Origin of the sequence: Mesorhizobium sp. M0074, from assembly GCF_040322975.1 — a bacterium.
Lineage (GTDB): Bacteria > Pseudomonadota > Alphaproteobacteria > Rhizobiales > Rhizobiaceae > Mesorhizobium.
Map to the genome: position 1 here is coordinate 1 of NZ_JAMYUM010000031.1, position 57,671 is coordinate 57,671.

47 protein-coding genes, 8 pseudogenes and 1 riboswitch (1 of these 56 running past the window's edge) are annotated in these 57,671 nt (G+C 59.4%); of the genes and pseudogenes, 27 read left to right on the top strand and 28 right to left on the bottom strand.

From position 1 onward, the window contains the following. Positions 1-325 precede the first annotated feature (325 nt). The 6 genes from NKJ73_RS30365 (at position 326) to NKJ73_RS30390 (ending at position 5,245) form a co-directional block, all read left to right on the top strand. Positions 326-823, top strand: coding sequence for an Lrp/AsnC family transcriptional regulator (locus NKJ73_RS30365; RefSeq protein ID WP_352572105.1), 498 nt, complete (start codon positions 326-328; stop codon positions 821-823). Positions 824-987: 164 nt separating this feature from the next. Beyond that, on the top strand, positions 988-2,394 hold the full coding sequence (locus tag NKJ73_RS30370; protein WP_352572106.1) for an aminotransferase: 1,407 nt from the start codon (positions 988-990) through the stop codon (positions 2,392-2,394). A 559-nt stretch (positions 2,395-2,953) separates the two neighbouring features. Further along, positions 2,954-3,682 (top strand): LuxR family transcriptional regulator, encoded by a 729-nt coding sequence (locus NKJ73_RS30375; protein WP_352572107.1) that lies wholly within the window; start codon positions 2,954-2,956, stop codon positions 3,680-3,682. 91 nt (positions 3,683-3,773) lie between these two features. Further along, entirely contained in the window at positions 3,774-4,400 is a 627-nt protein-coding gene (locus NKJ73_RS30380; RefSeq protein WP_352572108.1) for an acyl-homoserine-lactone synthase, read from the top strand. 34 nt (positions 4,401-4,434) lie between these two features. Next, entirely contained in the window at positions 4,435-4,692 is a 258-nt protein-coding gene (locus NKJ73_RS30385; RefSeq protein ID WP_352572109.1) for a transcriptional regulator domain-containing protein, read from the top strand. Positions 4,693-4,777: 85 nt separating this feature from the next. Further along, positions 4,778-5,245: a DUF2285 domain-containing protein gene (locus tag NKJ73_RS30390; RefSeq protein ID WP_352572110.1), complete on the top strand. Its 468-nt coding sequence runs from the start codon at positions 4,778-4,780 to the stop codon at positions 5,243-5,245. A gap of 12 nt (positions 5,246-5,257) precedes the next feature. Here the strand turns inward: NKJ73_RS30390 and NKJ73_RS30395 are convergent, their stop codons facing one another. Further along, positions 5,258-5,533, bottom strand: coding sequence for a DNA -binding domain-containing protein (locus NKJ73_RS30395; RefSeq protein WP_352572111.1), 276 nt, complete (start codon positions 5,531-5,533; stop codon positions 5,258-5,260). A 167-nt stretch (positions 5,534-5,700) separates the two neighbouring features. Here NKJ73_RS30395 and NKJ73_RS30400 point away from each other — a divergent pair, with 167 nt between their 5' ends. The 4 genes and pseudogenes from NKJ73_RS30400 (at position 5,701) to NKJ73_RS30415 (ending at position 7,806) form a co-directional block, all read left to right on the top strand. After that, entirely contained in the window at positions 5,701-5,895 is a 195-nt protein-coding gene (locus tag NKJ73_RS30400; protein WP_352572145.1) for a helix-turn-helix domain-containing protein, read from the top strand. Between the two features lie 202 nt (positions 5,896-6,097). Then, the gene (locus NKJ73_RS30405) at positions 6,098-6,316 is read left to right on the top strand and encodes a helix-turn-helix domain-containing protein (protein ID WP_352572112.1); all 219 of its coding nucleotides are present in this window, start codon (positions 6,098-6,100) and stop codon (positions 6,314-6,316) included. A 74-nt stretch (positions 6,317-6,390) separates the two neighbouring features. Then, positions 6,391-6,733 (top strand): annotated as a pseudogene (locus NKJ73_RS30410) (IS110 family transposase); the annotation flags it as partial. A gap of 896 nt (positions 6,734-7,629) precedes the next feature. Further along, positions 7,630-7,806, top strand: coding sequence for a hypothetical protein (locus NKJ73_RS30415; protein ID WP_352572113.1), 177 nt, complete (start codon positions 7,630-7,632; stop codon positions 7,804-7,806). Between the two features lie 315 nt (positions 7,807-8,121). Here NKJ73_RS30415 and NKJ73_RS30420 read toward each other — a convergent pair whose 3' ends face one another. From NKJ73_RS30420 to NKJ73_RS30430, 3 genes are all read right to left on the bottom strand, one after another. After that, positions 8,122-8,895 (bottom strand): 4'-phosphopantetheinyl transferase family protein, encoded by a 774-nt coding sequence (locus NKJ73_RS30420; protein WP_352572114.1) that lies wholly within the window; start codon positions 8,893-8,895, stop codon positions 8,122-8,124. A 359-nt stretch (positions 8,896-9,254) separates the two neighbouring features. Then, positions 9,255-9,890 carry an amino acid kinase family protein gene (locus NKJ73_RS30425; protein ID WP_352572115.1) on the bottom strand — a complete coding sequence of 212 codons (636 nt, stop codon included), beginning with the start codon at positions 9,888-9,890 and terminating at the stop codon, positions 9,255-9,257. 109 nt (positions 9,891-9,999) lie between these two features. After that, positions 10,000-10,680 carry an OmpW/AlkL family protein gene (locus NKJ73_RS30430; RefSeq protein WP_352572116.1) on the bottom strand — a complete coding sequence of 227 codons (681 nt, stop codon included), beginning with the start codon at positions 10,678-10,680 and terminating at the stop codon, positions 10,000-10,002. Between the two features lie 1,326 nt (positions 10,681-12,006). Here NKJ73_RS30430 and NKJ73_RS30435 point away from each other — a divergent pair. The 5 genes from NKJ73_RS30435 (at position 12,007) to NKJ73_RS30460 (ending at position 18,176) form a co-directional block, all read left to right on the top strand. Further along, positions 12,007-12,276 (top strand): hypothetical protein, encoded by a 270-nt coding sequence (locus tag NKJ73_RS30435; protein WP_352572117.1) that lies wholly within the window; start codon positions 12,007-12,009, stop codon positions 12,274-12,276. 564 nt (positions 12,277-12,840) lie between these two features. Further along, positions 12,841-14,103, top strand: coding sequence for a lysine N(6)-hydroxylase/L-ornithine N(5)-oxygenase family protein (locus NKJ73_RS30445; RefSeq protein ID WP_352572118.1), 1,263 nt, complete (start codon positions 12,841-12,843; stop codon positions 14,101-14,103). A 506-nt stretch (positions 14,104-14,609) separates the two neighbouring features. Then, entirely contained in the window at positions 14,610-15,389 is a 780-nt protein-coding gene (locus tag NKJ73_RS30450) for a phytanoyl-CoA dioxygenase family protein (protein ID WP_352572119.1), read from the top strand. A 134-nt stretch (positions 15,390-15,523) separates the two neighbouring features. Continuing rightward, a complete protein-coding gene (locus NKJ73_RS30455) occupies positions 15,524-17,728 on the top strand; it encodes a class I tRNA ligase family protein (RefSeq protein ID WP_352572120.1) in 2,205 nt (734 codons plus the stop codon). A 232-nt stretch (positions 17,729-17,960) separates the two neighbouring features. Further along, positions 17,961-18,176 (top strand): hypothetical protein, encoded by a 216-nt coding sequence (locus NKJ73_RS30460; RefSeq protein WP_352572121.1) that lies wholly within the window; start codon positions 17,961-17,963, stop codon positions 18,174-18,176. Positions 18,177-18,541: 365 nt separating this feature from the next. On the opposite strand, the gene NKJ73_RS30465 is transcribed toward NKJ73_RS30460, so the two are convergent. The 3 genes from NKJ73_RS30465 to NKJ73_RS30475 form a co-directional block, all read right to left on the bottom strand. Next, a complete protein-coding gene (locus NKJ73_RS30465; protein WP_352572146.1) occupies positions 18,542-19,999 on the bottom strand; it encodes an NAD-dependent succinate-semialdehyde dehydrogenase in 1,458 nt (485 codons plus the stop codon). A gap of 509 nt (positions 20,000-20,508) precedes the next feature. Further along, positions 20,509-21,852: a M16 family metallopeptidase gene (locus NKJ73_RS30470; protein WP_502905407.1), complete on the bottom strand. Its 1,344-nt coding sequence runs from the start codon at positions 21,850-21,852 to the stop codon at positions 20,509-20,511. 1,037 nt (positions 21,853-22,889) lie between these two features. After that, the gene (locus tag NKJ73_RS30475) at positions 22,890-23,117 is read right to left on the bottom strand and encodes a hypothetical protein (protein WP_352572122.1); all 228 of its coding nucleotides are present in this window, start codon (positions 23,115-23,117) and stop codon (positions 22,890-22,892) included. A gap of 371 nt (positions 23,118-23,488) precedes the next feature. Between NKJ73_RS30475 and NKJ73_RS30480 the strand changes: the two genes are divergently transcribed. Next, the gene (locus tag NKJ73_RS30480; RefSeq protein ID WP_023679670.1) at positions 23,489-23,701 is read left to right on the top strand and encodes a cold-shock protein; all 213 of its coding nucleotides are present in this window, start codon (positions 23,489-23,491) and stop codon (positions 23,699-23,701) included. Positions 23,702-23,918: 217 nt separating this feature from the next. On the opposite strand, the gene NKJ73_RS30485 is transcribed toward NKJ73_RS30480, so the two are convergent. Further along, positions 23,919-24,389, bottom strand: a complete 471-nt coding sequence (locus NKJ73_RS30485; RefSeq protein WP_352572123.1) for a Ros/MucR family transcriptional regulator — start codon at positions 24,387-24,389, stop codon at positions 23,919-23,921. 609 nt (positions 24,390-24,998) lie between these two features. Between NKJ73_RS30485 and NKJ73_RS30490 the strand changes: the two genes are divergently transcribed. Together NKJ73_RS30490 and NKJ73_RS30495 are read left to right on the top strand one after the other, a co-directional pair. Then, positions 24,999-25,247, top strand: a complete 249-nt coding sequence (locus tag NKJ73_RS30490; RefSeq protein ID WP_502897003.1) for a DUF982 domain-containing protein — start codon at positions 24,999-25,001, stop codon at positions 25,245-25,247. A 798-nt stretch (positions 25,248-26,045) separates the two neighbouring features. Then, positions 26,046-27,101, top strand: a complete 1,056-nt coding sequence (locus tag NKJ73_RS30495; protein ID WP_352572148.1) for a cytochrome-c peroxidase — start codon at positions 26,046-26,048, stop codon at positions 27,099-27,101. 277 nt (positions 27,102-27,378) lie between these two features. Here the strand turns inward: NKJ73_RS30495 and NKJ73_RS30500 are convergent, their stop codons facing one another. The 4 genes and pseudogenes from NKJ73_RS30500 to pdxR all read right to left on the bottom strand — a co-directional run bounded on the left by NKJ73_RS30500 (position 27,379) and on the right by pdxR (position 30,808). Beyond that, entirely contained in the window at positions 27,379-27,900 is a 522-nt protein-coding gene (locus NKJ73_RS30500) for a helix-turn-helix domain-containing protein (protein ID WP_352468280.1), read from the bottom strand. Positions 27,901-28,146: 246 nt separating this feature from the next. Further along, positions 28,147-28,854: a B3/B4 domain-containing protein gene (locus tag NKJ73_RS30505; RefSeq protein WP_352572125.1), complete on the bottom strand. Its 708-nt coding sequence runs from the start codon at positions 28,852-28,854 to the stop codon at positions 28,147-28,149. 218 nt (positions 28,855-29,072) lie between these two features. Then, positions 29,073-29,150 (bottom strand): annotated as a pseudogene (locus tag NKJ73_RS30510) (MOSC domain-containing protein); the annotation flags it as partial. Between the two features lie 161 nt (positions 29,151-29,311). Beyond that, positions 29,312-30,808, bottom strand: a complete 1,497-nt coding sequence (gene pdxR / locus NKJ73_RS30515) for a MocR-like pyridoxine biosynthesis transcription factor PdxR (RefSeq protein ID WP_502899063.1) — start codon at positions 30,806-30,808, stop codon at positions 29,312-29,314. Between the two features lie 82 nt (positions 30,809-30,890). Here pdxR and NKJ73_RS30520 point away from each other — a divergent pair, with 82 nt between their 5' ends. From NKJ73_RS30520 to NKJ73_RS30530, 3 genes and pseudogenes are all read left to right on the top strand, one after another. Continuing rightward, complete coding sequence (locus tag NKJ73_RS30520) at positions 30,891-32,123, top strand: trans-sulfuration enzyme family protein (protein WP_352572126.1); 1,233 nt, start codon at positions 30,891-30,893, stop codon at positions 32,121-32,123. A gap of 52 nt (positions 32,124-32,175) precedes the next feature. After that, the gene (locus NKJ73_RS30525; RefSeq protein WP_352572127.1) at positions 32,176-33,078 is read left to right on the top strand and encodes a dihydrodipicolinate synthase family protein; all 903 of its coding nucleotides are present in this window, start codon (positions 32,176-32,178) and stop codon (positions 33,076-33,078) included. Positions 33,079-33,112: 34 nt separating this feature from the next. Beyond that, a pseudogene (locus NKJ73_RS30530) lies at positions 33,113-33,289 on the top strand (FMN-binding negative transcriptional regulator); the annotation flags it as partial. A 44-nt stretch (positions 33,290-33,333) separates the two neighbouring features. Here NKJ73_RS30530 and metE read toward each other — a convergent pair. Continuing rightward, complete coding sequence (gene metE / locus NKJ73_RS30535) at positions 33,334-35,679, bottom strand: 5-methyltetrahydropteroyltriglutamate--homocysteine S-methyltransferase (RefSeq protein ID WP_352572128.1); 2,346 nt, start codon at positions 35,677-35,679, stop codon at positions 33,334-33,336. 95 nt (positions 35,680-35,774) lie between these two features. Continuing rightward, a riboswitch (cobalamin riboswitch) is annotated at positions 35,775-35,974 on the bottom strand. A gap of 492 nt (positions 35,975-36,466) precedes the next feature. Next, complete coding sequence (locus NKJ73_RS30540) at positions 36,467-38,095, bottom strand: MFS transporter (protein ID WP_352572129.1); 1,629 nt, start codon at positions 38,093-38,095, stop codon at positions 36,467-36,469. Between the two features lie 290 nt (positions 38,096-38,385). Between NKJ73_RS30540 and NKJ73_RS30545 the strand changes: the two genes are divergently transcribed. Continuing rightward, positions 38,386-39,063, top strand: a complete 678-nt coding sequence (locus tag NKJ73_RS30545; RefSeq protein WP_352572130.1) for a transposase — start codon at positions 38,386-38,388, stop codon at positions 39,061-39,063. 32 nt (positions 39,064-39,095) lie between these two features. Here NKJ73_RS30545 and NKJ73_RS30550 read toward each other — a convergent pair whose 3' ends face one another. From NKJ73_RS30550 to NKJ73_RS30595, 9 genes and pseudogenes are all read right to left on the bottom strand, one after another. Continuing rightward, positions 39,096-40,088 (bottom strand): adenosine kinase, encoded by a 993-nt coding sequence (locus NKJ73_RS30550; protein WP_352572131.1) that lies wholly within the window; start codon positions 40,086-40,088, stop codon positions 39,096-39,098. A 100-nt stretch (positions 40,089-40,188) separates the two neighbouring features. Then, positions 40,189-41,364, bottom strand: a complete 1,176-nt coding sequence (metK, locus tag NKJ73_RS30555) for a methionine adenosyltransferase (RefSeq protein WP_352572132.1) — start codon at positions 41,362-41,364, stop codon at positions 40,189-40,191. A gap of 54 nt (positions 41,365-41,418) precedes the next feature. Then, a pseudogene (gene glyA, locus NKJ73_RS30560) lies at positions 41,419-42,715 on the bottom strand (serine hydroxymethyltransferase). Positions 42,716-43,631: 916 nt separating this feature from the next. After that, positions 43,632-44,456 (bottom strand): hypothetical protein, encoded by an 825-nt coding sequence (locus NKJ73_RS30570; protein WP_352572134.1) that lies wholly within the window; start codon positions 44,454-44,456, stop codon positions 43,632-43,634. A gap of 231 nt (positions 44,457-44,687) precedes the next feature. Next, a complete protein-coding gene (locus tag NKJ73_RS30575) occupies positions 44,688-45,428 on the bottom strand; it encodes a hypothetical protein (RefSeq protein WP_352572135.1) in 741 nt (246 codons plus the stop codon). Between the two features lie 34 nt (positions 45,429-45,462). Continuing rightward, complete coding sequence (locus NKJ73_RS30580) at positions 45,463-45,585, bottom strand: hypothetical protein (RefSeq protein WP_023679689.1); 123 nt, start codon at positions 45,583-45,585, stop codon at positions 45,463-45,465. 15 nt (positions 45,586-45,600) lie between these two features. After that, positions 45,601-47,133: a Fic family protein gene (locus NKJ73_RS30585; protein ID WP_352572136.1), complete on the bottom strand. Its 1,533-nt coding sequence runs from the start codon at positions 47,131-47,133 to the stop codon at positions 45,601-45,603. Positions 47,134-47,535: 402 nt separating this feature from the next. Then, positions 47,536-47,745 (bottom strand): annotated as a pseudogene (locus NKJ73_RS30590) (bifunctional hydroxymethylpyrimidine kinase/phosphomethylpyrimidine kinase); the annotation flags it as partial. Between the two features lie 14 nt (positions 47,746-47,759). Next, positions 47,760-48,905 (bottom strand): porin, encoded by a 1,146-nt coding sequence (locus tag NKJ73_RS30595; protein WP_352572137.1) that lies wholly within the window; start codon positions 48,903-48,905, stop codon positions 47,760-47,762. Between the two features lie 1,016 nt (positions 48,906-49,921). Here NKJ73_RS30595 and hemN point away from each other — a divergent pair. Together hemN and NKJ73_RS30605 are read left to right on the top strand one after the other, a co-directional pair. Beyond that, on the top strand, positions 49,922-51,367 hold the full coding sequence (gene hemN, locus NKJ73_RS30600) for an oxygen-independent coproporphyrinogen III oxidase (RefSeq protein WP_352572138.1): 1,446 nt from the start codon (positions 49,922-49,924) through the stop codon (positions 51,365-51,367). A 181-nt stretch (positions 51,368-51,548) separates the two neighbouring features. After that, the gene (locus tag NKJ73_RS30605) at positions 51,549-51,809 is read left to right on the top strand and encodes an isopentenyl transferase family protein (protein WP_352572139.1); all 261 of its coding nucleotides are present in this window, start codon (positions 51,549-51,551) and stop codon (positions 51,807-51,809) included. Positions 51,810-51,904: 95 nt separating this feature from the next. Here NKJ73_RS30605 and NKJ73_RS30610 read toward each other — a convergent pair. From NKJ73_RS30610 to NKJ73_RS30620, 3 genes and pseudogenes are all read right to left on the bottom strand, one after another. Next, positions 51,905-52,439, bottom strand: a pseudogene (locus NKJ73_RS30610) (transposase); the annotation flags it as partial. Positions 52,440-52,630: 191 nt separating this feature from the next. Beyond that, positions 52,631-53,064, bottom strand: a pseudogene (locus NKJ73_RS30615) (carbohydrate kinase family protein); the annotation flags it as partial. 189 nt (positions 53,065-53,253) lie between these two features. Beyond that, positions 53,254-53,445 (bottom strand): hypothetical protein, encoded by a 192-nt coding sequence (locus NKJ73_RS30620; protein ID WP_352572140.1) that lies wholly within the window; start codon positions 53,443-53,445, stop codon positions 53,254-53,256. A 336-nt stretch (positions 53,446-53,781) separates the two neighbouring features. Here NKJ73_RS30620 and NKJ73_RS30625 point away from each other — a divergent pair, with 336 nt between their 5' ends. After that, on the top strand, positions 53,782-53,964 hold the full coding sequence (locus NKJ73_RS30625) for an aminotransferase class III-fold pyridoxal phosphate-dependent enzyme (RefSeq protein WP_352572141.1): 183 nt from the start codon (positions 53,782-53,784) through the stop codon (positions 53,962-53,964). Here NKJ73_RS30625 and NKJ73_RS30630 read toward each other — a convergent pair. Further along, positions 53,961-54,992, bottom strand: a complete 1,032-nt coding sequence (locus NKJ73_RS30630; RefSeq protein ID WP_352572142.1) for a Fic family protein — start codon at positions 54,990-54,992, stop codon at positions 53,961-53,963. The genes NKJ73_RS30625 and NKJ73_RS30630 overlap by 4 nt on opposite strands. A 27-nt stretch (positions 54,993-55,019) precedes the next feature. Next, a protein-coding gene (locus NKJ73_RS30635; protein WP_352572143.1) for an IS630 family transposase occupies positions 55,020-55,968 on the bottom strand; the annotation gives its coding sequence in 2 pieces (ribosomal slippage) (positions 55,020-55,631 and positions 55,633-55,968; 948 coding nt in all). 378 nt (positions 55,969-56,346) lie between these two features. Between NKJ73_RS30635 and NKJ73_RS30640 the strand changes: the two genes are divergently transcribed. Continuing rightward, positions 56,347-56,505, top strand: coding sequence for a hypothetical protein (locus NKJ73_RS30640; protein ID WP_023679701.1), 159 nt, complete (start codon positions 56,347-56,349; stop codon positions 56,503-56,505). 879 nt (positions 56,506-57,384) lie between these two features. Continuing rightward, positions 57,385-57,671 (top strand): annotated as a pseudogene (locus tag NKJ73_RS30645) (oxygen-independent coproporphyrinogen III oxidase); its annotated part runs 388 nt beyond the window's last position; the annotation flags it as partial.

A 57,671-nucleotide genomic window follows, 5' to 3' on the forward strand; every position in this document is an offset into this window, starting at 1 on the left:
CGCTAAACACGGGGGCTGCGCGGCGGACACGCCGACGTCACCGCAATGCCACGCCATTTTGCAGAACTTGACGCACACAACTCCCGCCGCCCGACAGGCGATCACTCCTTTCCAATGCGTCATCGCCCGGTTGGGGGCAGGGGCAATACCCAACTGTTCTACAGCGTCCTGCTTGGATCGTTCTCAGTCCCCCTGACTTCTACAACCTCGCAGTGAAGCTTGCAGGCCGAGGACGAATGACGGCCACTATATTCGTTCGCTTCGATTGATGATGGAATTGGTTGGCACTAATTGCGCTGCGACTACCGCTTGAGAGCAAAATGTCATGAAGCCGAAACCCGATCCTGTGCGACTAGACGCTTGGGATGTCCGGATTCTCTCAGAGATCCAGTCAGATGGTCGGATTTCGAAAAGCGAACTCGCAAAGCGTGTTCACCTTTCCGCGTCGGCCTGTTCGGAGCGGCTCCGCGTGCTCCAAGCCGCAGGGATCATTGAGGGGTTCTATGCGCGATTAAGTCCAGCCCTCATCGGGGGCATCATCTCTATAATGGTGGAGGTGGTTCTGGATCGCCATCGTCTTGAGGATCAACGACACTTCGAAACTGCGATCAAAGAGATTCCGGAAATCCTCGACTGCTGGGCTATCGGAGGGCGGATCGACTATCTGATGCGCGTTTCATCTCCTTCCATGGCTGCGTATCAGGATTTCATGGAGGAATTGCTGCAGGCAGGCTTGGGTATCGAGCAATACTACAGCCTTGTCGTGACGAAACCAGTGAAATCCAACTCACCGATTCCTCTGTCCGCCCTGAGGCAACGGTAAACTCCGGAAGCCTTGGTTTTCACGGCGATTGGTGCCGATTCCGTGAATTCGTCGGCTAAAAGTGTGCATTCCCGCGAAACCCGAGATACGTTTGCCACTATGCTGGTTTCCAACGGGCGGCTGGCCGAGTGTTCCCAGCCGACTGATGCGCGAGGAGAGCGACGATGCGTTTGAGCAATCTGGGAACCGAGCAACTGCGGGAGAAGGATCGAAGCTTCGTCTTTCATCCGTCTACACACTTGGCCAAGCACAGCCGCGGCGAGACGCCAAACCGGATCATGGCCGGCGCAGAAGGCGTGTACATCTGGGATACCGACGGCCGAAAGAGCCTTGACGGTTTCGGAGGGCTTTACTGCGTCAATATGGGATATGGCTGCACGGAGATTGCCGAGGCCATCGCCCGGCAAGCGCACGAGTTGCCGTTCGCCCATGTCTATGCGAGCCAAGGAACTGAGCCAGTCGCACTCTTGGCAGAGGCCGTGGTCGAATATTTCGGTCAAAACATGCGAAGGGTCTTTTTCGGCCTCTCCGGTTCCGACGCCAACGAAACCAACATCAAGCTGGTGTGGTACTACAACAACATTCTCGGTCGCCCTGAAAAGAAGAAGATCATCTCGCGGCATCGCGGATATCACGGGTCCGGGCTGGTCACAGGTAGCCTGACAGGCCTTCCCTTCTTTCACGATTTCTTCGACCTGCCTTTGAATTTGGTTCGCCATACGACGACGCCACATTACTATCGCCAGGCGCGCGACGGCGAAAATGAGGAGGCGTTCTCCAGGCGCTGTGCCAACGAACTTGAAGCCCTTATCGTCGCTGAAGGCCCAGAGACCGTTGCCGCCTTCATTGGAGAGCCGGTACTTGGGACCGGAGGCATCATTCCACCCCCAAAGGGATACTGGGCTGCGATTCAGGGGGTGCTTGACAAGTACGACATCCTTCTTATTGCCGATGAAGTGGTCTGCGGCTTCGCGCGAACCGGTGAGAAATTCGGTTCCCACCTCTATGGCATGCGCCCGGATTTCGTAACGATCGCCAAGGGCTTGAGTTCCGCCTACCTGCCTATTTCCGGTTCGATTATCGGTGACCGAGTCTGGTCGGTTTTGGAACAAGGGACGGAAAAGCACGGGGCACTCGGCCATGGCTGGACATATTCTGGTCACACGCTTTGCGCGGCGGCCGCGCTTGCCAACATTAAATTGCTAAAGGAAAGAAATGTCCTGGAACATGTTCGGGACGTCGGACCGTATTGGCAAGCCCGCATGAAAGCCGAACTGGAGCGACATCCCATTGTTGGCGAGGTTCGCGGCGTCGGCATCCTATCCGCCGTGGAACTGATGCGGGATCCTAAGGAACGGGTGCCATTCGAGCCCGGACTTCAGGTCGGCGTGCGCGCCGCCGCTGCTCTGTTTGAGAATGGTGTCATCGGGCGAGCTATGCCGCACGGCGATATTCTCGGCTTTGCCCCACCTCTGATCATTACCCGAAAAGAGATCGACATCATCGTCGACGCAACCGCGAAATCAGTCGATACGACCTATCGCGCGCTGAAGGCGGAGGGCGCGATATGATCTGACGTGACGGATGAGGGCCACCCACCCGGATCGACCAGGATTTCACGTCCGGCAGCCCTGTGGCGGCATGAGCTGGCGCGCGCAAAGCCACGCTCTTCGCTTTTAAGGCAACTTGCGTGGAGGGTGTGCGAGCCGATGCCGAAATACGGCGCCAATCTCGAAAAACACAGCACCGCCTTCGCGTCCGAGACGGGGGCGTAGGGCTGCTGCAAGAATTGTAGAGGTGACGCTCTCACAGGCCGCAGACCGCAATCTACTGTGGGGCTGAGCTCCTCCATGGAGACAGTCTCAACAGCCCGCAACAGACACCTCGATCGTAATGAAGTGCAAACCCAAGAGGACAACTGCCACCTGCTAAGAGATGACGCTGGAATGAGGTCTCGGTGTCGATAAGAGCGTCGTCGAAGCACATATCGCCCTCCCAAGGCGCACCGGCCCGGCACGGAGCTCAGTCTCCTGCCGGGCCTTTTTCCCTAAATGGCTGCGCTCTGGTCGACCCGTCTGGGCTCCGATATGTGGGGCCAGAAGCCGTGGGTGAACTCACTGCAGTTTAGCTATGCAAGACGTTTTTCATAGATTTGTAGAGCAAATCGCAGACAGCGCTGACGCGACGGACCTGCGCAACGCTTTGGGGGAGATTGCCTCTTCGCTCGATTTGCCGTCTTTTGCCTATCTTTTCCCTTCGCCTGGCAAGGGCCGCAAGGTGCGCCTGATTTCCACCTACTCTCAATCCTGGACATCTCACTACCTTCACAGTCGGTATGAAAAGATTGACCCGGTTATCCATCAGGCGCGTGGTGGTCAGGAACCATTCAACTGGGATGCGCACAGTGCTGATCTCGAACTGTCGACGCAGCAGCGACAATTGATGGATGAGGCGACGCAATTTGGCATTCACTGCGGCTTCACGATCCCGATCCATGACAGCAGCGGTACGTTTGCAGCACTGACCTTCGCCTCGGATGAAAGGCGACCACCGTTCTTCCGCCTGATTGACCGATATGACCGCGTGCTGCAGCTCATCGCGGTCTTCTTCCATCTTCATGCCTGTCGCAAGTTGGCCGACGGCAGGATCGTGGATGGCGTTGCCCTATCGCGAAGGGAAATCGAGTGTCTGAAGTGGGCGGCTCGCGGAAAGACGGCGTGGGAGATCGGCCGCATCTTGGGAATCAGTCGGCACACCGCAGCCTATCATCGGGATAACGCCAGGAAGAAGCTTGGCGTGAAGACGGTTATTCAGGCAGCCGTTCGGCTTGCACTATCCAGGCCATCTCTCTTCACCTGATCTCCGAAACCTGGGCACATGCACAGGTTGTATTAACTCCGGCCTTTGCCTTCAATCGCAGGTGTTATCGATGCGAGGGAGAAAGGCCATCATGATGCAGTTGATCACGCCGGATTGCTACGCTGAGTTCAGCGACGAGCTCGAGCAGATGCACCGCTTGCGGTATCGCGTCTTCAGGGATCGACTTGATTGGGACGTTTCGTTCAGCGGCGGCTATGAGGTCGATCCGTTCGACGCGCTTCGTCCCCACTACCTGTTGCTGCGTGCGCCCACCGGGTGCATCGACGGCTGCGTGCGCCTGTTGCCGACCACCGGACCGACGATGCTGCGCGACAGCTTCTGCGCTCTCCTTGCAGACCGTTCGGCGCCGGAAGATCCGCGGGTTTGGGAAAGCAGCCGTTTTGCGCTTGATCTGCCGCCTTCCGCGCCGAAACAGGCGGGCATCGCTATGGGCACCTACGAGCTGTTTGCCGGGATGGTCGAGTTTGGGTTGTCACGTGGTCTGCGCAGCATCGTTACCGTAACGGATCTGCGCATAGAGCGGATCTTGCGTCGCGCCGGCTGGCCACTCGAACGGCTGTCCGATCCGCAAACAATAGGCAACACGCGCGCCGTTGCCGGATATCTCGACGTCTCAACAGAGAGCTTGGAAGCCCTCCATCGCAATGGCGGACTCAAGGGCCCGGTACTGTGGACACCGGTCATGAAGATCGCCTGAGCCTGGAATCCAACCCTTTCCTGGAAACGATGCAATGGACGAAATAATGCCTGGCGCTGCCTGGCCGGACAGGCAAGATGATGGTGACTATGGCTATGTCGAGCGGCTGACCAGCCGAGGCTGGGCCTGGGAATTCCTCAGGCGCAATCCGGACTTCCAGAAGGATCTGGCGAACGCGCTGCGCGGTGCCGAACGCACGAACGCCCGGTCCGTGGATATTATCAGCCTGCCGTCGAGCACTGTTGATCTCTCGCGGTGGGGCCTTCTGTTTTGCAAGCTCGAAAGGAACTAATGCGAGCGTCCTTTGGTGCCCCTGGCAATGTCCGCATGTTTTGCCGGTTGCTGCCGAAATGGCGGCGCGGCCGCGCGGGGTCCACGTGCTCGATCTCGCCGCGCACTCCTGCCGCATCTCCATACTCGTCACGCGGGATGGGCATCAGCACGTCCTTGTCGAGGACAGTGGCAGGAGCTTGCAGCTGGCTGCCTCAGGCGTCAGCATCCTCGATGCTGTGCGATTGACATCCTCCGTCCTCTGGTCGCCAGAGGAACTGAAGCAACGCCTGAACGCGTTGGAATGTCTGAACAGCCTCTGTTGGACCGGCAGGCTGCAACCAAGATTCTTTCCGACCGAGCCCCGTTGCTCGCGGTTGCGCCGCGTCTTGCGTGCGCTCGACGGCTCCATCGCTGGCGCATCACACCGCGAAATCGGCCTTGCCCTCTTCGGCAAAGCCCGCGTCGAGCAGGACTGGGCCGACCCCGGTGACCATCTTCGCGACAGCGTCCGCCGTGCAGTCAGACGCGGGCGCTGGCTCATGAACGGTGGTTATAAGCGTTTTCTTCTATAACGACTCTCACCCTCAGGCCTTTTGGCCAGAGAACAGCTCTTTGTACCCCGCCACCACCAGCCAGTGGGCGCGCGCGAGATGGCTGCGAACCGCCCTTTGGGCGCGCGCTGGCTCTTGCACTGGATCGATGCCCAATATCGCCTGCGCCATCTCTTCTTCGCTCGCATTGTCGGCGCATGCGTCTATGAGCTTCAAATATGTCGTGAAGTGTTCATCGTCGTAAGCGGTCAGGCTCTCCGCCCATGGGACCTCGTCGGCAACAGCAGGTTGGAACAATTTGTCTACCATTTCATGTCTCGCCTAAGACCTATTCCGCGCCCGCGCACGGCACAATATCCTAAAATAGGATAATCCGAAACTGGGATTAGTCGGTGAGCCGGTTCCTTCTTGGCCGGTTCGTCTGATGCCGAAAATCCCTTCGATCAGCTCGCCAGCGCCGGCTGCTAAAACGGCTGATTGCGGCGCGCAAAACCAAAGGGGTCACCCAGACCCAGGTTGCTGATATGCTGGGCCGCCCACAATCCTTCGTGGCCAAGTACGAGGGTGGTGAACGTCGGCTGGACGTAATTGAGTTTCTCGACGTTACCGAGGCTCTCGATATCGACCCTTGCGAGCTTCTGGCACAAATGCGCCGCTCTCGTGACCTGTAGATGGCGTTGCGCTTGGACTGCTCAACAAAAGCCCTCAACAGGGGCCTCGTCCGCGATCGGCGCATTCGGTTCAGAGTGTAGCGCCACTGTCCTATCTCCGATAAATCGGTTCCACGCAGCCGCCCGCGGGCCAATTGAGACCTCCGGTGAGGAATACATATTATAATTAAGAAACTCGAGATGCCTAATCTGACTCGGGCGGATGGACATGCGCCAGTTGGTCGGACCGAATGTGCAGAGGTTCAGGCAGAAGAACCATCTGACGCAGGAGCAGCTTGACGACATCTCCGGCTTCAGTCAGCAGTACATAAGCGGTTTGGAGAAAGGCCGCAGAAATCCGACGATCGTCACGATTTACGAGTTGGCACAAGCCCTCGGCGTGAGCCACATGGAACTCGGTCGGCCCGACAAACAGGCCTGAGGCTTTCGCAGAGACCGGGTCTTTTTCAATCAAGATGACGGCGCACCCGATCGCGCATGCGAGGGCGTAGAATACCGACCATGCGCCGCTTCATACCGGTCAAGATAGACGACAACCAGCCGGCATTGCTGCTGGTTGACCTGCCCGACAGGCTGATCCGCAATCGCACGCCACTCGCCAATGCGATCCGCAACTATCCGACAGAATATGGGCTGATCGCCGCCATAGAATGTGCAGATCGAACCGCTGCTCGAGCGTATCTTAGCAGATGGGACGCTGCCGGATTGGCGGCGGGAGCTGTTCGCGCTTATGCTCAAGAAATATGCCCAGTGCAAACACATCTGAAAGATGTCGACGCCAGATTGATGGCTTTACATCGGGCCAAGGAGTGCAGACAGCGCCTGGCGCCACTCCCGGTGTCGGCCCCAGTGGGGCAGGACCGACTTGCCGTACCCGCCGTAGGCGGTGAGGTGAACCGGGGCATCCCCGTTCCCGTTCGCTGGACCGACCTGCGTATAGGGGATCATCTCACCATCGGTCGAGACTGCCTCGTGGCGCGTCACCACCAGCCCGGATGCGTGGAAATTCTCCGGGTTGCCCTTCAGGATTACTGGAGCGCCGAGAGGCGCCGCGGTATTGAGGTCTATAGGAGAAGCTTCCGCGGCGTGATCGGGTCCTGAGCCGAAATGAGGACCTCTCCATTGGTCTCGTGACGTTTCGCATCGAGTGACCCGAGGTGAACTGTGCCTTCGGCAGGCACGGTGTCCAGCGCTCGGCGCGTCCATTCCTGGCGGTCGGGGGTGAACATCTCGAAACGCGGATCGAGGTTAACGAGGTAGGAGATGAGCTTCCCGTTATTCCAGAAGAATGACTGCAGGGAGCGCCTGTCGCCTGTTTCGAAGAGGGTGGCAAAACTGCACCTCGCCGGCGATGAAGGAGGAAAGCGAGATGCCGATCAGCGCGTCCGCGGGGTGGGGCACCAACTGGGAAATCGTTTCAGAACAACCGATCAGAGCGCTGGGTCTCATGCCCGACATCGTCGATGATCTGACAATGAGAGCAACTGTAGGGCCGCCAAGGCGCCAGATGGCGCACAACCACGGATTATATTGCGCCCACTTCCGCGGGCCAGTCGAGCTGCCAACTCGAGGAATGACTCGAGTTCAAGTTGTGGGGGCCGGCCGTTGATGCGCGACGAAGACTTTGAACCGAAGCCCCGCAAAAATGCGCGTCACCCCCGGCGGAAATACCACGGTCGCTGCCGTCAGCCAATCTTGCTCGTGGTTGGGAAAGTCGCGGCAAGGGAACCTTCCATGGCACCCGGGATCGGGCGCGGTGCCGGCGTCTGCAGCGAGCTTGCGTCGCGTGACCGCTTCGCCGCCTTCCAGCCGCGCCTCGTCATCAAGTCCCGTGTGGTCAAGCTGGATAGAAAGGGACTTCAGTCGGCGCGCGCTCATCTGCGCTATATCCAGCGCGCTGGCATTCGATAGCAAGCCCAGGGGAACTTTATGATCCGGAGGATGGCACGAACAGCGACCGTCATCAGTTCAGCTTCATCTTTTCGGCCGAGGGACGGTGACCGATACCGGGATCTGGGCGTTTCGAGCCGAGGCCGGTCGCGACAGCCTCGTCCGCCCGGGCAAGGAAATGTTCGAGCAAGTGGAGTGTGTGTCTGAGCAGCGCAAGGCGCTGACGACGCGCATAGTTTGCAAAAGCTGACGCCTCACGAGCGCGCGACGAGGATCCGCCGGACGGAACCGGCTGTGAAAGGGCAGACCGCTATATTTTATATGCGGCTCGGGTAATCAGGCTTGCCTCCGTAACTGATGCACGGCTAGCCAAGTCAATACCCAGTCGGCGGTGGTATTAAAGCGGATGTCATAGGATTCGCCCGCAGGTAATTCCCTGCAAAGGGTTTGTGTTAGGTGCAGCCGCAAGCATCCGTTCGCAGGGGGCGTCCGTAGTTCAGCACAGTCGAACCCAAAAAAGCGCCGCACCACCGGGTAGAGTCCTTTGAAAAGTGTCTCCTTTGCCGAAAAGAGCAGCGTTGCCAGCCGATCTGGAGGGAGCGCCGTCTGTCGTGCAATCAAGGCACGTTCACGCTGGTTAGCCGTCATGCTCAGGATCGATTCCAGCGCGTGGCCGCTGGCTATTGCCTCGATGTCGACACCGGCTTGCCAGCCTGGATCGCCTTTGGCGAAACAGGCGCAATGCCCCCGCGCATGGGTGATTGAACCAACTGAGCCTTTTGGCCAGACTGGGGCGCGGTCGGGACCGATGGGAATCTCAGTAGTAAGTTGGCCCAGCGCCTGCAACGCCGCGTCCGCCATCGCGCGACCAGCTAGAAATTCGGCACGGCGTAACGGTAGTGCCGTGCACAAGCTGGGAGGGAAGGCCAAGGCGAGCTTATGAAACAGATCTTCCGTGTAGCACTCGAAATCGAACCGGCCATGCACAAGAACCGCATCGACGTATCCCGTGTCGTGCAAGGTCACGTCTTTAAGAAATCCAAGCGAACGGGCAGAAAGAGCAATAAGGTGCCTGACGGCTGATGCGCGCATGCTGGAGGCCGCGCTCATCGACACAGGGCCCAGCCTAGACCCCATAGCCTTAGACAAACGCAAGGTTCTCCTTCGGCTCGGGAAAGCTCAGTTTTCGCGGTGGCGACCGCATGTTTGGCGAGCGTGATCATGGATGATTTCTCCTCAGTCTATGCCGCAGCGCGTTTCGGGATAGCCCGAGCATGGGTCGTGCCAACTAGGACCTTTCAGAACAGTGCGATCATTCGGATGGTACTGTATCATCCGACATCGTCGAAGATCCGACACCGAGTCCTACCGTGACCGCCTTGTCGGTTCCCTGTGCGAACTCGGTGTGCGCCGCGGAAAACTCAACTCACCACGGACTGGTCGAGTTGCATCCGAGGAATGACTCGATTTCAAGGTGTGAGCCGACCGTTGATGTGCGACGACGACTTTGAACCGAAGCCCCTGAAACATGCGCGCCACCCGCAGCCGCAGATACTTGGATCGGCGCTGCCGTCAGTCAATCTTGCTCGTAAGAGGGCGGTGAGAAAGTCGCGACACAAGCAACCTTCCATGCATCTGGATTTGGCCCGGCGCCGGCATGTCCGAGTGGGTCCGACCGCCGTTGCGGTCGTGTCGTTCTCGTTGATAATGGGTACGGCGCCAACTTTGAGAAGTCGTTGAAGGGTTGACCAAACGCCAAAACTATGGCGTTTTAAACTCTGTTCATAGGCACGCATGAGTTGAACCTGACCGATAGCGTCGGCCGTTTGTTTCTCCTCAACTCGCAGAGATCTGTCCAGATGGTTGAAGTGACTTGAGCCGACCGCGACAGCACCAGACGTGACGATGATCACCTGCTGCCCGCGTGCGAAAAATCGGACGACATCCTCTATTAGTGTTTCAAGCCAAGGACCGCGTACTTCTCCGGTTTCTGGATCGCCGATCAGTGCTGAGCCAATCTTCACTATCAACCGGCGAGCCGAAACCAATCGGATCGAGCTTGTTGGTGCTGCCGCTGAGTGTTGCTGCACTGGAAGTGAAGACACGTCTCTCCAATCTCACCTGTCCTGAGCGTCACGGCCTTCGAGGGGTATAAGGGCGCACGAGGCGCCCTTGATTTCAGATCGGCTGTCAGCAAGCCGCGTCGCCTTGGTATCAGAAACGGTAGGTGACGCCTGCGCCTATCAACCACGGATCGAGCGCAGCCTTCCCCGTCAGCTTCGCGCCGTCGACCGTGACGTCGAAGTCTGGCTTGAGGAAAAGCTTCTTCACATCGAAGTTGACGCCCCAATGCTGATCCACCATGTAGTCGAATCCGACCTGCAGCGCGGTGCCGAACGTGTTCTTAACTTTGAGAGCATCGGCGCTGCCGGCATCCTGGTTATAGAATATCGTGTAGTTCACGCCGGCGCCGACATAGGGCTTGAAAGCGCCGAGATCGGTAAAATGATACTGCAATGTGAGCGTAGGCGGCAGCAGCCAAACCTTGCCGATCTTGCCAAGCCCGCCGATCGTTCCTTGGCCGTCGATGTTGGCGTAGGTGGTGCCGAGTATGAGCTCCGTGGCGATGTTGTCCGTGAAGAAATAGGAGATATCGAGTTCCGGCGTCACCGTGTTCGAATAGGAAAGATCGGAGCCGGGCACTGCTTTGACGTAGCCCGAATCCTCAGTGACGACCCCCAACGCACGCAGGCGGATCTGCCAAGGGCTTGGCGCTTCCGTGACCGAGGCTCCCGCCTGCGGGACGCTCGCGGCTTGCGCAAGGTCCGCCGCGACGGCCTGCTGTCCCATCACGATGAGGAAAACGGCCGCTGTTACTCCCCGTGCCGCGCGCATTTGGTTTCTCGCCATGATATTCTCTCCTTTGCTCTTCAGAAATGATGCACTGAACTACGAAAAGTCTTGCTCGAATTGCGTGAGATTGGCGGAGCGCTCATGCGCAGTTTGCGTGGGACCGCGCACGCATCATTTGCGCCGTGCTCGCAATCACCGACCTGTACTCACTTAGAAGTAGGCGGGCTAACCAAAGGCCTGCAGCTTTGCGGCCGTCTTACGCGCGTGGCCCGGGTGAACGCACGCCCGCTTCGTGGTGGAGAGCAGGATCGGCGGATAGCGGCAAGGGTGGTCCCGACCCCACAGTGCGCGCGGAATTCCGGCATCTTGCCAGAAGTTGTCGAGGCACTGACCGCGGCGCGTGATCACGGGAACCTTGTCGGGGATTGGTCGAGATCACTGTCAGGGCGTCGCAGTCGCGATCGAACTGTGTTCCACCGAAGTGCCCCAGGGTCCTAGCCGGCTGGCTGGCGGCCCAGGCAAGTGTCCGTTCTCCTTCTACATGTTCGAGCCAAAGATGGGGATCATCGTCTGGGGCATTCAGCGTTGGGCGGAAATCGAATATGGTCATGTCCGGATAACGTGAAGAATGCTGTCGACTGGAAAACAGCCGCGACGTCCTGTCGGCTCGGAAAGGCCCAGTTTTCGCAGCTGCGAGCGCATGTTCGGCGAGCTTGCTCATGATTTCCCCTCAGTCCTTGCCGCAGCGGGTTTGCGGATAGCCTTGCACGTGTCGTGCCAAACGAGAAAATCATTTCAGAACAATGACATGGCTCTGATTGCGATGTGTCTCATGTCCGACATCGTCGAAGACCCGACAACGAACGCAGCCGTGACCGCCTGATAGAACCTCCTGTGCCACTCGGTGGGCACTGCGGAATAAGCAGTGAAGCTCACCGTGAAACTGCCCGAGCTCGGATCGACATCGGCGACGGGCCATCGACGACCAGTACGTCGCCGGTGTCGGGCGCGGCACAGCCTGAAGACTCCGCGGCGGCGATCATCGAATAGCTGCGTTTACGATGGCTCCTTCTTGGCCCACCGGTGGGCGCGCAAAAGGCTGCTTTGCGGCCTCATCCCTCCGCCTGGATTGAGTCGCAGGGACCGAATGGCGCACGTGCTTTTGGAACCGGCAGAGTGGCCATAACGCAATTGTCTTCCGGCTATCTTTACAGAGATTCGACAATCCAGTTGGTGAAGGTCCCATATCGCAAAGCATTGATGCGCTTAGGTCTGGGCATGCGCCCATCCGCAACCATCTCATCAAGAGCATCGATCCGACACCAACATAGAGAATTGCTTCCCCCTGAGAGAGGCCTCGCGGCGGACATGAGATTGCGTCACTTCATGATCGCGGCCTCCGAGGATGTCGGGATCGAGCCAGTGCAACGGCACGATAGGGCGAAGGATCTGGCAGCTCTTGCAACTGCCGACCTCGATGCGCACATCGCGATCTGTCCGGCAGAGACACAAGGTTCTGCCCTGTCCGTTCATGAAGACGTAGTGCTGGTCTCCATAAGAGAAGTATTCTGGTGCAGAAGGTGCCCGATTAGCTATTCGGAAAAAGGCGACATCGACGTGCAAATCGGGCCGCCGTGAGGCGTCCCCCTCAATGTCGGATTTCGGACAGGATCGTAAATCGCCAACCCATTGTTTAATAAAGTTTCCTTCTCTGGCACGGCCCATGCATGGGACTCTGCGAACGCATCAGCGAGACGTCGTCCATGATTCATGCGCACCGAAAATGCCGTCGCCGCAGTGAAAACCGCGCTCTCGCCTGCCATCAAGCCGCCGAAAGGCCGGCGCGTCATGGTCGAGGCGGGCGATTGCGCCGGCTTCAAACACCTTAATGGGCCTGGAAAGCTCCTCGCGTGACGGCGACGCGGGCATCCAGACGGGCGGAAAGGACATACGTCGTTGCCCCACGTCGCCGGCATGACCCGTCGATTGTCACCGCGCTGGAATGCTCGGGTCTACATTCGACGACCCGAACGCGCTGGACAAATTCTCGCAAACCCGGTCGGGACCGGGGCTCGAAACGTCCGCGAGGGGGCCCAATGGCTATGGCCGATATTCGCCGCGAACAAGCCGCCTAGTGGGAAGACTCTATAGGAGGAAGCAGTGGAGTTATCTTGCGTTGGGGTCGGTGCTGGGCCGTCTAATTTGAGCCTTGCGTGTCAGATACACGAGCAAGTTGGGCAAGGGGCACTGTTCCTGGATCGGCAGGTCGACTTCCGCTGGCATCCAGGCATCGCATTCGATTCCTCGGAGCTCCAGGTCAGCCACTTCAAGGATCTGGTCACACTGGTGAATCCGCGATCAGCCTACACTTTCGTAAACTTCCTGCACGAGAACGGGCGTTTGTACCACTTCCTGAACGCACAGTTCGAGGCTGTGTTCAGAGCTGAGTTTGAGCAGTACCTGAACTGGGCCTTCCACAGGAACCCACTTGTCCATGGCGGCGAGACCGTGCACGAAATTCGCTTTGACGGCGCGTTTCGGGTGCGGACCGATAACGCGGTTCTCGGCGCCAGAAACCTCGTGGTCGGCATTGGCAAGCAGGCGCGAATTCCGCCTCAGTTTCAGGGCTGGACTGGACGCAACCTGTTCCACTCATCTGTTTTACTGCACATCCATCCTGAGGTGCGGAGAAAGCATGTCTGCGTGGTTGGCGGAGGCCAGTCGGGAGCCGAGTTGATGTTGCACCTTGTCGGCCTGTCGAAAGAACGGCGGCCTGCCTCGATCACTTGGGTCTCGCAGCGCGAAAACTACCTGCCTCTCGACAACAGCCCGTTCACAAACGAGTTGTTCATGCCCTGCTTTTCGGATCGTTTCGCGGCGATGAGCGAGTCGCAACGCAAGCTGCTCCTGCGGCGTTTCGTGCTTGCCTCGGACGGCATTTCGGAAAGCACATTGCGTGCGATCTATCAGGCGCTGTACCGCCACGCATTTTTCGAGCCAAACCGATGCGACATCACACTGCGGCCGGGCTGCACCGTCTCGCACTGCATCAACGCCGGCGCGGGTCACAGGCTGACCCTGCAGCACGGCATGGACGAGGTCGAAGAAGTCACGGCTGACATCGTCATCCTGGCCACCGGTTACGAGAACGCGGTGCCAGACTTCTTGGCACCCATCGCGCACCGGCTGGAGCAGATCGACAATGAATTAGCTATTCGCGAGGATTTTTCGGTGAGCTGGGACGGACCGCGTGACAGGCGCATCTTCGTACAAAACGCGAGCCTCGGGCAGCGCGGCCTGGCCGATCCGAACCTAAGCCTGCTGGCCTGGCGCGCGCGCCGCATCCTTGATAGCCTTCTTGGGCGCGCGCCATGCGCGAACCCCGAGCATCCTGGCTTCATCAGCCATACCTCGATCGAGAGCTGGCCCGCCCCCGCAGCCGAAGAAATGGGCAGCGGGATATGACTCGTAGACTTTTGATCATCGGCGGTGGCATCCTAGGAATGATGTCCGCCTCCGCTGCGGCGAAGGCGGGAGGCTTCTCCGAAATCATCGTGACCGAACAAGCCCTTGGACCAAGCGGCGCATCGCATTATTCTGGGGGCGTGCATTTCCCCTACGGTTGTCAAGACCGTACCAGGTCGCTCACTCGAAAGAGCGCCGTGGTCTTGGCGGCCATGGCTGGGTCGGCGGTCAGCGGATGGTGCCGGCTTTTAGCGATGCGTGTCGTGGCTGGACCGGGTGAAGCGATTGATCCGGCCCAGTTTACGGAACCCCTGGACCCGGCTCAGCCTGACATAGGCAGTCTCGCGCCGAGCTTCTGCGGACAATATCCGCCGGAGCGGAACGCACTTAGCATCGCCGTCCCACATGAAGTGAGTCCGTCTCCGTGGACCCGCAACTTGACCAGCGCCCGACTGCCCTAATTGGGATGTCCGACCAACCAGTCTTTCCAACAGGAGGCTTTTCGCATGTTAACTGATGCACAAAGAGAAAAGTGGCAGAAAGACGGATACGTCAGGCTCGAAAGGTTCTTCGCTCCAGCGGCTCAGGAAGATATCTCTACTTTTGTCGAAGATATGTCACGCTGGGATGTCAGCGATGATAAATGGCTCATGTGGTTCGAGAAGACGACGGACAATCGAAAGATCATCTCCAAGATCGAGAATTTTCTCGACTTCCATGATCCATTGCGTCGTTTGCTCTTAGAAGATCAGCGCATAAAGTCAGCGGTCGAGTATTTGCTTGGCGAAGATTCGCGCAGGCTCAAGGAGTTGCTGATTTTCCACTACCCCGACAGCGGCGGCTATCTCCCGCATCAGGACATTTATCACATTCCACACAAACTCCCCGACCGGATGGTCCATGCGGTGGTTGCCATAGGCATCGACGACTCCGACCCGGAAAACGGCGGGCTTTTCTTCAGCCCCGGCAACCACAAGAAGGGGGTGTTTCCCATGGATGCCGGTGGGGTGATCGATCCTCAAGTCGCCGAAATGTTCTCCTGGGAACCCGTAGTATGGAAGGCTGGCGACATCTTCATCTTCGACGATTACGCACCGCACTACTCACGACCGAACAAAAGCAATCGTTCGCGGCGGACACTCTACTTGGTGTTCCAGCGTGCTTCAACCGGTGGACCGACCCGCGCTGAATATAACGTGCTTAAGCGCGCCCTTAACCCGCCCGAGGGCAAAGTGGCCGATCTCGACAAACTCAAGCCCCCAAATGGCATTTTCTATCGCGATTGAGCTCACGCAGCCAGGCGGAGGCATGCACACGAAACTGATCGACCGCTCAAAAATGCGCGGAGAGTATGGCGTTCTGATTTGCGGGCTCGCGGAGCATCGACCGCAGCCCGTTACGAGGCTTCGGCACGTGGATTGTGGAGGTGGTCGCAGGGCGGTCTTCTATGATGCCTACAGCCCGACTGGCGCCCCCCTCGTCGCCCGCCTGGCGGCCCAGAGCTGCATTATCCTGGCCGGGGCCGCCAACGGGTCGGGCTGCCGTTTCTCTCCACAAATTGCACGGGAGGCTGTTGCGTTGGCAGCCGAAGATCCCACTGCTTCAACAGCTTAGGTTCGTCATGCGCAAATACACGTTTTCTCGAACGGAGCTGTCGCGGGCGTTCGGTATCGACATGGCCACGCTTGGAACGGGAAGCGCTCGCACGGGGTTTTCGTTCGGTAGGGTGGCACCGGGCGTTACATCCGAGCCCCATCGGCACGACGAAATCGAGGCCTTCGTGATCCTGTCAGGATCGGGCAAGGTCAGGACCGACCTTGGGGAAATCTCGGTCGAGGCGGGCGATGTCGTTCTGTTCCACCCTTTTGAAGCGCATGTGCTGCGCAACGACGGAAACGAAGACCTAGATTTCGTCGATGTCTACTGGCGAGACGGCGAGGCCGCCCTTGATGCCGCTGCAAAGACCACGGCTCCACGCGGGCCGATCTTCGTCTTCTCCACGCCGCCAACGCCAAATGGCGATCTGCATCTGGGGCATCTTTCTGGCCCCTATTTTGGCGCCGACGTCTATACTCGTTTCCTGCGCATGAAAGGAGTCGAAGCATATCACCTCACTGGAAGCGATGACAACCAGAGCTACGTCACGACACGCGCCGATGCCGATCAATCGACGCCTGCAAACGTGGCGCACTACTACGCCGACGAGATTCGCGCCACGCTTGCACTTTTCGATTGTGAGGTCCACAGCTTCCAACTCACAATGGGCGATGACGGTTACGGCGAGTTTCAAGCCGCGTGTTTCCGCAGTCTTCTGAGCAGCACGGCGGTAGCTCTGCGCCAGAGCCCTGCGCTTTTCGATGCTGTGACAGGCCACTATCTTTACGAGCCGGATGTTAGCGGCCTCTGCCCCGATTGCGGCGGCTCCGCCGGTGGCAACATCTGCGAGGAATGCGGCGCCCCAAACCTTTGCCACGACTTGGGTGCAGCCCGGTCACGGCAGTCTGCCGAGGCGCCGCTGGTCGGCTCCGTCCGCCGCCCGGAACTTGCCTTGGACCGATGCTACGACAATATCGACCGGCATCTAAGGGCGTCGGGCGTCCCGCTACGGATCTTGGATCTCTTCGCGCGCCTACGCCGACGCGGCAACTTTTCAGTGCCCATTACCCACCCCTCGGACTGGGGCCTGCCGGCCGAAGGGTTCCCGGGGCAAGTGATCTGGGTCTGGCCGGAAATGGCCTTCGGTTTTCTTTACAACATCCAGGCGCTCGGCCGCTTGCTGGGTCGCGACTGGAAGGCGGAGATGCCCGGCAACGACTGGCAGATTGTCCATTTCTTCGGCTTCGACAATTCGTTCTACCACGCGCTACTCTACCCCGCTCTTTACGCCGAGGTCTTCTCCCACTGGACGCCACGCATCCACTATCACGTCAACGAGTTCTACCTGCTCGACGGCAAGAAGTTCTCAACCAGCTGCCGCCATGCGGTCTGGGGCAAGGAGGTTCTGAGCCCAAAGACAGTTGACGTCGTGCGCCTCCATTTGGGCCTGACACGCCCGGAAGGTGAGCGGACGGATTTCACGCTGCACGCGCTGCGCCGCACCGAAAACGAGGTGTTCCAAAGGATCTGGCTGAACTGGCTTGAGGCGTTGAACCAGGAGATCAAGCAGGATTTTGCCGGCCGTGTACCCGATGCAGGCGACTGGAGCCCCGTCGACCGCGCCTTCTTTGCTCGCATAGAGATCTATCGCGCGGCGATGGAGCGCGCCTATTCGGACGAAGGCTTCTCGGTTCGGCGCGCGGCCGCTCAGGTCTGCGATTTCGTGCGCGATTGTGTGATCTATCGTGGGGCGCGAGACTATGCGGCGGCGCGTCGTTTCTATCCCGCCCGCAATCGGACGTCGCTAGCCCTTCAGACGACGGCCGCTGCGATCCTGGCGCCGACACTCGCTCCGCTGATGCCCCGATTCGCCAGAACGCTGGCGCGAGGCATCGATGGCGTCTCAACCGAAACATGGCCCCGGTCCGTCCAGCGCCTTGCGCCCGGGGCCCGCTTTGATCTCAGACCCGTGTTGGTGTTCTACGCCAAATCCGGCAATCCCCATCTCGATGAGGAGGAAGCACTATGAGCCCAAAGGTGCACCAGTGAGCTGTCCCAATCTCGACCAGATCTGCGCGGCAATCAGCCGACGATGCCAAATATCTTGACTCGCTGTCAGTGGCGACCGAAGCCGCTATCAAACTGTAGAGACCAGATTAGCGGACCTGAACCAGCGCGTCGTCGACAACCCTGGCCCGCGCCTTCGAGGACCGCTCGGCCGATCGCTTCCCAGCCCTTGCTGTTCGTGCCGCAAATGCCGTGTGGGCTCGACTGCGCTGACCAACCTCTTCGGCATCGGGATTTCCGTCCTCCAGCCGGTCAAGGCTGTCATGCGGTTCGACCCGCTTGGTCAACCTGGCGCCCTGGATCGTGCGCCGATCACCAATGTGAATTCGAATGCCTGCGTGATGGTATCTTCGATTCTGTCCGAGCCTGTACCGGCGCGGCAGTCGGCCGAAGAACAGCTGAGCTACTGACATCGGAATGTAGCAGGCTCAAATTCTGCCCCTGAAACCGGAATTTGCTCAACCAGCGTTACGATGGCTTGGTGCACAAGCTTCCAACCAGACCCGCGCAACGACAGCCCGTCGCCTGAAGATAGTCGGCGAAGGCCGCCAAATCGCAAGCGTATCCTCCGTCACAAGTGCGCCGTCTTCGCCTAAAATGCAGACGCTTGTCTCGTCGAGAGATACATCCAGCTATTTTAGGGTGCTCCTCAGGATTGCGTGTTTGCTCGGGTACGGACCGCCCCTCAGTTCCCAATCGAGGAGCGATTCTACAATTCACATGTTTGGACATCGCTCGCTAGGTACCCCGTCTGGGAACCCTGCAAGCCGATGCTTCAGATGCCGCCCATGCAGAGATATTTCATTTCGAGGTAGTCCTCGAGGCCATGGCGGGATCCCTCCCGCCCGATGCCGGACTGTTTTATCCCACCGAACGGCGCCGCTTCCGAAGACATCCGGCCGGTATTTACCCCGACCATTCCATATTCCAAGGCCTCGGCGACACGCCAGACACGCTTCAGGTTGGAGGCATAAAAATAGGCCGCGAGGCCGTAGATCGTTTCATTGGCATCACGGACGACCTGATCCGCATCCTTGAAGCGAATAATCGGTGCGAGCGGCCCGAATGTCTCTTCTCGCGCGACGGTCATCTCGCTGGTGACACCGGTCAGGACCGTTGGTTGGAAAAACGTGCCATTCGTGCCGACGCGTTTGCCCCCGCATCGAATTGCGCCGCCTTTAGCTACGGCATCCGCAATATGGAATTCAATCTTGGCCAAAGCCTGCTTGTCGATGAGGGGCCCGATGTCCACTCCGGGAGCGAAACCGTCACCAACTTGAAGTTGGCGAGCCCGTTCCACGAATTTCTCGACGAACTCGTCGTGAACGCGCGACTGGACGTAAAGGCGGTTCGCTGAAACGCAGGTCTGGCCGGCATTGCGGAACTTCGCCTGGATCGCACCGTCAACCGCGGCATCGATATCGGCATCATCGAAGACGATGAAAGGTGCATTGCCGCCGAGCTCAAGGCTGACTTTTTTGATCTGGTCCGAGCACTGGCGCATGAGAAGGCGCCCGATCTCAGTCGACCCGGTGAAGCTGATCTTGCGGACCTTGGGATTGGTACAAAGTTCGCGGCCGACCGCGTCACCTTCGGACGCATAGATCAGGTTGACGACGCCTTCGGGAAAGCCAGCCTGATGGGCGAGGGCGAACATTGCTCCCGCCACGAGCGGCGTCTGTTCAGCGGGCTTGAGGACGATCGTGCAGCCCGCCGCCAAGGCTGGCGAGACTTTGCGCGCCACCATCGAGGCCGGGAAATTCCATGGCGTTATCGTGCCAACAACTCCGATGGGCTGCTTGATTACCAGCATTCGGCGGTCCATCGATGGTGCGGAGATCGTCTCGCCATAGACGCGATTGGCCTCCTCGGCGTACCATTGCAGATACGCCGCAGCATGCGATATCTCCGACATGGCTTCGGCAAGCGGCTTGCCCATCTCGGCGGTGAGAATCGCGGCGAGTTCGTCGGCGTGGTCGATGATCAACTGATGCCATCGCCATAAAACGTCGCTGCGCTCACGTGCGGTCAGCCCTGCCCATCCAGGCTGCGCGACATAGGCCTTGTCGATCGCAGCGCATGTCTCCTCGACACCCATGTCGGGTAGTTCTGCCAGCACTTCGCCAGTCGACGGGTTGAGGACCTCGAATGTCCGCTCGCTAGTCCGCGTGCCAAGTGCAGGCAGGCGATCAATGGGTCCAAACAGGTCAGGGGATCTCAGGTGACGGATCATCGGCAGGCACAGGGGCAATACCGGATTCCTCCTCAACGCAGCAGGTATATATAGCAGGTGCGGTGTGTACTCCGCGAGGTCCGGGTTCCTTATAGGGCCTCGGCCAGACAGCTGGTAGACCACGGTACCCAACTGGAAAGGGAGAATACCTGAATACGCTAGAAGATGCCTCGCGGTTCTACTAGTCGAACGATTGAACAACGGACATCGGCTTCGCCAGCCGCGCGGAGTGGATGCTGGTGGCCTGCGCCTACAATCTGCGGACCACGAATCGGCGACTCTATCGACTCGAAGAGAGGCTGGCCTGAGGAGGAGCGCACCCCAATAATGACGCCTGAACCGGCAAATGCCTGGCAAGGCCCGCCAAAACCGCTCCTCGCGGCTTTAAACAGATCCCGTTTAGCGGGCGAGCGCCCGCAAGATGAGAAAGAGGATGGAGAGGAACAGGGTGGCGAAGGCGCGCCGAGGGAAGACCGGCCGGCGCATTTGCATGGGGATGGAGCTCATGATCAATTCCCCGCCTGTTGCTGCGGCAAAAGATAGCCTGTGGTCGAATGGTCGAGCACCAGATAACGCGCGGCGACGGCCTTGACCTCGTCGATGGTGACCTTGCGGACGCGGTCCGGCCTCTCGAGCACGTCCTTCACATTGCCACCGGTGGTGAGCGTCTTGCCATAAATGTTGGCGATGTGGTCCAGCTCGTCATGCGCAAAAATCACCGAGCGGATATAGCGGTCTTTGGCCTTGTCCAGCTCGTCGCTGGTGACGCCATCCTTGGCGATCCGGGCGACTTCGGCAACGGCCGCCGCTTCGAGATCGACGAGCTTTGCATCGCCGCGCGGCGAGCCGGAGATAGTGAAATTGGTGTCGTCTAGCATGGTGCCCTGGAAGGAGGCGCCGGCCGCCGAGGCTATGCCTTGCTTGACGACAAGCTCCTGATATAGCCGGCTGCGGTTACCGCCGCCGAGGATCTCGGCCAGCAGGTCCAGCGCCTCGGCCTCGCCGGGCTCTGCCGTATGATAGGACGGCACCACCCATTGAGTGGAAAAGCTCGGCACCGAAACGCGCGCATCGGTCATCGTCACTGTGCGCCTGGTGTTCTGCTCCGGCTCGACCGGGCGGTTGCGCGGGGGCAGGTCCGGCCCGCGCACAACCTTGCCATAGGTCTTCTCGGCCAGCGCCTTCACCGTCTCAGGCTCTACGTCGCCGGCTACCACCAGCACGGCGTTGTTCGGTCGGTAGTATTTGTTGTAGATGGTGAATGCGTCGGTGCCGTTCAGCTTCTCCATCTCGTGCATCCAGCCGATGACCGGAATGCGGTAGGGCTGGTTCTGCCGCAACGTCGCGTTGACCTCTTCGTCCAGCAGAGCATGCGGGTTCGTCTCTCTGCGCCAACGGCGCTCCTCCAGGATCACGTCGCGCTCGGTCTTGATATCATCCTCGTTGAGGATGAGGTTGAACATGCGATCGGCCTCGAAGCCCATCATCTCACCCAACGCCGAGGGCGCCACCGTCTCGAGGAAGGTGGTGTTGTCATAGGCGGTGAAGGCGTTATTGTAGCCGCCGATGGCTGAGACGGCTCGGTCGAACTCGCCGGCGGCATGGTTGGTCGTCGCCTTGAACATCAGATGCTTGAGGAAATGGGCAAGGCCTGATTTGCCGGGGGGCTCGTCGGCGCTGCCGATCTTGTACCAGACCATATGAGTGACGATCGGCGCGCGGTGATCGGGGATGACGACCACTTCCATGCCGTTGTCGAGCAGAAAATCCGTCACCTTGCCGCCGGCGGTGGCGGCCAGAGCCGGAGCGGTCGTCACCAGGGCCAGCGCGGTGGCAATGAACGCGTTGCGCAGCCAGGCGGACGATCGATGGCTCCGGTTGTGGTGGCTGGTCGACACGCAAGGTTCGGGGCAAAGTGATTTGTTCCTCATTTTGATGAAGGCGCTGCGTCCCCGTCTCCCCGCGTGGGAGGATCGGCGGGCAGCGCCGAGCCAGATAAATAAGCTCTTCATGGGGCCAAGCCTTACCCGAGCCTCATCTTTGGATGGACCCAGGAGACCTGCGGCAGTATTTCTTGGTGAGGTGATCATGGGACGGATTCTCCTTAGTCCGCGACGCCTTGCGCATGACCAAGCATGCAACGTGCCAGATCAGAAAACCGTTCGAGGCATGTGGACAAATCGGGCTCTGCCATGTTGCGCATCCGACATTGTCGGACGTCGGACAGGGCCGAACGCGACGCGAGCGCGGCTGAGAATATCTTCTTCGTTCGAAGACGATTGGGCGCGCTGCCGGGGGAGGGGTATAGGATGCGCTCCGAATGGCCGCTGCACTGACGGTGAGAATGGAGATGTTGGTCGCCCCAGCGGAACCCTGTTCTCGACAGCCAGACGGGGTCGATGCTGAACGGCAGAGGCGCGAGCAGCGTAGCCAACTCGAGCGCGGAGCCTGCTCGCGCGCGAAGACGGATCTGATCAAAAATCGGCGAGTTGGGGGATATCCGCGAGGCGCTGGAAAACGAAGATCATAGGACTCGGGCGGGAAAAAACAATGCGGTTGCGCGCTTCTGGCGTAATGCGCCTGCCGCGAGGCCGTTGAGCCTGATGAGTTGCTGCGGGAAAGGGGAGTGTTTGCGCGGGACCTTGGTCAAACGTAAGAAACAACCGTCGAGCTCGCCCTGGATGGGGCATGCAGGCACGTTTGTCGCTGGAGGACAGCAGCACGGAAGCTGTCCGCGTTTGCCGTCGTCGCTGGGTACCAAACAGGAGAATTTGCGTTCGCGATCGAATTCATCTGCGTAAATACCGCCTGGCTGTGCTTGGTTTGCCGGCGAACAGATTTTGCCTTCTTTGCGGCTGCAAACGCATCGCTGGCGGCGTGGTCCCTAAGGTCAAGAGCATCGGGTGAGTAACAGCCTGATCCTGCTCAATCTGATGCGCGCCAACCGCCTCGCCGGATTGTGGAACCGCTCGCGGGTAGCTTCTATCACAAACAGCAAGGTCATGAAATCAAGTAGGAAGTCGTCGATCGCTTGGGCGATTGTTTCTGACTTGCCCTTGAACTGGTCCAGCAAAACGCGCGCGTTATCGATCGCTTCCACGCTGGTGGCATCGATCAACCCTCGACCCTCTTGAAACAATCCAATTCGAAACTCCTTCAAGCGCTTGCCAAGCCGTTATGCACGAAGGTAGCTCCGTGAACTACCCGGCCTTTGACCTGGCGGCACGAGCAGCGGTCGGCCTTACGTCCCGTGCCTCCAAGCACCAGCCGTAGACGTGGGGCTGAGGAGCGTTGGAAGGATCGGGCGCTTCCGGCCATGCTCGAGCGGTAGTGTAGGACAGTGCTTGCTGGCGACTTCGGCCAAAATGGAGTGCGCCAGCTGATCGGGGTTTAACAATTTTTCGCTTTTTGCTGCGCCCAAGTCTCGGCTATGAGTCGGGCAGGCCTAATGGCCTGCCCACGTTGCAATTGTTAAGGAGGAACACGTATATGCCTACTGGAACGGTAAAGTGGTTCAACAGCACCAAGGGGTTTGGATTTATTCAGCCCGACAATGGCGGTCCGGATGTTTTCGTCCACATTTCGGCTGTCGAACGTGCGGGCCTCTCGACCCTCGCTGACGGCCAGAAGATCAACTATGAGATCGAGCAGGATCGCCGCACCGGCAAATCCTCCGCTGGCAGCCTCAGCAAAGCTGGTTGAAACGACCTGGCAAGAGTGGGCGCGTAGGTCCGGAGGTCCTCACGGCCGCTCGATAGGAGCGAGCAAAAACTGAGGGCAGCAGATTGCTGCAGGCGTCGCGAATTCCTCATGAAACAAAGTTGTTTGAAAGGAAGGCGGGGTTGGCCCCGCCTTTTTATATGACGCGCAGATTAAGCCGATGGCTGCAACGCTCCAGAACGAATCTCCATTGCCGAAATCAAGCCGCGACCTTCTTGCGGGTTCGCTTCGTCGGCGCCGGCTCCGGAGCTTCCGGCGCTTTCGGTTTGCGGCCGAGCCCCATCGTCTTGGCCAATGACGAGCGCGCCGCGGCGTAGTTCGGCGCGACCATGGGATAATCCGCCGGCAGGCCCCATTTGGCCCGATATCCATCCGGCGTCAGCCCATAGTGGGTCGACAGATGGCGCTTTAGCGATTTGAATTTCTTCCCGTCCTCAAGGGAGATGAGGTAGTCCGGTGTCACCGACTTCCTGATCGGGACTGCAGGCGTAAGGGCAACCGGCTCTTCTGCAGAGACACCTCGGGCCGTCCCTTTCAGAGCCGCGTGCACTTGGCCGATGAGGGCAGGGAGATCCCCCACCGGGATCGGATTGTTGGAGACATAGGCTGAGACGACATCGGCCGTGAGCTCGATGAGGGTGTCGATGTTTTTTTCGGCTTCTTCTGTCATGAAACTCTCCAGGCGGCGTGAAACACAGTCGGCGAAGCGTCGCTTCATAGTGGCGGTCTCCGCTGAAAGCAACCAAGGTCTCGACAGGATTATTGCCATGCTCGTCCAGCAGCGAGATCTATAGCGCAGTATCGCGCCGTCATGACCGTTGATGCGTTCCGTTGTTGGCGACCTGCCGCGGTGCTTGCGCATTTTCAGGCGCGTCTCGGCCGTAAGCTTTGCGCCAAAATGACCAGTAATCTCGAAACGAAGCGGGCTATTCTTCGCCATCCTCTCTTTGGCTGTGAAATCGGTGGCAGAGCAGTGGCCGCTTCCTGGTGGCGCGTGGAGGAACTATCAAGCGTTGATTCGCAATTGGTCGAAACGATGTAAATTCATCCGGTGAGCCGCTCTCGCAGCAGGATGTTAGGGATTGGCCCGCTGGTAAACCGAGGACATCACGCCGCTGCTTTGCTATTGAACCGCTATAGCTGTGACAACACATTCCGCAATGGTGGGCGGGTGTAGAGGAGGCGCCTTACGCAAACTAGCGGTTCAGCAGGTCGGGAGGAACGCATGAGCTCAGGGACTTTCAGGAGCCCACTTTTCGTAAGGCGTGCAGCGCACATCGTGCAAGAGATTGCCAGTCCTGCGGATGCTATCGATTTTCTCAACGAATGGCCAGAAGATGGCAGAGACCGGATCTACAAAGCCGCCCTCAGGGCGTGCTTTGATGCATACGACGGACGAAAACCTGCGAGCGCAGCGCGCAAGACCTTTTTCCGCTTTGCGAAACAGGTCGCCATATTGGAAGATGCAACCTCCGCGATGCAATGGCTCGCTGCCTGCATGTCGGGCAGTGGAAAAGCGCAAGTATAGGCGTCGCAGTCGTGTGTGAGGCTGGAGCGGGTACGCCGACGAGGTTATTGTATCGAGATTTCGCCGGCATCTGGAGCGTACTATAGCGGACAAACAACATTTTGCGCTATGGCGACGTCAATCATCTTGTTGTATTTGTAAATCAGCTTCTCGCGACAGGACTGCAACGCTTCCGGTGTGAGAATCACTGCGTGGGACTTGGTTCTCAAATTCATGATGGCAAATTACCGTGTAAAAATTGCACAGCAGTTGTCCCATTGAAGCAAGATGATAAACGAAGCCAAAATTGTGCTCCGTCGTCTGCCAATATTCGCTCTATGGAGGCCTACAAGCCAATTAAAACAGCTACTCGGGCGCCTCTGAAATTCGTGTAATTCTGCTCACCCCAAACGGCCCTCTACAGTCGAAATAAGATCGTCCCGCAAAGGTGCTACAAGACACTATCGCGGATCGATTTGGGCCAAGGTCGATCTGGCGAAGGCAGGCGGAAGTCGAGCAGGACCTGCTGCGGAACAGATAACCGGCCCCAAACCGAATCCGACACGGTGGCCCCGATTTCTTCATAGTTGAAGGCGCAGAGAGAACCGGAGCACGGCTCCGGCGCCGCCGCTTGCCGAGCAGCGATCCTCCGCCTCCCAAAATCCAATCGAGAAGAGCGTTCAATTCCGGGACGGTCCAAGCTCTGCCGCAAAAACAGGTGTCAGACCACCCGGTCCTCTCCCGCAACTGATCTAGCGCAGGGCGTTCATGAGCCGCATATCCCAGAGTGGCTGCGTGCACGACGCAGCGAGATCATTTATGAAAATCCTATTCAGTACGATGGCTGTCCCCTTGCTGACGGCCACCGCCTTTGCTGCGGATTCGATCCCCGCAGACCTCAGAGAAACGGCAATGGCCACTTTCAAGGCTTTGCCATCCACCACGCCGGCAGTCGCCAATAACCCGATCACCCCGGAGAAGATCGCTCTCGGCAAGGCACTGTTCTTCGATCCACGCGTCTCGGCGTCAGGCGTCTTGTCGTGCAACTCGTGCCACAACCTGGCCACCGGCGGCGACGACAATCAAGAAACCTCGATCGGCCATGGTTGGCAGAAGGGACCGCGCAACGCGCCGACTGTACTGAACGCTGTCTTCAACATCGCCCAGTTCTGGGATGGTCGTGCCGAAGACCTGAAGGCTCAGGCGAAGGGACCGGTCCAAGCCGGGATCGAAATGGCCAATACACCGGGCCAAGTCATCGCCACGCTCAAGTCCATGCCGCAATATGTCGAGTGGTTCGATGCAGCTTTTCCGGCTGAAGCCGATCGGGTCACCTTCGACAACCTCGCCAAGGCAATCGAAGCCTTCGAGGCGACACTGGTCACGCCGGCCCCCTTCGACAGCTTCCTGAATGGCGATGACGCCGCCATGACTTCCGAACAGAAACAGGGCCTGGCGCTTTTCATGGACAAAGGCTGCTCGTCCTGCCATGGCGGTATCAACGTTGGTGGGGAAGCCTATTACCCATTCGGCCTCGTGGAACAGCCCAGCGCCGAGGTCCTGCCGGAAAAAGACAAGGGCCGATTTGCGGTCACCAATACTGCCGACGATTCCTATGTTTTCCGCGTGGCGCCGCTGCGCAACGTTGCACTCACCGCGCCATACTTTCATTCGGGCAAGGTTTGGGATCTGAAACAGGCCGTTGCCATCATGGGAACCACCCAGCTTGGCGTGGTACTGGCGGACGAAGAAGTCGACCTGCTTGTTACCTTCCTCAACTCGCTGACCGGAAAGGCACCCGAGGTCGCCTATCCCATCTTACCCGCCGAAACGGCGACAACACCCCGGCCTACAACGCAGATCTTAGGAAAATAAACGGCCAGCTGACTGCGGAACATCGCAATTCACAATGATTGCGACTTTTACTGGACGAGACGAGTCGCGACGTCCATGAGAACGCAAATGGCTCGTTTCCAAAGTGCAGACACTGCTTCCGTCACCAGCTCGTTGCGATGGAATCATGTTTGGGATCTGGCGTGCGACATGCCAAGGAAGGCGTCTGACGCATGAGGCTCGCGCGCTGGCGATACCGCGCGGCGGCCGGCCATCGCGCTGGCGGCCGAATTGCCGCGCGCCGAAGTGATCGGCCCCCTTAGGGCGAAGGGGCAGCCACTCCGTCCTCCATGTCCAGCGATTCTTCGACTGCTTCCGGATTCCGGGCGATGGTCCAAAGGAGAGTATTGGCCGCTGCATCCGGTTTCGAGCGACCTTGCTCCCAGTTTCGAAGCGTTGCCAGATCGAGGCCATACCTCACGGAGAATGCCTCCTGAGAGAGCTTCGTGCGATCCCGGACTTCGCGAACACTTATCGGCCGCGGCGCATGAACCTTCGCGATCACGCCTGCGGACGACAGTTCATTCTTCAGTGCCAATAGGTCGTCGACGCAAGGAACCGTCACGAACGCCTTGCCGTGATCGACCATCTCCGTGAGTATCGCGTGGGCCGTCCTGAGCGGCAGCTGTCTCTTAACGAGAATCCGGGCAGCCTCAGGAGTATTCGCGCCGTGAAGAAAACTGAGGCTCAGTCGGACGGGAGAGCCTGACGACACCGGGACGACGTCCCGGGTTCGCACCCGTTGTCCGTACCGCTCCATGAATTTCGATTTAGTCGACATTAAGCTTCTCCGCGATCACTCGACCGAGCTTGCGCAATTTGGACCATCCCCACTGAAGGCATCGCGATAAAAGTACGCCAAACAACGCTAAGGGAGAACAAGCAGTGATCTGATTTCGTTCGACGCTCGTTTTCGAGAGCCATTCTGGGTCGTTCGCAATCAACTGTGTAGGCCAGCGGAGCGAGCAAGGAGCGCCAGATCCGGACAGGGCTGAGTGGGGTGTTTCTCCGAAAGGTGGGCCATGCCCTAAGGGACACGAGATGTAGTGGACTCGTCGATCCGCGCGGTTTCGATTCGCGCACCCGGGCACAACGCTGGGATAAGTCCCATCAGATGCTCTCCGGTGGCCGTCATCTGTTTAGCTGACATTGGGCCGAGGGCTTCCAGCACGAGCCACATGGCGCGGGTATCGACCGTGACCATGGTGCGCCGCCCCTGCCGCCAGTTCCAGCGGCGGCACGTGACACCGGCATCATCGCACCAGATGACTTCGCCCGGTTCGGGATGCTCGGTTACCATTTCACCTTGCTGGATCGTGTCGAATGGCTCCGCTCCCTTCGCAATTAAAAGTCTCGGGACCCCCTGGTAGAGATCGAGATCCTCCCCGCCAATCGGAACGCCATACAACACGCTGACGGCATTGTAGGCATCAACCAGTGGGGAAATCCGCGGGAGAGAGCCATCTTTCCGCACCCGCTTGAGAAGCGCGGCGGCCGAGCACGGCGTTCGATTGGCCTTTGTGCCGAAAGCCTCGTAGGCAACGGCCCAGGCCGCAAGACGCGCGTCCCTTTGGGCGTCATCGCGAAGCGCCGCCTGTTCCGCCGCCGCAATCGTGTCGTTCAACGCCTGTGCATCCGGCACGTCGATTTCAGCGTTCCGCACCACAATGCTGATCAGATGAAAATCCTGGTAGCGGGCCTTGATCTCGGGGGCAACCAATGGCGTGAAAGACATGGGATGCTCTTTTCTCATGGGGAGGCTTTGCGCTGGGGGTCGTTCGGGAAATGTTTGAAGAAAGGTGCTTGTCGAGCGTCCAGATCTTCTGGCATCGGCATGGTGCATGCCGCACCATGCGCTGGATAATTCCATCATTCGGCGGTGGACAAGGCCTGATAGAGATCGTCGATTATGTCTTGCGGGTGCTCGAGCCCACCTCGGCCGGCAACAAGCTACGCCTCCTCCAGATCCTCCATTTCATAGGAGGTAGCGGGCGCGATATGGATGTGAAGCAGCTTTCCTTGCCAGGTCATGCATCGCTTTCGGAAATTCGTCTCGCACGAAAATCTGCCGCCAAACTGGCCTGATCAACAGCACCAGTTGCATGACGTATTCCCAGTCCAGTTGGCTTTGCAACGAAATGCGGTTCAGCCCAAGGGTCGGTTTCCTCGCCAGCACGCCACGTCCCGCCGTTTTAGCCACCGTGTCCCGGCAACGCGTCTTGCACCTGCTTGACAACCGCTCGCAGGATCTCAACGCCCTTCTCGATTTGCCGAATGCTCAAGGCGGCATAGCCCATGACAAGCCCCACGCGATCGATGTGGCCTTCGTCCGATTGCCGCTCGTAAAGGGGCGAGATCAGGTGCAGCCCCAGGCCCGCGTCTCGGGCGGCTTCGACCAGGGTCGTTTCCCGCGATCGCGGCAGTTCGTCGAACCAAACGACGACGTGCAGACCGGCCTCTGCTCCCTGGACAGCGATGCGATCTCCGAAGCTGCGCCGCAAGGCGCCCAACAACGTCTCCCGCCGCTCGCCGTTCAGCCTGCGCACACGTCGCACATGGCTTTCGTAGCCGCCACTCTCGAACAAACAGGCCAGAGCCTCCTGTTCAGCCACCGGCGAATGCCGGTCCGCGAATTGTTTGGCGGTAGCGAAGACCTCCTGCAATTCCGTCGGGACGACGAGGTAGCCTATGCGCAGCATCGGCGAGAGCGTTTTGGAGATCGTGCCGAGGTAGATGACAGCCCCGTGGTCCTCGAGACTGTGCAGCGGAGGGACCGGATTGATGTCGTAGCGATATTCGCTGTCGTAGTCGTCCTCGATCACATAGGCGTTGTTGTGCCGCGCCCATTCCAGAAGCTGATGGCGGCGCGCGATCGGCATGACGCCGCCCAGCGGAAACTGATGCGATGGCGTGACATAGGCCAGTCGCGCCCCGATCCCCGCCAGCAACTCCGTCTTCATCCCGTCCTCGTCGACGGTGACGGGGATGGGCAAGGCACCCGTACTGGCAAAGACCTGACGCGCCATCCTGTAGCACGGGTCCTCGATGACGAAGCGGTCGGCACGATCGAGAAGCAGGCGAGCGCACAGATCGAGGCCCTGCTGCGAACCGTTGATGATGATGATCTGCTCGAGGTCGCAGCTCAGCGTTCGGGCGCGCCAGAGATAGCCCTGGAGCGCCTGGCGCAGCCGGCGCGAGCCGCGAGGGTCGTCATAGGCAAGACGCAACGGGCGCTGCCCCATCGCCTCGTTCATCGCACGTTTCCAGACCAATGCGGGGAAGTCTGACGGCGCCAGGTCGCCATAGCGGAAATCGACCTTCAGTCCAGTCGGCAGATAATCCGGCCAGGGCGGCGTGACGCGCAGTCGTTCGCCATAGGCGGACAGATGAACCGGGCCGACTCGTTTCGCGACAGTGCGGCTCGTCTCAGGACCGATCAGCGAGGATGCAACGCGGGGTCGTGCGCCTTGACGGACGTCGATGAAACCATCCGCAGCCAGTTGCTCATAGGCGACCGTCACCGTCGTTCGCGAAACCCCAAGGTCATTTGCGAGGCCTCGGGAGGACGGCAGCTGACTGCCGGTTTCGTAGACACTTCCGAGGATCTGCTCGCGAAGAGCCTCGTAGATCTGGCGTGCACCCATCGCGTGCGTGCGACCTGCAGAACCGGCACTTGAAGACTGGACCATTTCATTCATCGCCAACTGGATATTTCACATTGGCCAGTTTGCCGTCAATCTTTCGGAAACCCAAGAAAGATCTAGAGGCCGAATGACCCGTTCCTATCAATCCGAAACCGATGCTCTCACGCGGTCGCTCAACGACACCGGTCCCGGATTCGCCACTCGGGCGATCCATCATGGCTACGATCCGGCCGGCTTTTCCTATGCCGTTCAGCCGCCAGTCTTCTTGACCTCGACCTATGGATTCGAAAGCGTGGCAGCGAACGAGGCCGCCGCCGCGCTTGGCGGAAGGCTCTATGCGCGCGAATACAATCCGACGACGGAGATCCTCGAGCAACGGCTCGCCAATCTGGAAGGAGCCGAGGCAGGTTTGGTCGTTGCCTCGGGGATGGCGGCTTTCGGCACACTGATCTTGTCGCTCCTGTCCCAAGGCGATGAACTCATCGTCCACAAGACGCTTTATGCGAACACGCTTGCCATGGTCGAACAGGCGGTCCCCCGCTTCGGCATCAAGGTCGTCGCGGTCGACCTGTCCGATCCTCAAAATCTCGATGCCGCGATTACCGAGCGGACCCGGCTTGTTTTCTTCGAGACGCCGGTGAATCCGCTGAGCCGCATCCTCGACATCGCTGCCATTGCCGAGCGCGCCCACGCGCGCGGTGTAAAGGTTGCAGTCGACAGCACCTTCGCCTCCCCCGCGCTCCAGCGGCCGCTCGAACATGGGGCAGACCTCGTGCTCCACTCGCTGACCAAATACATCAATGGGCACGGCGATGCCCTTGGCGGGGCGATTCTCGGCGACGCGCAAACGCTCCGCACGCTGCACGAAACGGGCCTGCGCTACATCACCGGCGCAGCGCTCTCGCCCATGTCAGCCTTCCTGATCCTGCGCGGTCTGAAGACGCTCACGCTGCGCATGGAACGGCACAGCGCCACTGCCCTTGCGGTGGCTCAGGCGCTCGAGGCGCACCCGGCGGTGGCATGGGTGAGTTATCCCTTCCTCGACTCGCACCCTGATCAGGTGACGGCGCGAAAGCAGATGTCCCAAGGCTCGGGCATGTTGGCCTTTGGCCTCCACGCTGGGTTCGAGGGCGCGCGCCGGATGATGGACCGGCTCAACTTGATCACCCGGGCTGTCAGCCTCGGCGATGCCGACAGCCTCATCTATCATCCGGCAAGCCTGACCCGTGCTCGTCAGCCGATCCGCAAGGATGCGCATCTGGCCGATGGAGTCGGCGAGGACCTCATGCGTCTCTCGGTGGGTCTTGAAGACGCCGAGGACCTGATCGCCGACCTGCGGCGGGCTCTGGACGCCTTGTGATGACCTGTGGTCCGGCCAGTCCCGCGCTCGCGTACAAACCCGGAGCCTTGCCATGGCATTCCTGAGCGGCCTTTCCGCGTTTCCCATCACGCCCGCCGATCGTGACGGCCGCGTCGATACCGTTGCTCTGCGCAGGCTGATTGCTCGGCTTGGCGCCGCTCAGGTCGACTCCATCGGTCTTCTCGGCAGCACCGGCACCTACATGTATCTGTCGCGCGAGGAACGGCGACGGACGCTCGCCGAGACCTTGGACGAAATCGCCGGGCGAACGCCGGTCGTGGTGGGTGTGGGCGCGTTGCGCACCGATGAAGCAGTGAGGTTCGCGCAGGACGCCAAGGCCCTTGGAGTTGCCGCGGGGCTGCTTGCGGCCGCCTCCTACACCCCGCTCACTGAGGACGAGGTGTTCGAACATTTCTCGACGGTGGCGTGCGAGAGCGGCCTGCCGATCGTCGTCTACGACAATCCAGGAACGACGCATTTCCATTTCACCCCAGCACTCGTCAGCCGCCTGGCAAAGGTGGGTGGGATTGTCGCTATCAAAAATCCGACAGACAAGGGCGAAGCGATCAAGAGCCATCTGGCCGACCAGAGGCGCACTGTGCCGGAAGGGTTCTCGATCGGCTACAGCGGCGACTGGAACGCCGCAGAGGCCATGATCGCCGGCGCCGACACATGGTACAGCGTCCTCGCCGGCATCCTGCCCGAGGTCTGCGTGAAGATCGTCACGGCGGCGCAACAGGGCGATGCGGCCGAAGCGCGACGGATCGATGCCACGCTTGCGCCGCTCTGGAGACTCTTCAAGGAGTTCTCGAGCCTTCGCGTCGTCTATGCACTCGCCGAATTGCTCGACATTTGCCGTGCCGACCCCCCGCGTCCCATCCTGCCTCTGCCCTCAGCAGCGAAGCGCCAGATCGCCGCCGCGTTGGAACGCTTGCCATCGGATGTCAACCGGTGAACAGCGAACCCGGCGGCCAGTGAAGGAACCTGTCATGTATGTACCCGCGCATTTCGATGAACCGAGCCGAGAAGTCCTTTACGAACTGATCGAGAACAGCGCACTTGGCATGCTGATAACCCATGGCCGGAGCGGTCTCGACGCCAATCACATCCCCTTCGAACTCGACACGTCACAGGGAGAAAACGGTTCCCACGGCCCACATGCGGCAGCCGAGAACTCACCACATGGTGAGCAACCAGGAAACCTTCCGGCCTACACTTTCTCCCGGAGCGCGCGTGCTGCATCGACCATGTTCATGAGGGCAGGGCGGACCTCCTCCCATTTGCGTGTTTTGAGGCCACAGTCCGGGTTTACCCACAGTTGGGAATCCGACAGTCGCTCGCGGGCAAGCATGACGAGATCCGAAATCTCCCCGACTTCCGGGACACGTGGTGAGTGAATGTCGTAGACTCCGGGCCCGATTTCGTTCGGATATTTGGAGCTCGTGAAGGCGTCCAGCAGTTCCATTTTCGAGCGCGACGTCTCAATCGAAATTACATCCGCATCCATTTCGGCGATCGCGTCGATGATCTCGTTGAACGCCGAATAGCACATGTGGGTATGGATTTGAGTCGCGTCCTTTACACCCGTTGAGGCGATCCGGAAGCATTCGACAGCCCAGTCGAGATAGTCTTTCCAATCAGACTGGCGCAGTGGCAATCCTTCGCGAAACGCGGCCTCATCGATCTGGATCATCCTTGCGCCGGACCATTCGAGATCCCTCACTTCGTCGCGGATGGCAAGCGCGATCTGGCGGCAGGCTTCGGAGCGCGGTACGTCGTCGCGAACAAAAGACCAGTTGAGAATGGTCACTGGGCCTGTGAGCATTCCCTTCACAGGGTATTCCGTAAGCGACTGGGCGAATTGCCACCAGCGCAGCGTCATCGGATTGGGCCTCGATACGTCGCCGAAGATGATGGGGGGGCGCACGTAACGCGACCCATAGCTCTGCACCCAGGCATGCTGGGTGAAGGCGAAGCCGGACAGCTGCTCGCCGAAATGCTGTACCATGTCGTTTCGTTCGAACTCACCGTGCACCAGCACGTCCAGCCCGATCTCTTCCTGCCAGCGAATTGCAGCCTCGATCTCCTTCTTCAGGAAGGTCTCGTAGTCGACATAGCTCAGCTGGCCCTTCGCATGAGCGGCCCGCGCCCTGCGTACCTGCGGCGTCTGCGGGAAGGATCCGATGGTCGTCGTCGGGAACGGCGGCAGCCCGAGCGTGCCGGCCTGGACTCTGGAGCGCTCGGCAAAAGCGCTCTCTCGTCGCTTCATGCTGTCGTCAATGCTGGCGATCCGCCCCTCAACAAGCGGGTCATGGATCTTCGTGGATGTCACGCGGGTGGCGGCAGCCTCGGCAGACGCTTTCAACGCGCCTGCCACCGCATCCCTGCCTTGGGACAGGGCCCGGGCCAGCAACACCAACTCGTCGGTCTTCTGGGCCGCGAAGGCGAGCCACGACCTGATGTCCGCGTCGAGTTCCGTCTCCATGCGCAGGTCAATCGGCACATGCAGCATCGAGCAAGAAGGCGCGATCTCGACGCGGTCCAAGGGCCAGCCGGCGACGATCGGTTTGATGCGGTCGAGAATGGCGGGCAGGTTCGCACGCCAGACGTTGCGGCCATCGATCAAGCCAAGCGAGAGCACCAGATCCTTCGGTGCGAGCCGACCCACCGTTTCCAGCTGCTGGGGAGCGCGCACGAGATCAATATGCAGCCCGGCCAGGGGCAGAGAAACCGCGGTTTCGAGATTGTCTCCCAGCGGCCCGAAATAGGTAGCCAGCATGATCTTCAGCTCGGGCGCGGCTTTCGACAGCTGGCCATAGGCGAATTCGAACGCAGCTCGTTCGTTCGGGTTCAGATCGAGGACAAGCGCTGGCTCATCGATCTGCACCCAGTCGGCTCCCGACAGCTTCAGCCTCTGCAGGAGTTGCTCGTAGACGGGCAGCAGCCGCGGCAGGAGCGCGATGGGATCGAATCCCTCGGCAGGCGATTTCGCCAGCTTGAGGAAGGTGACCGGTCCAAGGATGACTGGGCGTGTGTGAATGCCGAGGGCTTTAGCCTCGAGGAAGTAATCAACCGGCTTCGTCGACGAAAGAGCGAACGTTTGATCATCGTTTAGTTCCGGCACAATGTAGTGATAGTTGGTGTCAAACCACTTGGTCATTTCCATCGCGGTTACACCAGGCCGATGAGCCGCATGCTGGTGACCACCGTGCCCACAATCCTCCGTCTGACCTTGGTTGCCGCGCGCCATAGCGAAGTAGATGTCGAGTGGGACCTCGCCGCCATTCCAGGCGTAACGAGACGGAAGGGCGCCGACCATGGCTGCGGTGTCGAGCACATGGTCGTAAAGCGAGAAGTCGTTCGACGGGATTTTCGACACGCCGCGATCGTGCTGCTCTTCCCAACTAGCGGCACGGAGCGCCTTCGCCGTCGTGAGAAGGTCGGCGGCGGAAGATTTTCCGGACCAGTAACTTTCAAGCGCGAACTTCAGTTCTCGCCGACGACCGAAGCGCGGCACGCCGAGCGTTGCTACAGGAATTTGCTGAGAGACAGTCATGCCATACCCCGATGGTTGGGGCGTCGGTGACAAGGAAGGCGCTAGCAGGCCGGCACGAACGCCAGGCTGCAGCGGCCACCGAGACACCCCGCCCATGGACGTAATTCGCCGTGGCAGGTCTCCTGGCTCGCGGGTCATAGCCTCTACCCGTCTTCCCAAGGCTATTCGCCTCAGTGACATGAGTGGGGTTAGCTTGCCGCTAACAGTTGCGGGGGCAGCGCCGGCATCGCACCGGCTTCCCTCTTAGCTCCGCTGCGGCACCGCCGTACGGAGAACCACGACACGGGAGACAATTACAGCAGCTCGCTTCTTTGTCAATGCCGCATAAAGAAATGTTTATGTCGTTATGTTAAATTTCGGTTGGCATGTTGCCAAAGGTCGCCTCGAAAGCGAAAACTGTGGAAGCCTTGAGCGGCCGGTAAATCAAAGCGATGACGCACAGCGGTCCGGGAGGATAGGAGTTCGTCGGCTGCCGGGCGCAAACATACCGGCAAGCGCCGTGGTGCTGCTTCGCGCATCATGCGAACGCCACCTCGGCATCGAACTTCGGCTCCGAGGTTCCGACCGCTTCGTCGGTGATCTGCTCGCGACCATATTCGGCTCAATGGCGAGGCTGTTGCCTAGGAAGCTGTTGGCCGTGATGCCCTCGGTGATACGACACAATGATTTCGAGGGGAGCACCCGAGGCCGGCGCAGCGCGTGTTGCGAAGTGATCGAGGCCAATGTCTCGACCTGCTTGTTCGCAGCCCACCGGCTCAAGGTAACCGGCTCAAACCAACGGGCCAGCTCAAGTCCTGTCCAAATGAGGCCTGAGCGGCAAATCGTCGTGCACGCGCACGGTTTGGCGTTCGATCTTGTGATGCGTCTTGGGCGGGCAATCGCCACGGTGCAGCGCTTCCAGGCGCGCAACGATTTCGGCGTCATCCTGGGTCTGCCTGTTGTTGTGGCGAACATACTCGACCCAGGTTGGCACATGATAGCACTCGGTCCATAGTTCGGGCTTTTCCAGGTCACGCAGCAACGCCCATTGTCTGGCGCCATCTCGCAGCCGGGCTTTTCGCCACGATGTCATCACACTGAGAAATTCTGGGACATCTCTCTGATCGATACGATAATCGACCATCACCATGATCGGACCGCTTCGTGGCCGCAGATCAAGTTGCAGCGTCGGTTCGCTGAACTTGTTGGTCGGATCCAGATTGAGCGTTTCGAAATCCGGCTGACGCAGAACGATGCCCATCAGTCCACCAATCACAAGAACCACGCTGGCGACGAGGAAGGCTCCCGAAACACCTTGGACATCCGCCAGTTCGCCCCAAAGCCAGCTTCCCGCCGCCATGCCGCCGTATGTGGCCGTCTGATAGAGAGACAGGGCGCGTCCAACCACCCACCGCGGCGCCGAAAGCTGCACTGTGACGTTAAACAGCGAGAATGATTGAATCCAGGCCGCACCGGCCGGCATGAGGAGGAGACAGCTCAGCCAAACGTCCTCACTCCATGCCAGAAAGAAGCAGCTGATCGCCAGTATAAAGAACGCACCGCGAATGACCCATTCGTTGGAGAGAACTTCTCGGACCCGCCCAATGAGGAGCGCGCCGCAAATCGCTCCCAGGCCGAAGAAGCCGAGCATCACGCCGTAGGTGACTGCGGTCCCTTTGATCTGTTCGCGAGCGACCAACGGCAGGAGAGCCAAAATCACAACGGCGGTGAGGCCGAAAATGAAACTCCGGCACATCACCTTGAGAAGGTTCGGCGACAAGAGCACGTAACGGAAGCCCGCCGCCATCGCACTGCCGAAAGCCTCCCGCGGCAGCGCTTGTCGTGCCCGTACCGCTTTCCACCGCAACAGCGCAGCGATCAGAGCGAAGTAGCAAAAGACGTTAAAGAGGAACGCGAAGGCCGCACCGGCTGTGGCCACGATTAGGCCGCCAATCGCCGGCCCGATGCTGCGCATGAGATTGTAGCTCATGCCGTTGAGCGCAACCGCGCTAGGCAGGTGTTCGCGAGGCAGGATATCCCCCATCGAGGCTTGCCAAGAGGGATCGTGCAATGCCCAACCACAGCCGATCAGGAAGGTGAGACCCAGAAGGATCCAGGGTGTCATTTCCCCCGCATAGGTCAGGAACGCCAGGAAGGCGGATACGCAGACCATCAGCAGTTGCGCAGTCAACATGATCCGGCGACGGTCAAAGTTGTCCGCGAGCGCTCCCGCCGCGAGGGAGAAGATCATGTAGGGGAGGGTGGTCGATGACTGGACGAGCGCCACCATTCCATGGGAGGTGGCGATGCTGGTCATCAGCCAAGCCGCCGCCACACCTTCCACCAGGGTGCCAAGGTTCGAAACGAGTGCAGCCGACCATAGCGAACGGAAGGTCTTGTGCTGAAAAGGAACGAGTGAAGATGTTCTCTTCGCCATTGTGGGAAGCTTCGGGATCGACCGCGGGGCTGGATTTGGTTCGCCTCACTCAACCATGGCCTCGCCGTACAAGCCAAGCTGCCACAGTGGCGCGCCTGCTAACCCAGAAAACTTGGCGGCCTTACAGGCATGCGCAGGACGCGCGAAGCCGCTCAAATCTCCCCAGATGGGTCAGCCATCGAAGACCGGCATCACTTGCCCGTTGAGCGGCTATACGATAATGCTCCGCGCTAACCAGGAAGCGCCAAAAATTCGAGCGGCGACTTCATTCTCCTATTCAGGAAGGAACTATGAGGCGGCAGACGCGACCATTCACCGTGGAAGTCAAACAAAAGCGCAATTATGAAAAATCCGCACGTTCCATCTGGGGCAATTTCGACATCGCCGCGGCGATGGCCGAAACAACAAACGAAGTCGAGCCGTTAAATCGTCAGCTTGTTGACTCTACTGTAGTGGCCCTTGATGCTGAACTTTTGCACAAACCTCGAGTGGAGCATTTCATGGCCAATCCCCTGGAAACCGAGTCAGCAGTAGTTCATAGCGAACCGGCAGACAAAGCGGAAACGCCAAAACCGAAGACGAGAGCGCGGCGGTCGAGGAAGCCAGAAGCTGAGGCGAGCGCGCCTGCCCGCAAGGAGGGCGCCAAGCCGATATCCGCGACCACTGAAGCACCGCCGTCAGCGCGAACAGGCCGAAAGAGCTACTCCGCGAAGGATCGTGCCCAGAAGCTGGCGCAGATCGAGACCTCGATCGGCGGCGGCGCTACTCTCAAGAGCGCGGTGAAGCAAGCCGGCATCTCGGAACAGACATATTATCTTTGGAAGAAGGCGGCGGCGCCGGCGGCGGACAGTGACGGGCTGAAGGATCTCGTCGCGCTCGAGGAAGAAAACAAGCGGCTAAAGAGCCTGCTTGCCGATCGTCTCCGCAAGGAGAATGCGGAACTGAAGAAAAGGCTCGGGCTGGATTAAGGAGGGTGGGCAGCTGGTTCTTGGCTCGCCACCTACAGCAATCCCGCCTGCTCCGCCTCTCTGCGCAAATTCTGGCGTGGCCTTGGGCCGATTTGCTGGATGACCAGCCCGGCTGCCAGCGAGCCGAGATCGCCGCAATCCTTGAGGCTGCGGCCTTGCGTGTAGCCGTAGAGGAAGCCGGCGGCGTAGAGGTCGCCGGCGCCGGTGGTGTCGACCAGCTCGCGGATCCTGGTCGCATTGATGGTCACGGTCTCGTCGCCGCGCACGATGACCGAGCCCTTTTCCGAGCGGGTGACGGCGGCGATCTTGCAGTCCCTGCGGATCTGGGCCAGCGCCTCGTCGAATGACGCGGTCTGGTAGAGCGACTTGATCTCGTGGCTGTTGGCAAAGACGATATCGACGGTGCCGGAGCGCATCAGACCGAGGAATTCGTCGCGGTAGCGATCGACGCAGAACGAGTCCGACAATGTCATCGACACTTCGCGCCCGGCGGCGTGGGCGAGCTTAGCCGTCTGCCTGATCGCCTCCTTGGCGCGCGGCGGGTCCCACAGATAGCCCTCGAAATAGGTGACGGCGGCGCCCGACGCCTTGTCGGCCTCAACATCCTCCGGGCCGAGCTCGACGCAGGCGCCGAGATAGGTGTTCATCGAGCGCTCGCCGTCCGGCGTGACGAAGATCATCGAGCGCGCCGTCGGCGGTTCGCCGTTAAGCGGCCTGGTGTCGAAGGCGACGCCCTGGGCATGCATGTCATGCGCGTAGATTTTGCCGAGCGCGTCGTTGGATACCTTGCCGAAGAAAGCGGCGCGACCGCCGAAGGAGGCGACGCCCGCCGCCGTGTTGCCGGCGCTGCCGCCCGAGGCTTCAATGGCCGGGCCCATGCGGCTGTAGAGCAGTTCGGCGCGCCTCGTGTCGATCAAATTCATTGCGCCCTTGATGATGCCGTTGGTCTCCAGGAACGCCTCGTCGCACTGGGCGATGATGTCGACGATGGCATTTCCTATACAAAGCACGTCATAGTCCGGCATCAATGTCTCCGCGAAAATCCCGACGGCTTCTTGCCACGCCGGCCGGCCGGCGGGTCTGGCGAGTTGGCTTTCCGGATGCCAATCCATTCGGCGTCGGCCCTCACGGGGCGGCGAGTCCTGCCTCGCGACGCAATTCGTCGGCCCTGTCTGTCTTCTCCCAGGTGAAATCAGGCTCTTCACGGCCGAAATGGCCATAGGTCGCGGTCTTGCGGTATATAGGGCGTAGGAGATCAAGCATCTTGATAATGCCTTTCGGTCTGAGATCGAACAACTCAAGAATGAGGCGCTCGATCCTTCTTTCCTCAACCCTCGCTGTCCCGAACGTGTTGACCATGGCAGAAACCGGACTGGCCACGCCGATTGCGTAAGCAAGCTGCACCTCGCAGACGTCCGCAAGTCCGCTAGCGACGATATTCTTTGCAACATACCGGGCCGCATAGGCAGCTGAGCGGTCAACCTTGGACGGGTCCTTGCCCGAAAAGGCGCCGCCGCCGTGACGACCCATCCCACCATAGGAATCAACGATGATCTTGCGTCCAGTGAGACCACAGTCGCCGCGCGGCCCGCCGACTACGAACCTCCCCGTCGGGTTGACCAGAATTCTGACGCCTTCCGTCTCCAGGTGGGTCGGCAGGACAGGCTTTATGATTTCCTCAATGACGCCCTCGCGGACCGTCTCTTGCGAGACTTGCTCGTCATGTTGGGTCGATACGACGATGGTATCAAGGGCGACCGGGCGCAACCCCTCATAGCGCACTGAGACTTGGGATTTCATATCAGGACGCAACCAGCCAAGCTGTCGTGCTTTCCGGACATCTGCCTGTCGTTTCGTCAAGCGATGCGCGAGCTGGATCGGCAAAGGCATCAAGGTATCGGTTTCGCGGCATGCGTAGCCGAACATGAGGCCCTGATCTCCCGCTCCCTGCTGGAGGTCCTGCCCTCGTCCCTCGTCAACGCCCTGGCTAATGTCGGGCGATTGCTCGGTGAGTGCATGAACGACGGAGCAACGCCGGCCGTCAAAGCCGACGGCCTCATCGTCGTATCCAATATCGAGAATTGTATCGCGCGCAACTTGGCTATAATCCACCCGCGCATCGCTGGTAATCTCGCCAGCCAGAACGACTATCCCTGATTTTACCAACGCTTCACAGGCGACGCGCGCCTTGGGATCGGTGCGGAGGATGGCATCGAGGATGGCATCCGAGATGTTGTCGGCCAACTTATCCGGGTGTCCCGCGCCAACCGATTCGGAAGAGAACACGAACTGCCTAGCCATGAAATGCCTCACTTCGGGTGTTGGAGTTGTATGGGGCATTTTGCTTAGCCCACCTTACCTGTCGGGGATGCCCGGGACCTCGAACGCAGCGCACGAGTCGGCAACGTCTCTTCGCAGGGAGGCATGGAGATCTTCGTCGTCTGGCTCGCCAGAGGACGGAGTCAATGAAGCGAGCAATTTGCACGGTTTCCACATCGCGCATGCCCATTGACGTCACTGCTGGCGCCCCCAGGCGAATTCCGCTTGTGACCGCCGGATCCCGCGGGTCGCCAGGCACCATGTTAAAGTTTGTGATGATGCCTGCCTTTGCTAGCCGCTCGGCATAGGCCTTGCCGGATAGTGGTCGATCGCGCAGATCAAGGATCAGCATGTGATTGTCCGTCCCCCCGGTAACCAGGTCATAACCTCGCTCGATCAGTGCCTGTGCAAGAGCCTTGGCATTCTTGACGGTCTGTTGGCCGTAGCTTCGGAAGGACGGGTTCGCGGCTTCGTGCAAGGCAACTGCTAGCGCAGCGATGGCATTCATGTGGGGCCCGCCTTGCAGGTGAGGAAAGACCGCCCGGTCTATTCGTCTGGCGAGATTGTATTTGCTCTTTGTATGATACAGGGCCTGATAGCGATCTTCGTTCCTGGACAAAATGAAACCACCGCGGGGACCGCGGATCGATTTGTGGGAGGTGCTGCTGACCACGTCGCAATGGCGCACGGGATTCGGGTGCGCTCCCGCGGCAATCAGGCCGCTGATGTGCGCAATGTCGGCTACGAGATAGGAGTTCGCATCCAGGGCGATTTCTGCCATTGCCGCGTAGTCAAAGACATCCCGCTTGGCTGTCTCGTGCAAGCGGTCATAGTCAATCTGCTGTGTCTTTTCATCTAGTTCATAGGGGACGCGTTGATAGTCAGTTCCGGAAAAGTTGATGGCCCAACCATGAGTCAGATGGCCCCCTTCCGGAAGGGGCAAGCCCATGACTTTGTCACCGGGGCTCAAAAGCGCACGATAGACAGCCTGGTTGGCCGGCGAGCCGGAATAAGGCTGGACGTTGGCATGCTCGCTGCCAAATAGTGTTTTCAAGCGCTCAATGGCTAGATTCTCAAGCTCATCAACGATCTCATTTCCAGCGTAGTAGCGCGCACCGGGGTACCCCTCGGCGTACTTGTTCGTGAAAATCGAGCCGTTCGCTTCCAGCACGGCCGAGGACGCAAAGTTCTCTGAGGCGATGAGCTTAAGGGTCGTCCGCTCCTGCCGCTCCTGTCTTAGAAGCAGTTCGTGAACGCGGCAATCAACCGCGGCCAAGGAAGACTGCCCGTAGGTGTCGGGCTGTGCGATCGCGCCGTCGGCGGAGTTGTCCATGGTAGCTTCGCGCTCCAATTGGATGACCTATTTCACGGTCAAGCATGCGGTCCCCTTCGGCCGCGTGTCTCGTATCGCTTCGAGCCGTTGAAGGTCTCGTTTGTGATAGCCATCGCCGTGGGGCAGGAGATCAACCAACAATTGAACCAGCCCGCCGTCCTTACCTCCTGTTTTGAGATTGTACGAGCACCACGGACGTTGTTCGTTGCAGTAAAGAAAGTCGGCTCTGGCCAGCAGCCGAATGTGTCGTACAACGTGCTCACGACGCAGACCCAGAATCTCCGCTAGCTGGCAGACAGTTAGGTCCGCGTGCGCGCAAAGGCCTAGAATTCGAAGGCGATCTAAATGCGCTGCCGTCCGTAGGCGACTGACCAGTGTCAGCATTGGTCACGACCAAGCCACTTGGAAAGCCTGGGCACTCGTCCTACTGAATTTGTCATTTCGCGTTCTCCACAGATGTTGCAGCTTTCGAACCAAATAATATGGTTGCTTGTCCACCGTCCGGACAATCTCGGTGGCCGTGAAGATACTGTTTTGAGCCGATATGGCTGTGTCGAACAAACAAGATGGGCGCTCTTCTTGCCATTGCCTTTAGCCGAAATTGCACGCAGTTCGGCGGGTCGGAAAATAAGCCACGGTTCGGACCCCACTGACTCAAACGTTGCAATAAGCCTACCATTCACAGCGAACCGGAGTTGCTAAGAGTCTATGAATTTCCTTGAAGGATCTGTTGCAACGTTTGCGCAGCCCGGTCTTGCTCCCGGCTTGCACCGGTCAATCTCGTGCAGACTGACCGTGATGCAAAGATGACAAGGAAGGTTCGCTTTCAATCCGATCTTCTTCCTGGCCAAGTAGTTCGTAGTCTCATAACTGTGGCCTAGACAAAAGCTAGGCTAATCACCGAGGTATGATGTCGTTAGCGTGGTTGGGCCACCAGCAGGTCGACGCCAAGATCGACACGCGCAATTTCCCGCCCTACGAGAATGTCAGTGACTGCGCGCTCTCCCTCGGGCGGTCTGGCTGCGCCGTCTAGAATCTGAATGCGTCTCGCGCCGACCCGTTCAGCAATGAGCTGTTCGGCTTGCCGCATTGACGGCGAAGCAAGCTCAAGTACGTTTTCGCGCATCTCACGCGCCGCCTCGCCGACTTCCGCAAAACGCTTCTCGGCGAACTGCTCCTTAAAGAGCGCAGCGAGATCATCAAATGTTTGAACTTTGGTGGGCTTGGGTTTCGAGCAAAAATATCCAGTTGCCAGTCCAGGTTTATAGGCAAGGCTGTGCGCTTTGTCGTCTGGCAAGGGCCCAATATCCCCTGGTGAGACGAAAATGGACTGCCGTGCTACGGTTGCTCCATTATAAGAGCGGTCGAAATCGCTGATGTTTGCAATACAAGGAGCCGCATAGAAGACGTTTGACGGATAGCGCGCCTCAAGCCGAAGAAGCAGTTCATGCTGACGCGACACATCCCTGCGCATCATGGCAATCCGAAAAAATGGTATCGACAAACCGGGACAATGTCCGCTCGCAATCTCAAAGGCAGTTCCTCGCTTCATCAGCTCCGGAAGCTTGTACTGGAAAAACAGCGGAACCCCTGGGAAATTGATGCGGATGTCAAAGCCAGAATGCCCCTCCTGTATGAGGTTTGGAAAGACCGGCGCGCCTACAGGTGCGGCTGACGATGACCGGATAAGGTTTTCGGTGAAGGCATACCCAAATGAGAACTCCATGTAGCCCACCTTCATTCAATTCTGCTTTCGTGCTGAAGTTTATCCGGGCTCTTTGCCTGCAGCCGAGCAGACTCTATAACAAAAAAACTATGTATACTTGCGATAGTCTGAGTTGTCGATTCCTCGGATAGATATCTAAAGAGCTCACCCACTCTTCTGGCTGCTAGAATGGGAATGGGAAGCTTCTGGTTGATCTGGGTCGAGTTCCAGTTGATTTTGGTAAGCGAAAAAACCTCCTGCGCTATCTCAGCGATTCCCGGCCAGATCGCCGATAAGTTTCGGGCTTCGCGAACAGCGCCAGAGTGCGTAGCCGATATCTTCAACCGGGGCGGCGGCTTCTCCCTCGCCAGTGCCGAGCGCGATCACATGCGTTGCGCATTCGGCCAGCGCGCCGTCAAGGCGCCCCGCTTCCGTCGCGCTGCCGTAAAGGTCCAGGAACCACGCCAGCGAATAAGACCAGTCGGCAGGCAAGTCCTGCCCATTGTGATCCCTTGCGACGACGGCCACGACGGCGTTGCGGCCTTCGGGCGTGCGGGGCTCTATCCCAAGGATCGGGTATAATTTGGGTGTCGGCTGCTGAAGGATACGCGCCGGCACGAGCGACAGTGCTTTCTCCAGCGAGGGAGGAAAATCCTCCAGTTCTTCGGCCAGTTCGGCAGCTTCTCTCCTTCGTCCCTCGCGGCGCGCTTCTGCATATTCTGCCGCAACCACGGCAACGGTGCGCTGCGCCCGTTCAGCGGTGCTGGTGGCAATCAGCTCGGCCGGGATGTCACCATCCTTGATCGCCCAGTGCGTACGGTGCTGTTCGAACTGTTGAATGCCCAGCCGGTCCGCAATTCTCAACACCGCTGACCGGTCGAGAAAGGCATGTTTCGGATCGGGCTCGAAGGTGAAGGCCAGTTCGTGTCCGCGCCGAACGATATTGCGTATGCGGCTGTGCCGGACCACGCGCGCGTGCGGGCCTCCCGCCCCGACTTCGTACATCAAAAGCGCCGGGATTTCCTCCAGCCGGCGCAATGTTTCAGGGCGCGAGGTCGATAGCCTCGGCCTCGGCGCCGCTAGATTCCTTGAACCGGTCAATGGTTGACGTGAACGGCGGCGTTTCCCACCACTCGCCGTGGCCCGAGACAAGCAAGTTAAACATGGCACACCACCGACCTCACGCCGCCTTCTCCATAGACCACTTCACCCGTTCGCCGAGAAAGGCGGCGAACGTTTTCACATTCATATTGCCGCTCGCCTCCTCCAGCCCTGCGAGGTAGGCCTTCCGGTCATCGACTCTGACGACTGTCCAGGGGTAACCGCCTGAAGCCAGCATCGCGTTCATGAGGAACCGCGCCATTCGTCCGTTGCCGTCCGGATAGGGGTGCACATAGCCCACAAGCCAATGCCCCAGCACGGCACGCACGGAGGCCTCCTTCTCCGCCTCCAGCAGGTCGAACAGCTCATTCATACCATCGGCCAGCGCTTCGGTACGCGGCGGCACGTGCTGCGAGCCGCGCAGGTACACAGGGTGATTGCGATATCCCGCAAGCGCGCTGGCTTTGAGGATGCCGGCGGTCACTGACGGCGCGAACAGCTCCCGGTACCACTCCCGGTGAGTGTCCCGCGTCAACGCGCCGGCTGGCTTGCCGTTGATGATCGCGGCAACAGAGTCTTTGACCTTCTGGAATGCGAGGTAGTAGCCACGCGCGGCAAGCGCATCTCGGTTCTTGCGGTCCTCTTCATCAATCTCCGGATTCCAGCTCCCCTCGCGCACCCGGTCGATGAGTTCCGGGGTGACGCTGTACCCTTCTATCGACAGCGAATGGTAGGCGTCGCTTTCGTAGATATCCTCGACGAACTTCATATAGGCGTCTTTGTCGGACGGCAGTCCGGGTGCCTTCGGGAATATCTCGATGATGGCTTCGCGCTGCGATTGCCAGATCGCGCGCAGGCGGGCGACCAACGGCGGTACGCCCGCCGCAATAGTTGTCACTCCAATTTGTCCCGCGAACGGATCGGATTCGCGCACGTCATAGCCGGCGGCTTTGAAGGCGGCCACGATTTCATCGGCAAAGGAGTCGCGTCCTACGCGACGGAAGGCCCCCGCAAGCCGTCCCGCCACGGCGGAATGGCCGCCATCAAGCAGCAGGGCCAGAACGGTTGATACGTCGCGCACCGACGCCATGGCGATCTGCATCTCGATAGGGGCGCGCTGGAAGAACGCTTCCGGCACCCGGGTAAGGGCGGCCTCGACAGTGAACACGCGCTGGTCGTTTTTCTCTGTCAGTTCGGCCGGCATCTCCTTGACCTTGAGGTCATAGAGCGAAGTGCCGAACAGCAGGTCGATTTTGTTATTCGTGCCTTTGGGGGTGTTCACCACCACCTGAGGCGGAATAGTGGGCGCTTCCGCGTGCAGAAGCAGCGACTGCTCCGGTGAGAGGAACCAGTCCTTGCCGAACCGGTCATTGCAGTAAAGGGAGCAGAACTCCCAGAAGCTCGCGTACCAAGGGGTGGTGTCTTGCTGCCGTGCCTGCGGGCCGGTCGACATGAGCCAGCCTTTGATAACATCGCGCAGGAACCCGTTCTGCAGCAGCCGCTCCCGGTGGACGCGGGTCAGCTCATCTGATTTGAATATGCGCCGCCCACCCTCCTGCAGCTCTTTGAGGACGGCCAGTGATACAGCGAGTTTTTCATGGGGCTTGGCCATGGCTGTGCCTTTGCAAGTTTTTAGAGCTGTGCGACTCCAAGTATATAGTGCTGATAGGCGACAAGTCAATGATGCTGTGGAGTTGCAAGTTTTTTTAGTCGGGCGATAACAAGTTTTTTATGCGACAATCGGCAAATGCGATCGTTTCCATAGCCGCGCGAAGGATCGTTACCCGGATGGGCCGAGACCCAGCTCCCCCGCAGGCTACGCAGGGGCTCGGGGCGAGCCTAGAGCCTGGCCCTCCGAAGCGCTTCGAAGGAGGACGCGCCTCTTTGAAAAACTCGCCCGTTGTGCATCGTGGGTACCCGTAAACGCGAATTCTCAAAGGAAAGACGCTCCTTACCTCTCCCTCCCGCCACGATCATCACGGCCGCGCCCGCGCTCACTACGCCGCGACGCCCGCGAGATCGCTGCACGCATCTGATTGGCCACCAGACCGGGTTGCAGATGAAGGATGTCCGTGACGCTGTCGTGTGTTTGCACCGTCACCGCAGTGACGGCAAGGCAGCTGCGCACGCCCATGGAGGAGAGCGTCTCGATATCGCGCGCGATTCCGGCACCCCCACTGGAGTCCGATCCGCCGACGACAAGTACATGCGATGCCTGCCTCAGCGCCCTTTCATCCGTTAGAATGAGCGTTCGAAACGCAGCATTCCGCCGACACTGCTCTTCTTGTTGGCGTTGGTCCAATTCATGTTGGAAGCGCCGTCCACCTTGCCGACGGCGAAGTTACCGTATCGGCCATAGTCGAGTTCCGCCGTAACTGTGAAATCTGGAAGAAACGCATACGCGACGTTTGCAGCGACACCATGGTTCTTGAGCTGATTACCGGAGAGCTGAAGGTTGAACGAAGTTGTCTCGTTGAGTTTGTAAGTGGCGCCAGCCCAGAAAGCCCAGTTCCCGCCCCAACTCTTATAGAAGCCGCGACCATGAGCGTCGATGGCGTTCGTGGAGTCGTCGTTGAGCTTGCCGTTGGAACCGTAGCCGAGCATTCCGAACAGCAACAGTTCGTTGGTGACATTGATGTCGACACGGACCTTGGCGGCCACCGATTCGTAGTTGCTATCATAAGCGGCAACGCCGGTGATCGCGCCCCAGCCATGTGTGTATTTCAAGCCGCCGACTACGTGCGGTGCGTAGCTGTCGATTGTGCCGACCACGCCCGAGCCTTCTTCGAGCGAAACCACGGCCGAAAAGCCGTTCCCGGCGTCGAAGTAGTACTGAACCACATTGGTATCGAAAGAGCCGTACGGAACCGGCGTCTGGTTGAGTACGTCACCCGCGCCGCCAATAAACATGTCGAAGGCCGACCAGTCCTTACCAACTCGGAGGCCACCAAGCTGAATCCAGGCGAAAGTCAAGGTGCTGTCTCCGTGGAAGGCATAGGACCGAGAACTGTCCGAAACCGAAGTGTGGCGGTTGCCGAAGTTCATGCGGGTTTCGGTGTAGGTCTTCAACGTGCCGAGTTCGGTCTCCTGGCCGGTCCAAGTTTTCAATGTGAAGCGCGTGTTGTTTTGCCATGTGCCCTGATGCTCACCAGTCCTCGCATCCGAGGTTCTTGCGTGATCAAACAATCCGACGTTGTAACGGACAGAGCCGCCGATTCGCAGGCAGGTCTCGGTGTCTGAAATGTAGACGTAGCCCGAGCCGTAGACGTTGCAGATCTTGACGTACTCAGTCGGGTCAGGCTCGGCGGCGGTGGTGACGGCGCGAGCGTTGGAAACGGCAATCAGTGCCGCAGTTGAGCCGAGGAGGAGGCTCCTAATGGTCATTGTCGATCTCCGCTTTAATAATAAAGTGATGGACACGAGTGATTCTGAGAACAACTTTGAAACGCGCGCAGTTGTGCTGGGCCGTCAGCTAAGCCCTGAAGGAAGGACTAGAATGTACTCTGGTCATTGTTGTAAAATATTTGGTTTTAGCTGCCGATAACGTAATTATCGCCGAAATGGAGGTGTGCAAAGTTTTGTACAATCATCACAGTCAACTCAGCTGGTAGAGGTAGGCGTCACAAACGGTCCTGCATTCGACCGCAAATGACGTGCCAGCCTCACGACCAGCTGCGGCTTGAAGCTCAATTGTGCGGGCGGACCTTGGTTCGCACTTCCTTGTTTTTGCCTTGCGGATCCACCCAAGCACGAACGGAAAACGTTTCGGCTACGGTTCGACTGTTCGCTTCGCGACAGTTTCGTTCATGGGGAGAGCATTGTTTGTGGTGAGCCCGACGTTGAGGCATCATGCGGCGGGACCGCTCGGCACGACGCCGTCATTTCGGCGAGCTGATGGTCGACAACTACGCGCTGCAGCCTTGCATCAAAGCCAGTAGGGCGCCTGCCTTGGCATTGCGGCGGACAGGACTGTCGCGCCGAGCAGGTTCTCGTCCTGAAAGCGGCGCGCCACAGCTAATGCATCTTGCCAGCAATTCAAACAACGAGCTCATCGACATGGCAGAGTTCACTAAGGGGGCCGGCACTATCTGGCGAGCAAAATCTGGTCCCAAGCCCGTATGTCTCGCCCATTGCGGCAGCTGCGCTCAGTAGAATCTCCGAGGCGCAGGTGAAGGGAAGGGATGGGATAGTCGAACAAAAGGGGCGCGTGAGGGTCTGACGGATCACCATCATCAGTCGGTGACCAGGTGCTCAGACCATCGCTGTCCAGCCTAAGACTGAACGGCGCCCATTGCTAAAAAGATCTAGATTCGAGCCCAAACGGAACGGACTGACATAGCGCAAGGACCCAGGCGGGCGCGGTGGGTAGGGTTGGTTGCTATCAGTATGGGATTGTGCCTTTGCAGACCACGAAATTTCGAGAGGCCCGGCTGCCTTGGTACACTATCTATCCGGCTGTGTCGGAGTTCTCCGGGGCGGTCGGCGCCGAGGCTTATGAGGCATGGCTCAGGAACCTGCCGGCTGAGGATCCGGTGTCACTCTATCTGCACGTTCCGTTCTGCCGATCAGCCTGCTGGTATTGCGGCTTCCCAACCACCATCACCCGCCATGATGCGCCCATCCTCAACTATCTGGCGGCGCTGCGTGACGAGATCCGTCTGGTTTGCGAGCGAGTGCCGAAGACGCTGCCCGTGAGCGACATACATTTCGGCGGCGGAACGCCGTCTCTCATCGGACCAGCCGAGTTCCTCGCTCTGATGGAGTTCCTGCGATGCCGCTTCGCCATCTCGAAAACAGCTACGGTCGCCATCGAGATCGATCCACGCACGCTCACGCCCGAGATGGCGGAAGGCTTGGGAGCGGCCGGCGTGAACCGCGCGAGCCTGGGCGTACAGAGCTTCGATCCCATTGTTCAAAAAGCGATCAACCGAATCCAGAGCGAGGCCCAGACGTCGGCTGCCGTGGAAATGCTGCGCCGGCATGGAGTAAACCGGATCAACTTCGACCTCATCTACGGCCTGCCGCGTCAAACGGTGGAGTCGTGCGTCGAGACGGCGAGGGCAGCGGTCGCCATGCGCCCCGACCGGCTTGCCTTGTTCGGCTACTCGCATATCCCATCCCAAATAAAGAACCAGCGCCTCATCGAGGCGGAATTTCTTCCCCACAGCGCTGCCCGCGCTGAACAGCATGCGGCTGTCGCCGTGACGCTGGTTGCCGCCGGCTACCGAGAGATCGGGCTCGACCATTTCGCCTTGCCGCACGACGAGCTCGCGCTGGCACAGGAAACAGGTCGCTTGCGACGTAACTCGTTGGGCTACTCTGCCGATACCTGCAGAACCCTGATCGGTTTCGGCGCGTCGGCTATCGGCCGCATCGGCCAGGGGTACGTTCAAAACGAAGTTACACGGGATTTCTACATCCGGCACATCGCAGCTGGCCGACTGGCGACATCGAAGGGCCATCGCCTCACAGACGACGACCGCGTGCGAGCCGCAATCATCGAGCGATTAATGTGCGATTTCGAGGCTGACGTGCCGGCAATCTGTGTCGCCCACGGATCTGATCCGATCCGTCTTCGCGGTTCAGATGAGCGTTTGGCGATGCTGGCCAAGGACGGAATAGTGGACTTCGAAAACGGTTTTGTCCGCGTACGGCGGGAGCATCGCTTTGGGATTCGCGCTGTCGCTGCCGCATTCGATGCTTTTAGGGATGGCCTTACGTATCCCGCAGGTGAGGGCAAGCACACAACACGGAAGCTAACACAGGGAGTATCTTTTGCCGGAGAGAACGAGCTGCCATCGTGCGGTGCCCGATTAGTAGTGAAGCGCCGTAAAATGCCGACATAGGCGAGGTGAACTCGACCGAACGACGAGAACAGCCTATCCAGTGTGTTGTCGGCAGTTCGAAAAACAAGGGCTTCTAAGCGGTAAACACATGCTAATCCATTTGATTTACGGGCCGACCTGCAGCGGCAAGACAGACGTTTCAATTTAAATTGGACGAGAGATCGGACGGCCGGTCATTGCGTTGGATCGTGTACAATGCTGTCCTCAAATCGCTACGGGCAGCGGGCGTGCCTCGGATTCCGAACTGCAATCTACCCAGCGGGTTTACTTGGATACGCCCCCTAACCGCGGGCACATCCACGCCGTGACTGCCCGTAGTAAGCTGATCATGCACGTGGACGAGCTTAGATCTCAGCCTGGGCTCACTCGAAGCCGGCTCGATCTCCCTTCTCAATTCACATGCGCGAGTCAGCATCGGGCTGGCGCTTTCAGTGGCATGTAAGGCGGTTGCGGCTCGGCAACTCCGATGCCTTTGTAGAGAGAGCAAAGCCGGTTGTGTGCGTCAAGTTCTGCAAAATGGGGCGGCCATGATGCTGGTCATGCGGCTTGGCGCAGAGCGAGCTTCTTGTGCTCGCGCATGGTCGTCCATGTTGATGTATCGGTTGGCCTCCATCCAGTTTTCATTGGTCTCGACGGCCAAGGCCCTGACCAGGCGCAGGCAGCTTTCGGTGTTGGGGAAGATGCGCACGACATAGGTGCGCCGGCGGATTTCCTCGTTGAGCCGCTCCAGCATGTTGGTGGATTTGAGATGCTTGTGGTGCTGTCTCGGCAGCCTGAAGAAGGTCAGGGTTTGTTCGATGGCATCCTCGGCCCAGCCTGTCAGGCGCGGATAGCGTGCCGACCATTTGGCAAGCCATGCGGCAAGATCAGCCCTGGCCTCTGCGAGATCGCGCCGGTCGTAGAGCCAGCGCAATTCCTGCAGGCAGTCGTCGCCGTGCTTCCTCGGCAGATGATCGAGCGCGTTCCTGAGGAAGTGCACGTAGCAGCGTTGCCAGGCGGCTTCGGGGATCACCTCGCCGATTGCTGCCACCAGGCCAGCATGATCGTCGGACACGACCAACTCGACGCCCTTGCTTGACGGCAGCGCTGGCGGTCTTAACTTCAGTCTTGGTCATGGTGGCGTTCCTTCGCGGGAATCAGGTGACGTGAACAATCACCAGCCTGCCATGACCGCCCCCTCTCAGCGAATTTGCAGAACTCTCAGCACACTACCCCGACGTACTCACCCGGATAGTCCCGGCGATCCAGACGACCTGCTGCTGCCGTGCCGGAGCGGATCAGCTCGACGAACTCGTCGCGGTAGGGGTCGACGCAAAACGAATACGACAGCGTCATCGACACTTCGCGCCCAGCGGCATGCGCCAGCCGCGCGGTCTGCCGAATCGCTTGCTTGGCGCGCGGCGGGTCCCCCAGATAGCCCTCGAAATAAGTGACCTTGGTGCCCGAAGCCTTGTCCCGTTCGACATCGTCGGGGCCGAGTTCGAAGCAGGCGCCGAGATAAGCGCTCGCCATCGGGCGTGACGAAGATCATCGAGCATGCCGTCGGTGGTTGTCCCACTAGCGGTTCGGTGTCGAAGGCGACGCCCTGGGCGTGGATGTCGTGGGCGTAGATCTCGCCGAGAGGTCGTTCGACACCTGCCGAAGAAGGCGGCGCGCCCGCCGAAGCTGCCTACGCCGGCGGCGGTGTTGCCGGCGCTGCATTGCCGATGCAAAGAACGTCATAGTCCGGCGTCAATGTCTCCGCTTGGGAACCCGCCGGCCTTCTTACCACGCCGGCCGGGCGCGGGTCTGGCAAGTGGGCTTTCCTTTTGCCAATGCGTTCTCCCGGCCCTCACGGGGCGGCGAGTCCCTGCACCTGAGGCTACATGGCAGCCGTGGAGATGACCTCAGCAGCCGCGCCCGATCGGAAACCTTAGCACCTCCGCGCTTTGGCGTGGCTGCTTGAACTCTTCGACGGCAACCGCCTCAATTAGCAGATCCAAGGCTTCGCGGCCCCTTTGACTCATCGGGTCATCCCCACAAAGGTAGTCATACGCTCGATCTAAATGCCCTCGGGCGGCGGAAAAATCGCTTGTCATATCATAGAACCCTCTCTATCCGCCCGCATTGCCGTTTACGAGGTGAAGGTAGTGCAACTCGTCAATATATACAGACAAATTTGAATTAAATCGGTGATGATCATAGAGGTCGAGTCCCCGACCTGATAGCGCCATCGAGCCCGCCGACGACCACTCGCTGGCGCTCACGGGCGCGGCGCTGAGTGGCCTGCCGCACATGCACAAGTCCTTCAACCTGCCGCCGCTTCCCGTCATATTCGCGGCGCGGCCATTTCACTATCTGGATGGTCTGCCGGCCGCGCGGACAACGCGCCTGGCCCAGGAACTCGACGCCCTGATCCGCTCGCCGAGCCGATCATGGGCGCCGGCGGCATGCTGGTGCCACAGGAGGATTATTTTCCAAAGGTTCAGGCGGTGCTGCGCAAACACGACATCCTCATGCTGTCCGACGAGGTGGTCTGCGGCTTCGGGCGATCCGGCGACAATCTTTCCGGTTCCGAGGAGAAGTGGCTTAAGATCGTGAGCGCCCTATGCTTTTAGGTTTCCGGAAAAAGCTTCGGAAACAGCGCGTCCAGAGCGTCCGCCGGAAAGCGTAGGGACACTGGGCCCTTTGGCGTTTCCGACGCCAATAGTCCGAGCGCGATTACGTCATTGAACAGTCGACGCGCCGTACGTTCGGGTAGTCCGCTAATACGGGATGCCTCGCCGCGGTCAAACTCACCGCGCGTGAGCGCTTCCTCCACGAGGCGGCCGGCTTCGGGCTTCAGACCACTGCGCTCCACATGGCGATACAGCCGCTTGGCCAACGTGTCGAGATCGAACAGTCCGGTCATGAAGCTCACCTGATCGATACACGCCTGCAGGAACCATAAGGTAAAATCGCCGAGCGCGCGTTCGGAGAGGTTGCCACGTCCGTCGAGATCACCCTGGCGGGGCATATCGGCATGATCCATCATGCTCTTGTAATCCATTCGGCTTTTCACGCCACGTGCCAAGCCTCGTGAGATCGACCACAGCCCGTGCGCGGCGATCCCGGCCTGATGGGCCATGGCGTGGCTCATCAATCGGCTGACGCGTCCGTTGCCGTCCGGAAACGGGTGAATGTAGTTGAAGCGGTGATGCGCGGCAGGAATGGTCAGGATGCGTCCGGCCTTGCCCAGCTTATCGAAGCGATAACGCATGGCAAAGTATTGCATGAAATCGTTGACGCGATCGCTCGAAGGCGGTTCATGCCGGCCGATGGCGACGTCATGCTCTGGCTTCGATCGCCACTCACCTGGCGCCATGACGAACTCACGGCCGGCACCCTTGATGGTCAGCATGGGCGCTTCGGCATCGCGATAGAATTCCGCGTGCAGCCATCGAAGAAAACCTACCGATGCTGGTTCCGGCAACTGCCCATCGGCAGCCAGGCGGTCGATCTCGGCTTGCAGGCGAACGTGCGCGGCCGCCTCGAGCTGCAGATTGCGGCGGTTCTCGTCTCGATCGAAGTTTCCGACCAGCGCCCGTTCGATGTCGCGCGGGCGCGTATCGTGGCCTTCGATCAGGTTGCTGTAGTAGGTGTTCATGATGCGCACGAGATCGGCTAGAGTCTTTCACGTTTTGACGGAAGCGTATCCGGCGTTTGCGAAGTAGTTCTTGCATTCGCCGGGTTCGATCGTCGCAACGAGGTGGCCGATGTGGCGCCAAGTGTCCTCGACGGTACGCTTCTGAGCTTGTCGCATCCAATGCTTGATCTTGGCGAAGGCCTGCTCGATCGGGTTGAGGTCGGGGGAGTAGGGTGGCAGGTACCAAAGCCTGGCGCCGGCAGCCTTGATCATCTGCCTGATCGCCGCCGACTTATGACTTCCCAGATTATCCATGACGACGATGTCGCCGGGTTTCAGCACGGTGATGAGCTGCTGCTCGACATAGGCGCGGAAGCATTGGCCGTTGATTGGCCCGTCGAAGACGCAAGGTGCCGCGAGCCTATCGCAGCGCAGCGCGCCGAGGAAGGTCAGCGTGCGCCAGTGGCCGTGCGGGGCCAAGCCGCGCAGCCGCTCGCCCTTCGGCCCCCAACCGCGCAGCGGAGCCATGTTGGTCTTGATCCAGGTCTCATCGATGAAGACCAGATGCTGCGGATCGAGGCCGGCCTGCCAGGATCGCCATCGCTGACGCCTGCGGGCAATATCGGCGCGCGCCTGCTCAAGGGCGAACAGCGTTTTTTTTGAAGCTCAGGCCCTCGCGCCTCAAGAACATCCAGACCGCGTTGTGCGAGACCTTGACCCCGCGTGCGGCCAACTCATCCTTCAAACCGTGCAGCGTCAGATGCGGTGTCTCACGTATACGCGCCTCGATGAAGGCACGGTGCGGCTCCAGCAACCTCTTGCGATGTCCACCCATCTTGCCCGGCGCGACCGAGCCGGTCGATTGATGGCGCTGCAACAACTTCACCGCCGCCGAAACCGAAATGCCGAACCGTTTGGCGGCCGACCGGCGGCTCTCGCCACCCAAAACCGCCGCTACAACACGTTCGCGAAGATCATTGGAAAGAGGTCGGGTCATCCGATGCTGGCCTCCACTCCAGCCAGCATCTTGAATCACAAAACAGATAAATCTGGAATCCCCTTTGATTCCGTCAAAGGGGGAACCGCTCTAGGTTGGCTGCGGTACGCGAGTGCAGGCTTTTGCCCAAAACAGCCGACGTCGCCGACAGCTCTACCAGCGCATCCGAGATAGTTTCGGATACATCGGGTAGGCGTGCCGGTTCGATGCGCTGTACGCTCTCTTCCATATTGGCCGATCTTGGGTTCCGCCAAATGCGTGATTATAAACTTAAATTTTCAGTTGACCAGATTGTTTGGCCGATCTTCTGGCCGATCGTCGGCATGCGGACTTGCGGGCCTCGGCACTGCCACCGCTGCCAAGCTTGGACACAAATCGATGCTGCCGATGATGATCATGGCCGATGTTCGGCAGGCCTATCGCACTGACAACTATGCACAAACCGTAATTGGGGGAGCCATCTGGCCGATGCTTTGGCCGATCTATGACGATCGGCCGGACTCAGACAGGTTCGAGGTGGAAAACAGGCAGCTTTAAACATGGTTCTGCCTCGGCCAGCGCAAGATTCGCCTGGAGCTTCGCTTATGCTGTGTGAGCTTGTTCTCTCGCGCCCGGTCCATTTGTCATTTTTAAGTGCGTCGGACTGCCAGTTGATCGCGTTCTGACCCGACTGGGAGTTCAAGTTTGACCTGAAACTGACTGGGTGCTGGATGGCAGGCTTCATCCCCACCGGTCTGATATGACACAACGTCCCGGCCCCGAGGCTAGGCTGCAATCTCGTATGGCTTCTATGCGCCGTTCTCTTGGAGCGTGTTGCGGGCTTGGTCTGCTCAACCTCGGAGCTCAACGCTTCACGGCGTTAGGATGAGCGTTCGAGGCGCAGGATTACTGCCGACACTGCTCTTCTTGTTCGCATTGGGCAGTTCCCGTTGGAAGCTTCCATCTTGCCGACTGCTGAGTTTGGAGTCGCCGTAGCTGTGAAATCGAAAAGAAGCCCATAGGCAACGTTTGCCGCGACGCTACTGAGAGCTGGTCACCGGGAGAGCCGAAGGTAGAACGAAGTTGTCTCGTTGAGCTTGTATGTGGCGCCAGCATAGAAGGCCCAGTTCCCACCCCAAGGCTTATACAAACCGCCACCGTTAGCGCCGATCGCGTTCATGGCCTCGTCCTTTTGGCAGAGATCACCACGGTCGCTAGCTGGCGAGCAAAGTCCGTCCCAGTGCTGCATTATCTCGTCGGATCCGGCAAGCTGGCAGAATTTCCCAGGCGGAGCTGACGGGGAGGGATGGTGGGAATAAAACGGTGCGCGTGAGGTCTCGGCGGGAACAGCCAAGACATCTAAGCGGAACGGACTGGCATAACGCAAAGACACAGGCGAGCTCAGCGGCAAGGTGGTTTGTTATCACCATGGGACGCCTGCCGCGTCAAACGGTGGAGTAGTGGGTCGAGACGGCGAGGGCAGCGGTCGCCATGCGCCCCGACCGGCTTGCCTTGTTCGGCTACTCGCATATCCCATCCCAAATAAAGAACCAGCGCCTCATCGAGGCGAAATTTCTTCCCCACATCGCTGCCCGCGCTGAACAGCATGCGGCTGCCGCCGTGACGCTGGTTGCCGCCGGCTACCGAGAGATCGGGCTCGACCATTTCGCCTTGCCGCACGACGAGCTCGCGCTGGCACAGGAAACAGGTCGCCTGCGACGTAA

Coding starts and splice junctions, on each gene's coding strand:
- NKJ73_RS30365 (WP_352572105.1), top strand. CDS start 326: ATGAAGCCGAAACCCGATCCTGTGCGACTAGACGCTTGGGATGTCCGG.
- NKJ73_RS30370 (WP_352572106.1), top strand. CDS start 988: ATGCGTTTGAGCAATCTGGGAACCGAGCAACTGCGGGAGAAGGATCGA.
- NKJ73_RS30375 (WP_352572107.1), top strand. CDS start 2,954: ATGCAAGACGTTTTTCATAGATTTGTAGAGCAAATCGCAGACAGCGCT.
- NKJ73_RS30380 (WP_352572108.1), top strand. CDS start 3,774: ATGATGCAGTTGATCACGCCGGATTGCTACGCTGAGTTCAGCGACGAG.
- NKJ73_RS30385 (WP_352572109.1), top strand. CDS start 4,435: ATGGACGAAATAATGCCTGGCGCTGCCTGGCCGGACAGGCAAGATGAT.
- NKJ73_RS30395 (WP_352572111.1), bottom strand. CDS start 5,533: ATGGTAGACAAATTGTTCCAACCTGCTGTTGCCGACGAGGTCCCATGG.
- NKJ73_RS30405 (WP_352572112.1), top strand. CDS start 6,098: ATGGACATGCGCCAGTTGGTCGGACCGAATGTGCAGAGGTTCAGGCAG.
- NKJ73_RS30415 (WP_352572113.1), top strand. CDS start 7,630: ATGGCACCCGGGATCGGGCGCGGTGCCGGCGTCTGCAGCGAGCTTGCG.
- NKJ73_RS30420 (WP_352572114.1), bottom strand. CDS start 8,895: ATGAGCGCGGCCTCCAGCATGCGCGCATCAGCCGTCAGGCACCTTATT.
- NKJ73_RS30430 (WP_352572116.1), bottom strand. CDS start 10,680: ATGCGCGCGGCACGGGGAGTAACAGCGGCCGTTTTCCTCATCGTGATG.
- NKJ73_RS30435 (WP_352572117.1), top strand. CDS start 12,007: ATGAGATTGCGTCACTTCATGATCGCGGCCTCCGAGGATGTCGGGATC.
- NKJ73_RS30450 (WP_352572119.1), top strand. CDS start 14,610: ATGTTAACTGATGCACAAAGAGAAAAGTGGCAGAAAGACGGATACGTC.
- NKJ73_RS30465 (WP_352572146.1), bottom strand. CDS start 19,999: ATGATCCGTCACCTGAGATCCCCTGACCTGTTTGGACCCATTGATCGC.
- NKJ73_RS30480 (WP_023679670.1), top strand. CDS start 23,489: ATGCCTACTGGAACGGTAAAGTGGTTCAACAGCACCAAGGGGTTTGGA.
- NKJ73_RS30485 (WP_352572123.1), bottom strand. CDS start 24,389: ATGACAGAAGAAGCCGAAAAAAACATCGACACCCTCATCGAGCTCACG.
- NKJ73_RS30495 (WP_352572148.1), top strand. CDS start 26,046: ATGAAAATCCTATTCAGTACGATGGCTGTCCCCTTGCTGACGGCCACC.
- NKJ73_RS30500 (WP_352468280.1), bottom strand. CDS start 27,900: ATGTCGACTAAATCGAAATTCATGGAGCGGTACGGACAACGGGTGCGA.
- NKJ73_RS30505 (WP_352572125.1), bottom strand. CDS start 28,854: ATGTCTTTCACGCCATTGGTTGCCCCCGAGATCAAGGCCCGCTACCAG.
- pdxR (WP_502899063.1), bottom strand. CDS start 30,808: ATGGTCCAGTCTTCAAGTGCCGGTTCTGCAGGTCGCACGCACGCGATG.
- NKJ73_RS30520 (WP_352572126.1), top strand. CDS start 30,891: ATGACCCGTTCCTATCAATCCGAAACCGATGCTCTCACGCGGTCGCTC.
- NKJ73_RS30525 (WP_352572127.1), top strand. CDS start 32,176: ATGGCATTCCTGAGCGGCCTTTCCGCGTTTCCCATCACGCCCGCCGAT.
- metE (WP_352572128.1), bottom strand. CDS start 35,679: ATGACTGTCTCTCAGCAAATTCCTGTAGCAACGCTCGGCGTGCCGCGC.
- NKJ73_RS30540 (WP_352572129.1), bottom strand. CDS start 38,095: ATGGCGAAGAGAACATCTTCACTCGTTCCTTTTCAGCACAAGACCTTC.
- NKJ73_RS30545 (WP_352572130.1), top strand. CDS start 38,386: ATGAGGCGGCAGACGCGACCATTCACCGTGGAAGTCAAACAAAAGCGC.
- NKJ73_RS30550 (WP_352572131.1), bottom strand. CDS start 40,088: ATGCCGGACTATGACGTGCTTTGTATAGGAAATGCCATCGTCGACATC.
- metK (WP_352572132.1), bottom strand. CDS start 41,364: ATGGCTAGGCAGTTCGTGTTCTCTTCCGAATCGGTTGGCGCGGGACAC.
- NKJ73_RS30570 (WP_352572134.1), bottom strand. CDS start 44,456: ATGAAGGTGGGCTACATGGAGTTCTCATTTGGGTATGCCTTCACCGAA.
- NKJ73_RS30580 (WP_023679689.1), bottom strand. CDS start 45,585: ATGTTTAACTTGCTTGTCTCGGGCCACGGCGAGTGGTGGGAAACGCCG.
- NKJ73_RS30585 (WP_352572136.1), bottom strand. CDS start 47,133: ATGGCCAAGCCCCATGAAAAACTCGCTGTATCACTGGCCGTCCTCAAA.
- NKJ73_RS30595 (WP_352572137.1), bottom strand. CDS start 48,905: ATGACCATTAGGAGCCTCCTCCTCGGCTCAACTGCGGCACTGATTGCC.
- NKJ73_RS30620 (WP_352572140.1), bottom strand. CDS start 53,445: ATGACAAGCGATTTTTCCGCCGCCCGAGGGCATTTAGATCGAGCGTAT.
- NKJ73_RS30625 (WP_352572141.1), top strand. CDS start 53,782: ATGGGCGCCGGCGGCATGCTGGTGCCACAGGAGGATTATTTTCCAAAG.
- NKJ73_RS30630 (WP_352572142.1), bottom strand. CDS start 54,992: ATGAACACCTACTACAGCAACCTGATCGAAGGCCACGATACGCGCCCG.
- NKJ73_RS30640 (WP_023679701.1), top strand. CDS start 56,347: ATGCTGCCGATGATGATCATGGCCGATGTTCGGCAGGCCTATCGCACT.